Source organism: Pseudomonas sp. Lz4W (genome assembly GCF_000346225.2).
Lineage (GTDB): Bacteria > Pseudomonadota > Gammaproteobacteria > Pseudomonadales > Pseudomonadaceae > Aquipseudomonas > Aquipseudomonas paraversuta.
Genome location: NZ_CP017432.1, coordinates 3450001 through 3507671 on the forward strand (window position 1 = coordinate 3450001; position 57671 = coordinate 3507671).

49 protein-coding genes (1 of these 49 running past the window's edge) are annotated in these 57671 nt (G+C 57.8%); 27 read left to right on the plus strand and 22 right to left on the minus strand.

The features are described from left to right. On the plus strand, positions 1 to 874 hold the 3' portion of the coding sequence (gene rhtA, locus B195_RS15745; protein WP_003441542.1) for a threonine/homoserine exporter RhtA. The gene continues 14 nt to the left of window position 1, outside the view; only the last 874 of its 888 coding nucleotides appear in the window; the start codon falls outside the window, past its left edge; the stop codon is at positions 872 to 874. A gap of 161 nt (positions 875 to 1035) precedes the next feature. After that, positions 1036 to 1317 (plus strand): hypothetical protein, encoded by a 282-nt coding sequence (locus B195_RS15750; protein ID WP_081481296.1) that lies wholly within the window; start codon positions 1036 to 1038, stop codon positions 1315 to 1317. A 56-nt stretch (positions 1318 to 1373) separates the two neighbouring features. Here the strand turns inward: B195_RS15750 and B195_RS15755 are convergent, their stop codons facing one another. Together B195_RS15755 and B195_RS15760 are read right to left on the minus strand one after the other, a co-directional pair. Then, on the minus strand, positions 1374 to 3194 hold the full coding sequence (locus tag B195_RS15755) for an aminopeptidase P family protein (RefSeq protein WP_003441540.1): 1821 nt from the start codon (positions 3192 to 3194) through the stop codon (positions 1374 to 1376). Between the two features lie 55 nt (positions 3195 to 3249). Beyond that, positions 3250 to 4419, minus strand: coding sequence for a cysteine desulfurase family protein (locus B195_RS15760; protein ID WP_003441539.1), 1170 nt, complete (start codon positions 4417 to 4419; stop codon positions 3250 to 3252). A 334-nt stretch (positions 4420 to 4753) separates the two neighbouring features. Here B195_RS15760 and B195_RS15765 point away from each other — a divergent pair, with 334 nt between their 5' ends. Then, positions 4754 to 5833, plus strand: a complete 1080-nt coding sequence (locus B195_RS15765; RefSeq protein ID WP_003441537.1) for a sigma-54-dependent Fis family transcriptional regulator — start codon at positions 4754 to 4756, stop codon at positions 5831 to 5833. A 44-nt stretch (positions 5834 to 5877) separates the two neighbouring features. On the opposite strand, the gene sfnG is transcribed toward B195_RS15765, so the two are convergent. Further along, positions 5878 to 6978 carry a dimethylsulfone monooxygenase SfnG gene (gene sfnG / locus B195_RS15770; RefSeq protein ID WP_165439792.1) on the minus strand — a complete coding sequence of 367 codons (1101 nt, stop codon included), beginning with the start codon at positions 6976 to 6978 and terminating at the stop codon, positions 5878 to 5880. A gap of 242 nt (positions 6979 to 7220) precedes the next feature. On the opposite strand from sfnG, the gene B195_RS15775 reads away from it, so the two are divergent. Further along, positions 7221 to 8000 (plus strand): TSUP family transporter, encoded by a 780-nt coding sequence (locus B195_RS15775; RefSeq protein WP_003441533.1) that lies wholly within the window; start codon positions 7221 to 7223, stop codon positions 7998 to 8000. Here the strand turns inward: B195_RS15775 and nudC are convergent. The 5 genes from nudC to gnd form a co-directional block, all read right to left on the minus strand. Continuing rightward, positions 7968 to 8798, minus strand: a complete 831-nt coding sequence (gene nudC, locus B195_RS15780) for an NAD(+) diphosphatase (RefSeq protein WP_003441530.1) — start codon at positions 8796 to 8798, stop codon at positions 7968 to 7970. The genes B195_RS15775 and nudC overlap by 33 nt on opposite strands. Positions 8799 to 8827: 29 nt before the next feature. Then, positions 8828 to 9640 carry a crotonase/enoyl-CoA hydratase family protein gene (locus tag B195_RS15785; protein WP_003441526.1) on the minus strand — a complete coding sequence of 271 codons (813 nt, stop codon included), beginning with the start codon at positions 9638 to 9640 and terminating at the stop codon, positions 8828 to 8830. Between the two features lie 99 nt (positions 9641 to 9739). Beyond that, positions 9740 to 10552: a Cof-type HAD-IIB family hydrolase gene (locus B195_RS15790; protein ID WP_037001458.1), complete on the minus strand. Its 813-nt coding sequence runs from the start codon at positions 10550 to 10552 to the stop codon at positions 9740 to 9742. Next, positions 10549 to 12072, minus strand: coding sequence for a glucose-6-phosphate dehydrogenase (gene zwf / locus B195_RS15795; protein WP_003441519.1), 1524 nt, complete (start codon positions 12070 to 12072; stop codon positions 10549 to 10551). The genes B195_RS15790 and zwf overlap by 4 nt, the downstream gene beginning before the upstream one ends. Beyond that, a complete protein-coding gene (gene gnd, locus B195_RS15800) occupies positions 12069 to 13049 on the minus strand; it encodes a phosphogluconate dehydrogenase (NAD(+)-dependent, decarboxylating) (RefSeq protein WP_003441516.1) in 981 nt (326 codons plus the stop codon). Before gnd ends, zwf begins: the two co-directional genes overlap by 4 nt. 290 nt (positions 13050 to 13339) lie before the next feature. Here gnd and B195_RS15805 point away from each other — a divergent pair, with 290 nt between their 5' ends. Next, the gene (locus tag B195_RS15805) at positions 13340 to 13531 is read left to right on the plus strand and encodes a DUF6026 family protein (RefSeq protein WP_003441513.1); all 192 of its coding nucleotides are present in this window, start codon (positions 13340 to 13342) and stop codon (positions 13529 to 13531) included. Positions 13532 to 13703: 172 nt separating this feature from the next. Next, positions 13704 to 15446: a phosphoethanolamine transferase CptA gene (locus B195_RS15810; protein WP_003441510.1), complete on the plus strand. Its 1743-nt coding sequence runs from the start codon at positions 13704 to 13706 to the stop codon at positions 15444 to 15446. Positions 15447 to 15519: 73 nt separating this feature from the next. Here B195_RS15810 and B195_RS15815 read toward each other — a convergent pair whose 3' ends face one another. The 4 genes from B195_RS15815 to B195_RS15830 form a co-directional block, all read right to left on the minus strand. Then, on the minus strand, positions 15520 to 16005 hold the full coding sequence (locus tag B195_RS15815) for a GNAT family N-acetyltransferase (protein ID WP_003441508.1): 486 nt from the start codon (positions 16003 to 16005) through the stop codon (positions 15520 to 15522). A 92-nt stretch (positions 16006 to 16097) separates the two neighbouring features. Continuing rightward, complete coding sequence (locus B195_RS15820) at positions 16098 to 16427, minus strand: hypothetical protein (protein ID WP_003441505.1); 330 nt, start codon at positions 16425 to 16427, stop codon at positions 16098 to 16100. A gap of 204 nt (positions 16428 to 16631) precedes the next feature. Further along, complete coding sequence (gene mgtA / locus B195_RS15825) at positions 16632 to 19397, minus strand: magnesium-translocating P-type ATPase (protein WP_003441503.1); 2766 nt, start codon at positions 19395 to 19397, stop codon at positions 16632 to 16634. A 640-nt stretch (positions 19398 to 20037) separates the two neighbouring features. Further along, complete coding sequence (locus tag B195_RS15830) at positions 20038 to 20517, minus strand: sigma-70 family RNA polymerase sigma factor (RefSeq protein WP_003441500.1); 480 nt, start codon at positions 20515 to 20517, stop codon at positions 20038 to 20040. A 312-nt stretch (positions 20518 to 20829) separates the two neighbouring features. Between B195_RS15830 and B195_RS15835 the strand changes: the two genes are divergently transcribed. From B195_RS15835 to dkgB, 4 genes are all read left to right on the plus strand, one after another. Continuing rightward, positions 20830 to 22002 carry an efflux RND transporter periplasmic adaptor subunit gene (locus B195_RS15835; protein ID WP_003441497.1) on the plus strand — a complete coding sequence of 391 codons (1173 nt, stop codon included), beginning with the start codon at positions 20830 to 20832 and terminating at the stop codon, positions 22000 to 22002. Then, positions 22003 to 23973 (plus strand): MacB family efflux pump subunit, encoded by a 1971-nt coding sequence (locus tag B195_RS15840; protein ID WP_003441494.1) that lies wholly within the window; start codon positions 22003 to 22005, stop codon positions 23971 to 23973. It abuts the gene before it with no gap. A gap of 4 nt (positions 23974 to 23977) precedes the next feature. Next, positions 23978 to 25396: an efflux transporter outer membrane subunit gene (locus B195_RS15845; RefSeq protein WP_003441491.1), complete on the plus strand. Its 1419-nt coding sequence runs from the start codon at positions 23978 to 23980 to the stop codon at positions 25394 to 25396. A gap of 175 nt (positions 25397 to 25571) precedes the next feature. Continuing rightward, complete coding sequence (dkgB, locus tag B195_RS15850) at positions 25572 to 26375, plus strand: 2,5-didehydrogluconate reductase DkgB (RefSeq protein ID WP_003441486.1); 804 nt, start codon at positions 25572 to 25574, stop codon at positions 26373 to 26375. 95 nt (positions 26376 to 26470) lie between these two features. Here the strand turns inward: dkgB and zapE are convergent, their stop codons facing one another. Next, a complete protein-coding gene (gene zapE / locus B195_RS15855) occupies positions 26471 to 27595 on the minus strand; it encodes a cell division protein ZapE (RefSeq protein ID WP_037001462.1) in 1125 nt (374 codons plus the stop codon). Between the two features lie 296 nt (positions 27596 to 27891). Here zapE and B195_RS15860 point away from each other — a divergent pair, with 296 nt between their 5' ends. Together B195_RS15860 and B195_RS15865 are read left to right on the plus strand one after the other, a co-directional pair. Next, positions 27892 to 28146: a DUF2790 domain-containing protein gene (locus B195_RS15860; protein WP_003441480.1), complete on the plus strand. Its 255-nt coding sequence runs from the start codon at positions 27892 to 27894 to the stop codon at positions 28144 to 28146. A gap of 284 nt (positions 28147 to 28430) precedes the next feature. Next, positions 28431 to 28685: a DUF2790 domain-containing protein gene (locus tag B195_RS15865; protein ID WP_003441477.1), complete on the plus strand. Its 255-nt coding sequence runs from the start codon at positions 28431 to 28433 to the stop codon at positions 28683 to 28685. Between the two features lie 369 nt (positions 28686 to 29054). Here the strand turns inward: B195_RS15865 and B195_RS15875 are convergent, their stop codons facing one another. Continuing rightward, the gene (locus tag B195_RS15875; protein WP_003441471.1) at positions 29055 to 29336 is read right to left on the minus strand and encodes a PepSY domain-containing protein; all 282 of its coding nucleotides are present in this window, start codon (positions 29334 to 29336) and stop codon (positions 29055 to 29057) included. Positions 29337 to 29500: 164 nt separating this feature from the next. Between B195_RS15875 and B195_RS15880 the strand changes: the two genes are divergently transcribed. Next, the gene (locus B195_RS15880; protein WP_003441466.1) at positions 29501 to 30490 is read left to right on the plus strand and encodes a FecR family protein; all 990 of its coding nucleotides are present in this window, start codon (positions 29501 to 29503) and stop codon (positions 30488 to 30490) included. Positions 30491 to 30860: 370 nt separating this feature from the next. Next, positions 30861 to 31244 (plus strand): hypothetical protein, encoded by a 384-nt coding sequence (locus B195_RS15885; protein ID WP_003441463.1) that lies wholly within the window; start codon positions 30861 to 30863, stop codon positions 31242 to 31244. Here the strand turns inward: B195_RS15885 and B195_RS15890 are convergent. Then, positions 31241 to 31429 (minus strand): hypothetical protein, encoded by a 189-nt coding sequence (locus B195_RS15890; protein ID WP_003441459.1) that lies wholly within the window; start codon positions 31427 to 31429, stop codon positions 31241 to 31243. The two genes, B195_RS15885 and B195_RS15890, sit on opposite strands and share 4 nt — an antisense overlap. 148 nt (positions 31430 to 31577) lie before the next feature. Between B195_RS15890 and B195_RS23175 the strand changes: the two genes are divergently transcribed. After that, on the plus strand, positions 31578 to 31712 hold the full coding sequence (locus B195_RS23175; RefSeq protein ID WP_003441457.1) for a hypothetical protein: 135 nt from the start codon (positions 31578 to 31580) through the stop codon (positions 31710 to 31712). Positions 31713 to 31745: 33 nt separating this feature from the next. Here B195_RS23175 and B195_RS15895 read toward each other — a convergent pair whose 3' ends face one another. Next, positions 31746 to 32651, minus strand: a complete 906-nt coding sequence (locus B195_RS15895) for a LysR family transcriptional regulator (protein ID WP_003441454.1) — start codon at positions 32649 to 32651, stop codon at positions 31746 to 31748. A 108-nt stretch (positions 32652 to 32759) separates the two neighbouring features. Between B195_RS15895 and B195_RS15900 the strand changes: the two genes are divergently transcribed. After that, the gene (locus tag B195_RS15900; RefSeq protein WP_003441430.1) at positions 32760 to 33755 is read left to right on the plus strand and encodes an aldo/keto reductase; all 996 of its coding nucleotides are present in this window, start codon (positions 32760 to 32762) and stop codon (positions 33753 to 33755) included. A 92-nt stretch (positions 33756 to 33847) separates the two neighbouring features. Here B195_RS15900 and B195_RS15905 read toward each other — a convergent pair whose 3' ends face one another. The 3 genes from B195_RS15905 to B195_RS15915 form a co-directional block, all read right to left on the minus strand. After that, positions 33848 to 37522, minus strand: coding sequence for a translocation/assembly module TamB domain-containing protein (locus B195_RS15905; protein ID WP_003441428.1), 3675 nt, complete (start codon positions 37520 to 37522; stop codon positions 33848 to 33850). Beyond that, on the minus strand, positions 37519 to 39246 hold the full coding sequence (locus B195_RS15910; RefSeq protein ID WP_003441426.1) for an autotransporter assembly complex family protein: 1728 nt from the start codon (positions 39244 to 39246) through the stop codon (positions 37519 to 37521). The genes B195_RS15905 and B195_RS15910 overlap by 4 nt, the downstream gene beginning before the upstream one ends. A 63-nt stretch (positions 39247 to 39309) precedes the next feature. After that, positions 39310 to 39960, minus strand: a complete 651-nt coding sequence (locus tag B195_RS15915) for a GNAT family N-acetyltransferase (RefSeq protein WP_003441424.1) — start codon at positions 39958 to 39960, stop codon at positions 39310 to 39312. 161 nt (positions 39961 to 40121) lie between these two features. Here B195_RS15915 and xthA point away from each other — a divergent pair, with 161 nt between their 5' ends. Next, complete coding sequence (xthA, locus tag B195_RS15920) at positions 40122 to 40934, plus strand: exodeoxyribonuclease III (RefSeq protein WP_003441423.1); 813 nt, start codon at positions 40122 to 40124, stop codon at positions 40932 to 40934. 142 nt (positions 40935 to 41076) lie between these two features. After that, on the plus strand, positions 41077 to 42384 hold the full coding sequence (locus B195_RS15925) for a substrate-binding domain-containing protein (RefSeq protein ID WP_003441422.1): 1308 nt from the start codon (positions 41077 to 41079) through the stop codon (positions 42382 to 42384). A 53-nt stretch (positions 42385 to 42437) separates the two neighbouring features. Here B195_RS15925 and B195_RS15930 read toward each other — a convergent pair whose 3' ends face one another. Next, positions 42438 to 43652 (minus strand): acyl-CoA dehydrogenase, encoded by a 1215-nt coding sequence (locus B195_RS15930; RefSeq protein WP_003441421.1) that lies wholly within the window; start codon positions 43650 to 43652, stop codon positions 42438 to 42440. Positions 43653 to 43803: 151 nt separating this feature from the next. Here B195_RS15930 and B195_RS15935 point away from each other — a divergent pair, with 151 nt between their 5' ends. Genes B195_RS15935 through B195_RS15945 form a run of 3 tightly spaced genes read left to right on the plus strand, consistent with a single transcriptional unit; the run spans position 43804 to position 46138 of the window. After that, positions 43804 to 44769 (plus strand): LysR family transcriptional regulator, encoded by a 966-nt coding sequence (locus B195_RS15935; protein WP_003441420.1) that lies wholly within the window; start codon positions 43804 to 43806, stop codon positions 44767 to 44769. A 26-nt stretch (positions 44770 to 44795) separates the two neighbouring features. Next, positions 44796 to 45194 (plus strand): MerR family DNA-binding transcriptional regulator, encoded by a 399-nt coding sequence (locus tag B195_RS15940; RefSeq protein ID WP_003441419.1) that lies wholly within the window; start codon positions 44796 to 44798, stop codon positions 45192 to 45194. Positions 45195 to 45238: 44 nt separating this feature from the next. Beyond that, positions 45239 to 46138, plus strand: a complete 900-nt coding sequence (locus B195_RS15945) for a hydroxymethylglutaryl-CoA lyase (protein ID WP_003441418.1) — start codon at positions 45239 to 45241, stop codon at positions 46136 to 46138. A gap of 668 nt (positions 46139 to 46806) precedes the next feature. On the opposite strand, the gene B195_RS15950 is transcribed toward B195_RS15945, so the two are convergent. Beyond that, on the minus strand, positions 46807 to 48489 hold the full coding sequence (locus tag B195_RS15950) for an AMP-binding protein (protein ID WP_003441417.1): 1683 nt from the start codon (positions 48487 to 48489) through the stop codon (positions 46807 to 46809). Between the two features lie 206 nt (positions 48490 to 48695). On the opposite strand from B195_RS15950, the gene B195_RS15955 reads away from it, so the two are divergent. The 4 genes from B195_RS15955 (at position 48696) to B195_RS15970 (ending at position 54293) form a co-directional block, all read left to right on the plus strand. Next, positions 48696 to 49859 (plus strand): isovaleryl-CoA dehydrogenase, encoded by a 1164-nt coding sequence (locus B195_RS15955; protein WP_003441416.1) that lies wholly within the window; start codon positions 48696 to 48698, stop codon positions 49857 to 49859. Between the two features lie 9 nt (positions 49860 to 49868). Then, entirely contained in the window at positions 49869 to 51476 is a 1608-nt protein-coding gene (locus tag B195_RS15960) for a carboxyl transferase domain-containing protein (RefSeq protein ID WP_003441415.1), read from the plus strand. Between the two features lie 61 nt (positions 51477 to 51537). Further along, a complete protein-coding gene (locus B195_RS15965) occupies positions 51538 to 52356 on the plus strand; it encodes a gamma-carboxygeranoyl-CoA hydratase (protein WP_003441413.1) in 819 nt (272 codons plus the stop codon). Next, positions 52353 to 54293 (plus strand): acetyl/propionyl/methylcrotonyl-CoA carboxylase subunit alpha, encoded by a 1941-nt coding sequence (locus B195_RS15970; RefSeq protein ID WP_003441412.1) that lies wholly within the window; start codon positions 52353 to 52355, stop codon positions 54291 to 54293. The genes B195_RS15965 and B195_RS15970 overlap by 4 nt, the downstream gene beginning before the upstream one ends. Before the next feature lie 53 nt (positions 54294 to 54346). Here the strand turns inward: B195_RS15970 and B195_RS15975 are convergent, their stop codons facing one another. Further along, entirely contained in the window at positions 54347 to 55006 is a 660-nt protein-coding gene (locus B195_RS15975) for a LexA family transcriptional regulator (protein ID WP_010655820.1), read from the minus strand. Between the two features lie 129 nt (positions 55007 to 55135). Here B195_RS15975 and B195_RS15980 point away from each other — a divergent pair, with 129 nt between their 5' ends. Next, positions 55136 to 55483: a DUF3077 domain-containing protein gene (locus B195_RS15980; RefSeq protein WP_003441410.1), complete on the plus strand. Its 348-nt coding sequence runs from the start codon at positions 55136 to 55138 to the stop codon at positions 55481 to 55483. Positions 55484 to 56443: 960 nt separating this feature from the next. Continuing rightward, a complete protein-coding gene (locus B195_RS15985; RefSeq protein ID WP_003441409.1) occupies positions 56444 to 57595 on the plus strand; it encodes a M14-type cytosolic carboxypeptidase in 1152 nt (383 codons plus the stop codon). The last annotated feature ends 76 nt before the right edge of the window (positions 57596 to 57671 follow it).

The window sequence follows — 57671 nt, forward strand, 5'->3', positions numbered from 1 at the left end:
CCAAAGCCTTGCATCGACACTATTCCCCGTCGGCTTGCTGCTTATTGCCATGGCCTCGATACAATCGGGTGCTTCGCTGGCTAAAAGCATGTTCCCCATAATAGGCGCCCAAGGCACTACAACCCTGCGATTGCTGTTCGCCTGCATTATCATGCTGTTGATCCTGCGACCCTGGAGAGCCAAGCTCACCGCCAGATCCTTAAAAACCGTGATCGTTTACGGGATAGCGCTGGGGGGCATGAACTTCCTCTTCTATATGTCACTGCGTACGGTTCCACTGGGGATTGCTGTGGCGCTCGAGTTCACAGGACCACTGGCTGTCGCTATTTATTCCTCGCGCAGGCCCATCGACTTTGCCTGGATTGGTCTGGCGATCATCGGACTTCTACTGCTTATCCCCACCGGCGAAAGCACTCAGGGCCTCGACCCTGTCGGCACCGGCTATGCACTGGGCGCCGGAGTCTGCTGGGCGCTGTACATTCTATACGGGCAAAAGGCCGGCGCTGACAACGGCGTGCAAACAGCAGCTTTAGGCGTAATGATCGCGGCGCTGTTCATTGCCCCCATCGGGATTGTCCATGCCGGTGCCGCCTTGCTGACCCCAAGCTTGATCCCCATCGCCATTGGCGTCGCAATATTGTCCACCGCCCTCCCCTACACTCTTGAGATGATTGCTTTGACACGCATGCCCACGCGTACATTTGGCACTCTCATGAGTATTGAACCCGCCTTCGGTGCACTGTCAGGTCTGTTGTTTCTGAATGAGGTCCTGTCCTTTAGCCAATGGATGGCAATCTCTTGCATTATCATGGCTTCGGTCGGAGCCACCTTGACGATGCGCAACCACTCGAAACCTGTATTGACTGACAATTAGTCGTCTATTTGACAGAAGTCTGGTAATTGACTCTCATTTAAGGGATGTTTGTTCGTTATGAATGTTGCTTGGCGCGGATAAGGACTTCCTCAAACGCCAGCGATAGAGGATTGATCCACACCCGCACTCCGTGAACCCGACGCAAACGCTTAAGGACAGGAATGAAACGAATTTTGGCCGTTTTAGCCGTGCTTGCTGTTGCCGGCTGCGCCGCAACCTCCCAGCCAGCTGTAAAGCATGGCAAACGAGGCCTGCATATCAACTGCTCCGGCTTATCCTCTTCGTGGGACAAGTGCTACGCCCAAGCCGTCAAATCTTGCGGGGACAAGGGCTACAGAGTGATTGCCAAATCTGGAGATACCGCACAGGAGCCAGGGGATTATCCTTTCGGCTTAAATCCTGCCGGATACACCAGCCGAAGCATGATTGTGCTCTGCAAGTGACAGCCTTGAACATTCTGAAGCGCAGCTGAGCAAGCTGGCCGCGCTTCAGAACTGCCTCAGGCAACTTTCGAAAGAGGCACCGTTCGCGCCAGCAGCCACTCCAGCGCAGCCCCTTCAAGCAGCGGGCTCAAGCGTTCACGCACCTGTGCATGATAAGCATCGAACCACTCCAGCTCTTCACGGGTGAGCAGGCCGGGTTCCAGGCAACGGCTATCGATCGGGCACAGGGTCAATGTTTCAAACTTGAGAAACGAACCGAACTCCGAGGCGCCCGCCTCGCGATTCAATACCAGGTTTTCAATGCGCACACCCCAGCGCCCCGGACGATATGTCCCGGGTTCAATGGAGGTAATCATTCCCGGCTGCATTGCTGTATGGGGTGCCGGCGCCGCCTGATAGGCAATGACCTGAGGCCCCTCATGCACATTCAGGAAGTAGCCCACGCCATGCCCGGTTCCGTGCCCGTAATCCACGCTTTCAGCCCAAATCGGAGCTCTGGCAATCGAGTCCAGCAAGGGCGACAAGATACCTTTTGGAAACTGGGCCCTGGACAAGGCAATCACGCCTTTAAGGACACGGGTGCAATCGCGCTTTTGCTCCGCGCTCAAGGTGCCAATCGGTACCATCCGGGTAATGTCAGTGGTTCCGCCCAGGTATTGACCGCCAGAGTCTATTAACAGCAGGCCATCCCCTTCAATCACGGCATGTTCTTGCTCAGTCGCGTGATAGTGCGGCATTGCGCCATTGGCATTAAAGGCAGCGATAGTGTTGAAGCTCAGCGACACGTACCCCGGGCGACGCGCACGGGCAGCGGTCAACTGCTCATCAATGGTCAATTCGGTGATGCGCTCACGCCCCAGAGCAGTTTCCAGCCAGGCAAAAAACTCACAAAGAGCAGCACCATCCTGCTCCATGGCCTGACGGATATGAAACGCGTCATCCAGACTCTTCTGCGACTTGGCCAGGGTAGTCGGGTTCAGCCCTTCCACCAGCGTCACGTCAGGGTGCAGATGGCTGAGCAAGCCGCAGGTCACACGCGCCGGATCCACCAGTAACCGGGTCGATACTGACAATGCTGCCAGCGCGTCATTGATTTCAACGTACTCGCGCAACTCAATACCATCACGCCCAAGTGTCTCTTGCAGGGCGGGACTGACCTTGTTCAGGTCCACAAACAAGGTGGCTTGCGCCGAGTCGATCAATGCAAACGAAACAAATACCGGGTTGAAAGAAACATCCGAGCCACGCAGGTTAAATAACCATGCAATGTCATCGAGGGTTGCTATGAAATGCGCATCGGCCTTGCGCTGCACCAGTGAGTTACGCAACTGTGCCAGTTTGTCCACGCGACTGACTGTTGCTTGTGGCGGTAGATGCTCATACACCGCCTGGACCGGCAGCGCAGGACGATCCTCCCAGACCAGCCCCAGCAGATCGATATCTGTGCGTAAAACGGCACCGCGCTCTTTGAGTTTGCTTTCCAGTATTCGTGCAGAGGCCAGTGCCAGCACCGCCCCATCAACCGCTACCACAGCACCTTCAGGTGCCTGTTCGGCCAGCCACTCCAGTGGCCCCGGTTGACCTGGCATCAGCTTGACCAGTTCGATGGTACTACCGGCAAGCTCTTTGGCCGCCTGTTCCCAGTAACGGCTGTCAGCCCAAAGACCGGCAAAGGTCGGGGTCACAATCAAAGTGCCGACTGAACCGTGAAAACCCGACAACCATTGCCGGCCCTGCCAATAGGCGGGCAAGTATTCTGAAAGATGGGGGTCGGCCGAGGGTACCAACAGTGCCTGTATTCCGTTCTGGCTCATCAAGGCTCTGGCGCGCGCCAAACGCTGCACTACCAATCCCGGATTCAACGACTGAGTACTCATTCCGCCTCCTGCTAGTCACTACTAATATTATTCCCTCCGGATAATGAATCAGCGGCTAAGACTGGGCAACCGCCCAGAAAGGTGCAGGCGCGGTAACGGCTGCTTTAATCGCATTTACTGCGACATCAATATCCTGCTCGCGGGTAAAGCGCCCGAGACTCAATCGAATGGTTCGACCGGCTTTTTCAGCATCATGGCCCAACGCGAGCAACACATGGGACGGGGTTTTACTGGCCGAGTTACATGCCGAAGTAGCCGAATACGCCAGCACAGCGCTCAATGCCGAACTGTTGAAATGCCCTTCGCTGAAGGTCAGGCTCAAGGTATGGGGAATTCGTTGCGTTGGACAGCCATTGCATTGCAACCCCGGCACATCGGCCAACTGCTCCAGCAACCGCTGACGCAGAGCGCCGATATGCGCCAGCTCCTGGGCAAATGATTCGCTGGCCAGGGCAAAAGCAGCCCCCATGCCGGCTATCTGGTGAGTGGCCAGGGTTCCGGAGCGCAGCCCCGACTCATGACCGCCACCATGGATCTGGGCCTGCAAACGATCCTGTGCCCGTGGCCCCACATACAGGGCGCCAATCCCCTTGGGCCCGTAAACCTTGTGCCCCGAAAACGACATCAGATCCACGGCCCACGCCTCCAGGTCGATGGCTACCTTGCCAGCGCCCTGGGCGGCATCAACATGAAACAACGCACCGTGTTCGCGAACCCGTAAACCAATACCCGGGATGTCATTCACTGTCCCGAGCTCATTGTTCACCAGCATCAGCGACACCAGCAGAGTGTCCTCTCGCAACGCATCGCTGACTTGCTGCGCGCTCACAAGCCCATGGCTGTCGGGCGCCAGATACGTCACATCAAATCCTGACTCTTCGAGGAACCGGGCCGTGTCCAGCACCGCCTTGTGTTCAATCTGACTGGTGATGATGTGCCCGCGCGCCTTGCCGCTGGCCAGTGCCACACCCTTCAACGCAAGGTTATTGGACTCGGTAGCACCCGAGGTCCAGATAATGTGCTCGGCCCTGGCATTGATCAGCTGTGCAACCTGTTCGCGAGCCAGCTCCACCGAGCCTCGGGCCTGCTGACCGAAAACATGTGAGCCCGAGGCCGGGTTGCCAAAGTTTCCTTCAAAGCCAAGACAATCGACCATCACCTGAATGACACGAGCGTCCACGGGTGTGGTGGCAGCGTAATCGAAATAAAGAGGTCTTTTGTTCATTGTGCAAACCTACTGAGCGTTCCGGAATCAGGCAGTGCTTGATATCAGAAGAGTGAAGCCACCTTGAAAACGTGGCCATTAGAAATACCCGATTAACCTGGGTGACAAAAGAAGCCGCTTCAACAAATGTCGTAGGAGCCTTCCAAAATTCACGAGATCAAAAAACCATAGCCCTATAAAGCGCTAAAAGTACCTGTCTGCGCAAGTCTGATATGCCATAAGGATATATAAATATGGAATTACGTTAGTTTACGGAATAACAAAAGCTCTTTATAAAGCAGCCTTCGGCTTTCCTTTTGTGGGTATAGCCCTCCCCCGATAAAAGGAGCTGTACATGCAGCTTTTAACACTGCCTGCCACTCCGGCACTCGCGACCTCCATACGGGCCACAGCCCAGGTTTTTGCAGACCCTGCCTCCAAGGCGTTGCTCGCGCATCTGCAACAAATAGCCCCCAGTGATGCCAGTGTGTTGATCATCGGAGAAACCGGCACCGGCAAAGAGATTGTCGCCCGCCATATTCACCAGCTCAGCCACCGCCATCAACAACCGTTTGTGGCGGTAAACTGCGGAGCCTTCTCCGAATCTCTGGTCGAAGCCGAGCTGTTCGGCCATGAGAAAGGGGCATTCACCGGTGCACTCGGGGCTAAGGCCGGCTGGTTTGAAGAGGCTGACGGCGGCACGTTGTTTCTGGACGAAATCGGCGATTTACCATTGCCCATTCAAGTGAAACTGTTACGTGTGTTGCAAGAGCAAGAGGTGGTGCGGCTTGGGTCGCGCAAAAGCACGCCGATCAATGTTCGCGTGCTGGCGGCAACCAATGTGAATCTGGAGCAGGCTATCGATGCCGGTCACTTTCGCGAAGATCTGTATTACCGGCTGAACGTGGTCAGCCTTGTTCTGCAGCCCTTGCGCGAGCGCCAGGGCGACATCCTGCCGCTGGCAAGGCATTTCCTTCAAACCTACCGGCAACGACTGCAACACGGCCCTACAGCATTAAGTACATGCGCTGAACAGGTGCTTATGGATCACCCCTGGCAGGGCAATATTCGCGAGCTTGAAAACGTCGTGCACCACAGCTTGCTCCTGTGCAGCAATCAGACCATCACCGCCCGGGACTTGCGCCTGTCGCAGTCACGCAGCAAACGCCTGGAGCCTGCTGCGCCACAACCATCCACCACCACTGACCACTTGTTACAGCGTGCATTTCAAAAGCTGTTCGAAGAAGAACCTGGCGCCCTGCACGAAACCGTAGAGGACAGCCTGTTGCGCGCGGCTTACGAGTTCTGCCATCACAACCAGGTACATACTGCCAAACTGCTGGGCTTGAGCCGCAATGTCACCCGTACTCGTCTGATCAAACTCGGGGCTCTGGCCGTAAACACACGAAGGCTTGATGCACAAACGGCGTTGTGAGTGGACACCTCGGCAGCAACCCGGCATTGCTGCCGGGCTTTCCCTCAAGCCGGGGTTAATTCCTCGAGCCGGCGCGCTTCCAGCTCTCTTACCAGAGGCAGCACCCGACGTCCGAAATACTCCACCTCTTCCTGAAAATGCAGAAACCCCGCCAGCACCAGATCCACGCCCAAGGCCTTGAGCGCCACGATCCGCTGTGCGATCTGCAGCGGCGTGCCAATCAAATTGGTTTTAAAACCATCGTTGTACTGCACCAGATCCTCAAAGGTTGACTTGGCCCAGTTACCTTCCCCCTCAACTGAGGACTTGCCCGCCTGTTTCGCTGCGTCACCAAAGGCATGAACCGCCTCAACGTCGGCATTTTCGATGATTTCCTGCAACACCGCCCGCGCCTCTTGCTCCGTGTCACGGGCAATGACAAAAGCATTCACCCCGACCTTCACCGAGCGCTGGTTGGCAGCCGCCTTGACACGAATGTCGTCGATCTGTGCCTTGATCCCTTCCGGGGTGTTGCCATTGGTGAAGTACCAGTCCGATACGCTGGCTGCCATATCCCGCGCAGCACGCGAACTGCCACCCTGAAATATTTCCGGATGCGGCAAACCCAGCGGCTTGGGCTTGAGGGTGTAATTGTTGACCCGGTAGAAATCCCCTTTAAAGGTGAAGTTATCCTGGGTCCAGATCCCCTTGAGGACACGAATGAACTCCTCCGAGCGGCGGTAGCGCTCGTCATGCTCCAGCCAGTGCTCACCGATGGCATTGAATTCACCCTTGAACCAGCCACTGACAATATTGACCGCAATCCGGCCCTCCGTCAGCTGATCAATGGTGGCCAGTTGCTTGGCTGCCAGCGCAGGCTTCCAGGGCCCCGGCAGGATCGCAGCGATGACTTTCAAGTGGGTGGTAGCAGCCAATAGCGCGTGGCTGAACGCTACCGACTCGTGCTGGAATTCTGCGCCGTAACCCGCAGTGAAACGGATCTGGGTCAGGGCATATTCAAAACCTGCCGCCTCCGCCAGGCGCGCCAGTTTGCGGTTGTAATCGATCCCCCAATCGGTACGTTGCTCAATCTTGCTGACCACCAGACCACCGCTGACGTTAGGCACCCAGTAGGCAAATTTTATGGCTTGCTGACTCATTGGCATGATCTCGGCGTTAGGAAATGTCCTAACCACAGAGCAGCATCTATGCCAACAGGTCTAAACCGCTCTTACCGCCACAGGAAACCGGCGCGAGCTGTCTGTCTGGCGCTTATTTGTTGAATGACTGTTGGCCCGACAACACTTTTCGAGCGCAAAAGGTCTATCGCCGCTGTCGACCGTTATCGGTAAGATGACGCCCTTCCCGCGCTTGTGCGCCGTACGCCCCGCCGAATTAAGTCGATCCCATGCCTTTTGAACTCAGCGTAGATTTGACCACCCTCGCCATTCTGGCCGCAGTGGCCTTTGTGGCCGGCTTTATCGATGCCATTGCCGGTGGCGGTGGCCTGCTCACCACCCCGGCCTTGCTCACTGCCGGCTTGCCCCCGCACCTGGTGCTGGGCACTAACAAACTCAGTTCGACGTTCGGCTCGGCCACTGCCAGCTTTACGTTCTATCGACGCAAACTATTCCATCCCAGAGAGTGGAAGCTGGCTATTTTCGGGACTTTGGCAGGCGCACTGATCGGTGCCATCGTGGCCCATTACATGCCCGCCGAGTGGCTGAACAAAATGCTGCCGGTGATTGTTTTTGGCTGTGGCCTGTATCTGTTGTTCGGTGGCACACCCAAAACCCCGATCGACAACGATGCACCGATCAAAAAGAAATGGCAGCTGCCACAAGGCCTGGGTCTGGGCTTCTATGACGGCGTAGCCGGACCCGGAACAGGCGCCTTCTGGACCGTCAGCAGCATGCTGATGTATCCCATCGACCTGGTGAAAGCCAGCGGCGTGGCCCGCAGCATGAACTTCGTCAGCAACATTGCGGCGCTGTCGGTATTTGTTTTTTCGGGGCATGTGGACTGGGTGATCGGCCTGACCATGGGCTTTGCCGTAATGGTCGGTGCTTTCTTTGGCGCCCGCAGCGCGATCAGCGGCGGGGCCAAATTCATTCGCCCGGTGTTTATCACCGTGGTCCTGGGACTGACCGTACGCCTAGCCTGGCAACACTGGTTCGGCCAGGCCTAAGCGCCGCGCCACATACAGGTCGATGAGATAGCGCGCAATCGAGCGCGATGCTGGCAGCGGCGGCAAATGATGCACATTGAACCACTGCGCATCTTCTATCTCGTCCGCCTGGGGCACGATATCACCCCCTGCATATTCCGCATGAAAACCCAGCATCATCGAATGCGGAAATGGCCAGCACTGACTGCCCATGTACTGGATATTCGTAACCTCCAGCTGCACTTCTTCACGCACCTCGCGAATCAGGCAATCTTCCGCCGACTCCCCCGGCTCGGCGAATCCCGCCAGCGTGCTATATACCCCCGGCACAAAGCGCGGCGAACGCGCCAGCAGCACCTCATCGCCCCGGGTAATCAATACAATCATGCTCGGCGAAATACGCGGATAACTGCGCAGGTTACAGGGCGCGCAGTACATCGCACGCTCCCCGGGTACCTGCGTCATGGCCCGCCCGCAACTGCCACAGAAACGATGCTCTGTGGCCCAGGTGCCTATTTGCGCGGCGTAGCCCAGGACCTTGTAAAGGGTGTGATCGCCCTCCAGCATAAAAGCCCGCAAGCCCTGCCAGCGGCAGCCTTCAACCTGCGCCGGACGCTCCAGCTCCAGCAGATATACCGGCTCGCCGTCCAGATGCCCGATACCATGCTCGGCCAGCAGCGGCAGGTCCTGACGCTTGAGCCATTCACGGGGGAACAGCGGGCCATTATCGTCAAGCAGAAATCCGTCGGGGCCGCGCACCACAGCCAGGCCGCCAGGTAGGTCTGCATCCAGTACTGCCGTGGTCCAACGCGGTGTCATGAAACGATCCTTGGTCAGGTTAAAAAGTGTCAGTCGAGAAATTCAGGCTTTTGCTTGGTCATATGTGCGGTCATCGCCAACCGCAAGTCGCTTGACTGGAGCATGGCCGCGTTCCATGTCGCGACATACTCCAGACCGTCATCTACGCGGTGATCACGCATATAACCGATCATCTGCTTGGTCCCGCCAATGGCAATCGGCGACTTGCCGGAGATCTCTTGCGCGATCGCCATAACGCCTTCGAGCAACGCCTGATGATCACTGTAGACCCGATTGACCAGGCCGATCGTACGCGCCTCGTCAGCGAGCACCATGCGCCCGGTGTAGGCCATTTCACGCAGCATGCCATCGCCGATGATGCGGGGCAGACGTTGCAGTGTGCCGACATCGGCAGCCATGCCCATGTCGATTTCCTTGATCGAGAACTGCGCATCTGCTGCTGCATAGCGCATGTCGCAGGCGGCGATCAGGTCAATGGCACCCCCCAGGCAATAACCCTGAATGGCTGCCAGAACTGGCTTGCGGCACCCATCGACTGCATTGAACGAGGCCTGCATCTGCAGAATTTTACGCCGCAGTAAACGCGCGTTACGCCCTACATCCTTGCCCAGTTCATTGGCCACAGAGGCCAGCAACATCAGATCAATACCGGCCGAAAAGTGCTTGCCCGCCCCACTGAGTACCACTACGCGGACGGCATCGGTTTCATCGATCCATTGAAAGATTTCGACGATTTCGCTCCAGAACGCCGCATTCATCGCATTGACCTTCTCAGGTCGATTGATCTGCACGTGGGCGATGCTGCCCTGTAACTCAACCTTGAAAGCCTGGTAGTCGGACATAAGCTCAATCCTTTGTGGGGCGCAGTGCCGGTCAATAAGTCGCGGACTATAGCAAGCACTGCGGGCCTCAGGCAGGCCGTTATTACGCCAAAAACCGGGCTACAGAATAAAACGCTCGATCGCCTGGGCGACACCGTCTTCAAGGTTGCTGCCCGTCACGTACATCGCCTGCTTGCGTATTTCTTCCGGGGCCTGGCCCATGGCAATCGAAATCCCTGCCCGATGAAACATCGCCGGATCATTGCCGCCATCGCCGATGGCCGCCGTGCGCACCAGCGGCACATCCAGAAACTCGGCCAGAGCCACCAGCGCATCGCCTTTGTTGGCCTTGAGTGCGGTGATATCCAGATAACGGGCCTGTGAGCGACTGGCGACCGCGAGCCCGCTCAACACCGGTTGCAAGCGCTGTTCAAGGTCCAGCAATAACGGCGCATCGCTGCAGGTGGCTACGATCTTGTGCACCTTGTGCAGATAAGGCTCATAGCTTTCAACCACCTTCGGCGCATACCCGAGGCCGTGCTGCTCGTGAGCGACCATTTCGCCGGACGGATCACGTACCAGCCAGTCTTCATCGACAAACAGCCAGACCTCAACCGGGTGTTCCGCCAACAGGGCCAGGGTCTTTAGCACCCCTTCATAGTGCACATGATGGGACTGCAGGTATTCGCCCTGGGCGTTGACCAGCAGTCCGCCATTGAACCCGGCGACCGGCAATTCAATGCCCAGTTGCTGGCTGATCTCGCGCATGGCTCTGGGCGGTCTGCCGGAGGCCAGCGTGAAATGAACACCCGCCGCCTGCAGCTTTTTCACTGCAGCCAGGTTGCGAGGACTGAGGCTGTGGTCAGGCGACAGCAGGGTGCCATCCATGTCACTCAGCACCAGCTCAATGGACTCTTGCTTCACGTCACTCATCCTATGTTCAGCCAAGCGCGACCATCGCGTGCCAGCAGTTGTTTTGCTGCTTCGGGACCATCCTGTCCAGCCGGATAGGACTGCACGTCCGTGTGTTCACGCCATGCATCGAGAAATGGCTGCACACCGCGCCAGCCGTTTTCAATATTGTCAGCGCGCTGAAACAAGGTCTGATCCCCCGTCAGGCAGTCGTAGATCAATGTTTCGTAGCCGGTGGAAGGCTGCATTTCGAAGAAGTCTTTGTACGCAAATCCAAGGGCGATATTAGCCATTTTCAGCCCCGGCCCCGGTCGCTTGGCCTGAAGGTCAAACCACATGCCTTCGTTGGGCTGAATCTGGATCCGCAAATAGTTTGGCTGCAGCCGGTCTACTTCGGTGTCACGGAACTGCGCATAAGGCGCGGGCTTGAAGCAAATTGCGATTTCAGTATCACGGGCACTCATGCGCTTGCCGGTACGCAGATAAAATGGCACGCCGACCCAGCGCCAGTTATCGATCATGACCTTGAGCGCAACAAAGGTTTCAGTGTTGCTGTCAGGGGCCACGTTGTTCTCTTCGCGATACCCCACGACCGGTTTGCCACCGGACTCACCCTGGGTGTATTGCCCGCGCACCGAGTTTTTCAGCGCTTCTTCCTTCGACCAGGGGCGGATTGCTCCAATCACCTTGGCCTTTTCACCCCGCACCGCATCGGCGCCAAAAGCTGCGGGGGGCTCCATTGCCACCATCGCCAGCAGTTGAAACAAATGATTGGGCAGCATGTCGCGCAGTGCGCCGGTGTGCTCGTAAAAACTGCCACGTGTCTCGACCCCGACGGTTTCTGCCGCGGTGATCTGTACATGGTCGATGTAATGATTGTTCCAGAAGGATTCGAAAAGCCCGTTGGAGAATCGGCTGACCAGAATGTTCTGGACTGTTTCCTTGCCCAGGTAATGGTCAATCCGGTAGATCTGCTTCTCGCTCATGACGGTCAGCAGACAGGCATTCAATGCCTGCGCCGTTTCAACGTCTGAGCCAAAAGGTTTTTCAATAACTACCCGGCGAAAAGCTTCCGGGGTTTCTTTTAGCAACCCGCCAGCACCCAACCGCTGCACCACTTCGCTGAAAAAGCGGGGGGCAGTGGCCAGGTAGAACACCGCGTTGCCGGTGCCACTGGCGATGATCTTCTGTTCCAGCGCGGCATAGGTGCTGTCATCCAGAAAATCGCCCTGCACGTAACTGATGTTCTTCGCCAGCGAAGCCCACAATTGGGCATTCAAGCCCTGGCCCTCAGGATGATCCACTTTGCTGGCGGCTTCATTGCGAATGAAGTCCTCCAGCTTTTTGGCAAAGCCCTCATCACTGATTGCATTGTGGTCGACGCCCACAATATGCAAACCATCGTCCAGCAAACCATCGCGACTCAAGTTGTACAGCGCCGGCATCAGCAAGCGCTTGACCAGATCACCGTGAGCCCCAAACAGGAACAGCGTGGTAGGCGGTGCCGGTTTGGTGTTGGATTTGCTGGACTGATCGGTCATTTCTTAGGTGTCTCCACATGGCCGCCGAAACCAAAGCGCATGGCCGACAACAATTTGTCGCCATACAGGCTTTGCTGGCGTGAGCTATAGCGGGCAAACAAGGCGTTCGACAATACCGGTACCGGGGTCGACTGCTCCATGGCCGCTTCGATGGTCCAGCGGCCTTCACCGCTGTCCGCCACGGCGCCCGAGTAGCCGTCAAGCGGCGCGTCGGTGGCCAGGGCATCGGCGGTCAGATCCAGCAACCAGGACGACACGACACTGCCACGACGCCACACTTCGGCGATATCACCCAGGTTCAGGTCAAAACGCTGATCTTCCGGCAGATTCTCACCGCCCTTCATCTTCATCAGGTTGAAGCCTTCGGCGTATGCCTGCATCAGGCCGTACTCAATACCGTTGTGCACCATCTTGACGAAGTGCCCGGCACCCGCAGGGCCTGCATGGATATAACCACGCTCTGCGCGATCATCTTCAGAAACACGGTCTTTGGTGCGCGCAATATCGCCCATACCCGGTGCAAGTGCGGCGAACAGCGGGTCCAGATGTTTAACGACTTCAGTGTCGCCGCCAATCATCATGCAGTAACCGCGCTCCAGGCCCCAGACGCCGCCCGAAGTTCCGACGTCAACGTACTGCAGGCCTTTTTCGGCCAGCGCCCGGGAACGACGGATGTCATCTTTATAAAAGGTGTTGCCGCCGTCGATGATGATGTCACCGGCGTCGAGCAGTTGGCTCAGGGTCTCGATGGTGTCTTCGGTCGGCGCACCGGACGGCAGCATCACCCAGACAGCACGGGGCTTGGCAAGGCCAGCTACCAGCGCCGGCAAGTCGGTGACGCCTGTGGCGCCTTCCTGCTCGAGGGCACTGACAAAGTCGGTATTGCGGTCAAAAACCACGGTTGTATGCCCATTGAGCATCAGACGCCGCGCGATATTCCCGCCCATACGGCCCAATCCAATAATTCCCAACTGCATGTACTGTTGCTCCCAACGACAAATAAATAGGTGTACAGCACCTTAGTGCAGCATTGCTTAAGGTGCCCGGCTGAGGATTAGTCCTAGCGCATGCTGCATAGTTTCGCACAAGCAGCCACCCAGATTCGCGATTCAATACACTCAGAAGACGAACGAGCACGCCAAGACCGCAAAAAAATTAAAAGTTCACATCATTCAAGAAAGAAATCACAATCGCTCCCGACAGTGATCCAGTCCTGCAACGGGCAATTTGGATACTCGATTTAAAGTTGCCAGAGGCGAAGCGAACCATGACCACCGTATTGTCCGCACAACCTGCCCAGACCCTCTATGTCACAGTTCGCCGTGACGAACTGCGTCAACTCAAGGACGAGTGCGTGCAGTTGCGCCAGGAGCTCGCACAATTGCGCCAGCAATTACAAATCGCCCAGGCCGGCCAGCTTTTTAATGGCGGCGCCGAGCACAGCCGCCACAGCGACTGATCACGCCGATACAAGCGGCGAGCCAAAGCCTGCCGTCATCTGTGACAAAGTTTTCACATCCCGTTAGCAATACTGAAACACTTTGTGGCTGCTCAATATTGAGGCGGCCCTCACTTGTTGTGCCGGGCTAAACGGCATCTACGATTCAAGTTGTTATCAGCTGGAGCGCTGTATGGGGATGTTCAAACGCAGTAACACATCTGCGAAAGGTTTCGACTGGGCCGGACTCGGCTGGCTATTTCTGTTCTTCTGGTACTTCTCCGGCATTACCCAACTGCTGATCCAACTGACGGGTACCTCCGGGTTTTCGGGCTTTCGTCAGGCCTTCATAATGAGTTCCATCTGGCTCGCGCCGATGCTCATGTTTCCCAAGCACACCCGTGTAATGGCAGCCGTCATTGGCGTCTTGCTGTGGGCGTGCTCCATGGCCAGCCTCGGCTATTTCTTCATCTATCAGCAAGAATTCTCGCAAAGCGTCATCTTCATCATGTTCGAGTCGAACATCTCTGAAGCCGGCGAATACATGACCCAGTACTTCGCCTGGTGGATGGTACTGGCGTTCCTTGCCCATACCGCCTTCGCCGTATTCCTCTGGACCCGCTTGCGCCCGGTATACATGCCCCGCGTACAAGCCTGGACAGTAGCAATCGCTTTGCTTCTGGCAGTTGTCGGTTACCCGATCATCAAGCAAACGATCAAGCACGACACCCTGGCCGCCGCCATGGAAAGCTTTGAAAGCCGGGTAGAGCCCGCAGTGCCATGGCAGATGGCGGTGGCGTATCGCCGTTACCTGGAACAACTGGACAACATGCAGGGCATGCTCGCCAGTGCCAGCAAAATTCCGCCCCTGACCAACCTCAAGGACAATGAAGCCGGCAAGCCCACCACGCTGGTGCTGGTCATTGGCGAGTCCACCAACCGCCAGCGCATGAGCCTCTATGGCTACCCGCGCGAGACCACGCCCAACCTCGACAAATTGCGCGACCAGCTGGCGATTTTCGACAACGTCGTGACGCCGCGTCCTTACACCATCGAAGCACTGCAACAAGTCCTGACCTTTGCTGACGAAGAAAACCCTGACCTGTACCTCAGCACCCCATCGCTGGTCAGCGTGATGAAGCAAGCCGGATACAAAACCTTCTGGGTGACCAACCAGCAGACCATGACCAAGCGCAACACCATGCTCACCACGTTCTCCGAGCAGGCAGACCAGCAGGTCTATCTCAATAACAACAGGAACCAGAACGCGCGCCAGTATGACGGTGACGTGCTCGAACCCTTCAACAAGATCCTGGCCGACAGTGCACCACGCAAGCTGATCGTGATTCATCTGCTCGGCACGCACATGAGCTATCAGTACCGTTATCCGCCGACCTTCGACAAGTTCACCGATCGCAACGGCGTCCCTGCCGGCCTGACCGATGATCAGGTGCCGACTTACAACAGCTACGACAATGCCGTTTTGTATAACGACTTTGTGGTGTCGAGCCTGATCAAGGATTTTGCCAAGACCGACCCCAACGGCTTCCTGCTGTATCTGTCCGATCACGGTGAAGACGTGTTCGATTCGGTTGGCCACAGCACGCTGGGCCGCAACGAAGCCAAACCCACAGCGCCGATGTACACCATTCCGTTCATGGCCTGGGCTTCGCCAAAATGGCGTGAGAGCCATGCATGGAACTTCGCCAGCGACCTTGGCCGTCCTTACAGCAGTTCACAGTTCATCCATACCTGGGCAGACCTGGCCGGTTTGAGCGCTGACGAACTGGACGACAAGAAGAGCCTGGTGAGCGATCAATTTGTCGCCCGACCTCAATTGATCGGAGATCCGTACTCGCGCCCGCAAAAAGCCTTGATCGACTTCAGTCTGATCAAACCCAAGGCCCCTGCCGCGAGCGATGTGGCCAAACAGTAAAAACGCAACGGGGAGCCAATGGCTCCCCGTTCAGTTTCAGTTGATCCCCGCCCTGCCAAACAGCGCCGTGCCTCTACAGATATTTGTTCCAGAACAGCATCTGACCGTGGGCCGGGTTGAGCTGGCCCTCGCTAAATCCGAACTTCCTGTAGGAACCTTGAGCGACCGGGTTGCCCTCAAGCACCTCGAGAGTGATCTTGCAGCAATCACGTTCACGGGCAATCTCCTCGACCTTGAGCAGCATCTGCTGACTCAGGCCCAGACCGCGGAATGTATCGACCACCGACACGTCGTGCACGTTGACCAGAGGCTTGCCGGCAAAGGTCGAGAAGCCTTCAAAACAGTTGACCAGCCCCGCCGCCTCGCCATTGACAAACGCCAGCACGCTGAACGCATGGGGACGCTTGGCCAGCTCTGCAGGCAACTGCTCCAGCACCTGGGGCGACAACGCCTCACCGCCGCCCATAGGGTCTTTGGCATAGTGATTCAATACGTCTCTCAAAGCCTGGGCGTGAACCGGGTTTGTATAGTTTGCTTGCACTACCACGACATCCGACATTGCTTGGATTCCTTGACGACTGGGTTCTTGGTGTCCGATTTTGATGACACCCGACCTTAGCGTGCCTGAAGCGCCACAGACAAGTGCCCGCGTCATGTGTGGCCAGAGGGATCCAGGGTTTGCATCAGCGCCTCGACTTGCGGCACAAGGCAGTCGGCGTCCAGGTAAATCAGTACATGGCGAAACTGTTGATTGTCCTGGCGATACGCCTCGACATCCACAGCCGCAACATCTGCCATCTTCTGGCTGAGCAGCAGTAAATCGAAATCATGGACCTGAGCGTCATACAGGCTCATTAACGCCTGCAGGTCATACAAGGGGGCAATTCGGAAATACCCCGCAGCATTAAGCGACTTTTCTATTTTTAAAGCCTGAGCCCAATCGGCATCGGCAATCAGTATTCGCAATGACTTGGTGGGCATGATGTCTGAACCATCGTCAAATGCATTCTGTTAGACCGGGACACGCCAGCTTTACCACTGGCACCAAAGCGCAAATGGGTGCGCTCCGGGACATTTCAAGACACCGCTTGTCACGTCATTGATTCCTCAGCCGAGCCTCGGGCCATCTCCCCCCGGAGCGCCAGGCGGCACTCCGTGTCATGTTCGAGACTGCCGGCTACGCCCTCACTGCCAGCCGAACTTGCGGATGTAGAAACCTTTCACTGCCTGGGTCAGCGCCATGTAGGCCAGCAGAATCATTGGCAAGAACACAAAGTACAGCGGCGGCAACGCCTGCAATTTGAAGTAGCCAGCCAACGGCCCCATTGGCAGGAAGATACCTACCAACATGATCACAGCTGTCATGACCATCAGCGGCATCGCTGCACGGCTTTGCAGAAATGGAATTTTCGGCGTCCGGATCATGTGCACGATCAGCGTTTGAGTCAGCAGCCCGACCACGAACCAGCCCGACTGGAAAAGAGTCTGGTGCTCAGGTGAGTTGGCTTTGAACACGTACCACATCAAACCGAACGTGAGAATGTCGAAAATCGAGCTGATCGGTCCAAAGAACAGCATGAAACGCCCTACCTCGGCGGGTTGCCAGCGCTGGGGCTTTTTAAGCATTTCTTCATCGACGTTATCGAACGGGATAGCAATTTGTGACACGTCGTACAGCAGGTTCTGGACCAGCAGGTGCATCGGCAACATAGGCAAAAACGGGATAAACGCACTGGCGACCAACACCGAGAACACGTTGCCGAAGTTCGAGCTGGCGGTCATTTTTATGTATTTGAGCATGTTGGCGAAGGTCCGGCGCCCTTCCAGTACACCCTCCTCCAGCACCATCAGGCTTTTTTCCAGAAGAATGATGTCCGCTGCTTCCTTGGCGATATCCACCGCACTGTCCACGGAAATCCCGATGTCCGCGGTACGCAGCGCAGGTGCGTCGTTGATCCCGTCCCCCATAAAGCCAACCACATGGCCATTGGCTTTGAGCAAGCGCACGATGCGCTCTTTGTGAGTGGGGGTGAGCCTGGCAAACACGTTGCTGGTTTCGACGGCCACCGCCAGTTCAGCGTCGGTCATGCGTTCGATGTCGTTACCCATCAACAGCCCTTGCTGCTCCAGGCCCACTTCACGGCAAATCTTCGCAGTGACCAGTTCGTTATCGCCAGTCAGAACTTTTACCGCGACCCCGTGTTCGGCTAACGCCTTGAGTGCTGGCGCAGTGCTCTCCTTTGGCGGGTCAAGGAAAGCGACATAACCAATCAGCGTCAGGTTCTGCTCGTCTGCCAGGCTGTAAGTGTCACGACCCTTCTCAGTCATTGGCCGTGCAGCAACCGCCACCACCCGCAAACCCTCTTCGTTAAATGCCGCGGTCACCTGGCGAATACGCGCCAGCAACTCATCGCTCAGGGCTTCTTCCCGTTCGCCATGGCGCACGGTTTTGCAAACGGCCAGCACTTCTTCGACAGCGCCTTTGCAGATCAGCAGATGAGGCTGATCCTGCTCGGCCACCACAACCGACATCCGCCGCCGTGTAAAGTCGAAAGGAATTTCATCGACCTTGTTAAAGGCTGTGCCCACATTCAACTCGCGGTGCACCTCGACATGCTCCAGCACCGCCACGTCCAGCAGGTTTTTCAGTCCGGTCTGGTAGTAGCTGTTGAGATAGGCCATTTCCAGAACGTCATCCGACTCTTGCCCCCAGACATCGACGTGGCGTGCGAGAAAGATTTTGTCCTGGGTCAAGGTGCCTGTTTTATCGGTACACAGTACATCCATCGCGCCAAAGTTCTGGATCGCGTCCAGCCGTTTGACGATGACTTTTTTACGTGACAGAAACACTGCGCCTTTGGCCAGGGTTGAGGTCACGATCATCGGCAGCATTTCCGGGGTCAGGCCCACTGCCACCGACAAGGCAAACAGCAAGGCTTCGGTCCAGTCACCCTTGGTAAAGCCATTGATGAACAGCACCAGCGGCGCCATTACAAACATGAAGCGGATCAGCAACCAGCTGACTTTGTTGACCCCGGTCTGAAACGACGTCGGCCCCCGATCCGTCGCGCCAACCCGCTGTGCCAGCGCGCCGAAGTAAGTGTTGTTGCCGGTGGTCAGTACCACTGCCGTGGCCGCGCCGGATACCACGTTGGTGCCCATGAACAGAATATTGTCCAGTTCCAGCGGGTTACTGGTCTGGCTGTCGGACTGCCGCGCAAACTTCTCCACCGGCATTGATTCACCGGTCATTGCCGCCTGGCTGACAAACAGGTCTTTGGCGCTAAGCACCCTGCAATCTGCCGGAATCATGTCGCCCGCGGACAACACAATCAAATCCCCCGGGACCAATTGCTTGATCGGCAACTCAATGCGTTGCGCACCTCTGATTTGCTGAGTTACGCCGGAGAACTTGCCAAACATCGGGGTGGTGTCAGCATTGAAATCACGTCGCATGACCGTGGCGGTGTTACTCACCATCGCCTTGAGTGCGTCCGCTGCTTTGTTGGACTTGGCTTCTTGCCAGAAACGCAGCAACGTCGACAACACCACCATGGTGCCAATCACCATCGCAGCCTGAATGTCATCTGTGGCCAGAGAGACCGCGGCAAGCAAAGTCAGCAACAAGTTGAACGGGTTCTTGTAGCAATGCCACAAGTGCACCCAGCGGCTGAGTGGCTGCTCGTGTTCAACCTCGTTCAGCCCATGTTGCTGGCGCAGCGCCTCGGCCTCGGCCTCGCTGAGGCCATCGGTATGGGTGCCCAGACTGTCGATCAATACCGCGCTGTCGCGGTTGGCCGCAGCCACCAGGGTTTGTGCCAGCGTCGGCGGGACTTCCCGGCTGACCGTGGTGTTGGTCAAACTATCAAGCAAGGCCAAACGCCGGAAATGCCGGCCGATATGGCGAGTGCGCAAAAATCCGGCGAAGAATTCTTTGAGGGTGAGTTTCATCGTGCTACTCCTGCGCCGTCTGCACTCACCCTTTGAGAGTGACTACGCAGACGGCCTTGATCTGGAACCGTCGTTCATGGTTTGAATCCGGATGCTCGCGCTTAATCAAACAATCGAACACAGCCCGGCAACCTGGGCCGATGTTGGCGCCGGCGCACCGGGATAAAAAAGTTGCCCATAACGATTCCCCTGACGGTCTACGAAGCCAGGCAGCAGGCACGGCAAGAGCGCGCGCGAGTACCAAAAGGCACACGCGCGCAGCGTGTCGCGACCATGCCGCCAAGGGCATTGATCACACACGTTTCAGTATCGATGAGAGGGCTTCCGGGGACGGGTCGTGGATGACCCGATAAAGGTGCCGTTTCTCGCTAGTCAGCAAGACAACGGCAGGGGAATCTGCGCGCTAGCTTGCCGAGAATATGCCGGTGTTCATAACCGGCCGACTACTGTGACTCGAGCTGCTACCCACTGAAAACCTGCGCTATTAATGAAAACGCCGGCAGCTTACGCCCGGCGTTTTAGAGAGTAAACCGCAGGAAGGCTGCCGTTTTATGAATCAGATGGATCTTCAGGCAGGGTTCAGTTTCATCCGGAGAATGTCATATGAGGCGGTATTGCGGCGCGCATAAAGGGCCGAAACTCAGGGGCTTTCCCATTGCCTGAGACGAACCCGGCAATGCTTCATTGCGTTGACAATATGTTTCTCCACCATGCTTCGCGACACACCGAGGCGCTCGGCAATTTCAGGATGCGACAAGCCTTCAAGCTTGCGCAGCAAAAAGCAGTCGCGGCACGCCGCAGGCAGCTCGGCCAGCGCCCGCTGGAGCAGGTCCAGACGCTGATTGCGGTCCATCAACACCTGCGGCGAAGGGCTGAAAAAACGCTCCTCAGTGTCCAGTACCTCCAGCGGCTCAACCTGGCGCAAGGCGTTGCGCCGATGACCATCGATCACCAGGTTGAGTGCCGTGCGATACAAAAATGCACGGGGCTGCTCAATGGGTGCATCACTGGTGCGCTCAAGCACTCGTACGTAAGCATCATGCGCGACATCTTCGGCCGCCTGAGCATTGCCCAGTCGGGCACTCAAAAACGTGACCAGTTCACGATAGTAGTTTTCCAACATGACTCCTGGCCGCAACGTCAGCGGCAACATTCCATGAGCGCAGAAACAGTCCGAATCGATAGCGGCGCGATGATGGCACTTCTGAAGATGCAATTTATAGCAATTCTCATCTAGATTTAAGATGCATGCCCTTGAATCGCACAGAAACATTAAGTAACACCTGTAAAAACAAACAGTTAAATCCGCGCCCCACACCTTCGTCTACTCAACAGCTCCCCGTGTCTGTCGGTTCGCCGAGGCTGTTGGCTTTTGCCCTTAACAGCTGCAAAAACCTGATCACGGACCGATTTCCATTGGCCGGAACCCTGCATGAAACGCCCTGGACAGACCCGCCGCGCACTTCTCATCGCCCTGTGTTGCTTGCTGGCTGGCGCCCTGGCTGCGTGGTCATTTCTGCCCCTGGGTGGCGAAGCCTATGACACCGTGCCTGTTACCCGCGGCGACATTGAAAGCAGCGTGACCGCCCTGGGCACCCTGCAGCCCCGGCAATATGTCGATGTGGGTGCGCAGGCCTCCGGGCAAATCAACAAAATCCATGTCGAAGTCGGTGCTGAAGTCAAAGAGGGCCAGTTGCTGGTCGAAATCGACCCCGCGACACAAAGTGCCAAACTCGAGGCCAGTCGCTTTGCGATTGAAAATCTGCAGGCCCAGTTGCAAGAACAACGCGCCTTGCACGATCTGGCCAAACAAAAATATCAGCGCCAGCTGCACCTCGCCAAAGGCGGTGCCACCCGAGAAGAAGACGTACAAAGTGCAGACGCAGAAGTGCGTACTACCCGGGCCCGAACCGAGATGTTCCAGGCGCAAATCCGTCAGGCCCGGGCCAGTTTGCGCAGTGACCAGGCAGAACTCGGCTACACCCGTATCTACGCCCCCATCTCCGGCACCGTGGTAGCGCTGGATGCGCGCGAAGGCCAGACCCTGAATGCCCAACAGCAGACACCCTTGATTCTGCGCATAGCCAAACTCTCACCCATGACCGTCTGGGCTGAAGTCTCGGAAGCGGATATCGGCTACGTCAAACCGGGCATGCCCGCATATTTCACCACCCTGAGTGGTGGCAACAGGCGTTGGAACAGCAGAGTGCGGCAGATTTTGCCCGTACCGCCCAAACCGCTTAATGAAGCCAGCCAGGGGGGCGGCAGCCCGGCCAGCGCAGGCAAAAGCGGAAGTGCCCGGGTGGTGCTGTACACCGTATTGCTCGATGTCGACAACACCGATCAAGTGCTGATGCCCGAAATGACCACCCAGGTATTTTTCGTCTCCGGCCAGGCCCAAGACGTATTGCTGGCCCCCATCATTGCGTTACAGGCCAGCACTGAAGGCGACCGACAAACCGCCCGTATCGTGGCCAAAAACGGCAAGTTGCAATTGCGCGAGATCCGCACCGGGATTAGTGACCGCTTGCGGGTGGAAATTCTCGATGGCCTGAATGAAGGCGATCGCCTGCTCATCGGCCCGGCCACCGGCAACGGAGGCTAGATGTCCACTCCCTTGATCGAGCTGCAAGAGATCCGCAAGGTCTACGGGGGTGACGGCACGCCCGAGGTTCAGGTACTCAAAGGGATCAGCCTGGCGATCCATGCCGGAGAGTTTGTCGCGATTGTCGGGGCCTCTGGCTCAGGCAAATCGACCCTGATGAACATTCTCGGCTGCCTCGACCGCCCGACCTGCGGCCGCTATTTGTTCGCCGGTGAAGACGTGGCCTGTCTGGACAGTGACGAACTGGCCTGGTTGCGCCGTGAAGCCTTCGGCTTTGTGTTTCAGGGTTACCACCTGATCCCCTCGGCTTCGGCCCAGGAAAACGTCGAAATGCCGGCCATCTATGCCGGCATGCCCGCCGCCGAACGCCACGCCCGCGCCGCCGCCCTGCTCGATCGTCTGGGGCTGGCCGAACGCACTGGCAATCGCCCGCACCAACTCTCTGGCGGCCAGCAACAGCGGGTATCGATTGCCCGGGCCCTGATGAACGGCGGACACATCATCCTCGCCGACGAGCCCACCGGCGCTCTGGACAGTCACAGCGGCGCCGAAGTCATGACGCTGCTGGATGAGCTGGCCAGCCAGGGTCACGTGGTGATCCTGATTACCCACGACCGCGAAGTCGCAGCCCGGGCCAACCGCATCATCGAAGTGCGCGACGGCGAGGTGGTCAGCGACAGCGCCAACGCTCAACCCTGTGGGCACACCGAGAATCCCGACGCCTTGCAGGCCGTCGATTTGCGTAAACGCCTGAATGAAGGCAGTGAAGCCCGCGGGGCCTGGAAAGGCGAACTGGTGGACGCGGTACAGGCCGCATGGCGGGTGATGTGGATCAACCGCTTTCGCACCGCCCTGACGCTGCTGGGTATCGTCATCGGCGTGGCGTCGGTGGTGGTTATGCTGGCCGTTGGCGAAGGCAGCAAACGTCAGGTCATGGCGCAAATGGGCGCGTTCGGCTCCAACATCATCTACCTCAGCGGCATGTCGCCCAGACCCCGTGCGCCCCCCGGCATCGTCACCCTCAACGATGTAGCGGCACTTTCGACCTTGCCTCAAGTGCACATGATCATGCCCGTCAACGGTGCCGAAATCGGCGTGCGCTATGGCAACCTTGATCACACGATGTATACCGGCGGCAATGGCGTCGCCTTTTCTGCGATTTTCAGCTGGCCGGTGGTGCAAGGCAGCTTCTTCACCCAGGCGGATGAAGACGCCGCCGCCGCGGTCGCAGTGATCGGCAAGAAGGTCCGCGACAAGGTCCTCAAGGACGTGCCCGACCCCATTGGCCAGTACATCCTGCTGGAAAACGTACCGTTCCGCGTGGTTGGCGTGCTGGCTGAAAAAGGCGCCAGCTCTGGCGACTCCGACAGTGACACGCGCATCGTGGTGCCCTACTCCGCTGCCAGCGTGCGCCTGTTCGGCACGCACAATCCGGAATACGTGGTGATCGCCGCCACCGATGCGAGCAAGGTCAAACAGACTGAAACCGCCATCGAGCAACTGATGCTCAAACTGCACCACGGCACGCGGGATTTCGAGATCACCAACAATGCAGCGATGATCCAGGCCGAAGCCAGAACCCGTAATACGCTGTCGCTGATGCTGGGTTCGATTGCCGCCATCTCACTGCTGGTTGGCGGTATCGGGGTGATGAATATCATGCTGATGACCGTCCGTGAGCGAACCCGCGAAATTGGTATCCGCATGGCCACCGGCGCCCGTCAACGCGACATTCTGCGCCAGTTCCTCACCGAGGCCCTGATGCTCTCGGTGGTCGGTGGCCTGGCAGGTATAACCCTGGCTTTCATGGTCGGCGGGATACTGCTGATGTGCGATGTAGCTGTGGCGTTCTCACCGTTTGCGGTCCTCGGTGCCTTTGCTTGTGCACTGGTGACAGGCGTTATCTTCGGCTTCATGCCGGCCCGCAAGGCTGCCCGGCTCGACCCGGTCACGGCCCTTACCAGTGAATGATTCGATGAAGCTGCCCTTGAGCCTGCTGACCGCATGCCTGCTGCTGAGTGCGTGCAACCAGACCCGCCTCCACAACGAGCCTGCGCCGATCCCCCCTGCCAACTGGCAAGGCGCCCATACGCTGAGCAGTCCAGCGGGCAATCAGCAGTGGTGGACGCATTTTTCCAGCCCCGAACTGGACCGTCTGATTGCCCAGGCCCGGGCTGGCAGCTACGACCTTGCAGCCGCCGTCGCACGCGTGCAGCAGGCCCGGGCCAGTGCCGTGATCGCGGGGGCCCCGCTACTGCCCGAAGTGTCATTCGGCGCCAGCGCCAATCGCCAGAAGCTCTTGCACGGCAAGGGCTATAACCAGCTTGATGGCAACGATGACAAGCAGGCCGTGGACTATTTTGATGCCAAGCTGAGCGCCAGTTATGAAGTGGACTTTTGGGGCGGCAAATCCGCAGCACGGGACAGCGCCGTGCAGGCACTCAAGGCCAGTGAGTTTGATCAGGCCACGGTCGAGCTGACCTTGCTCAGCAGCGTGGCCAACAGTTATGTGCAAACCCTGGCCTTCAACGAACAACTGCGCATTGCCAGGCTCAACCTGGCCAATGCGCAGAACGTCATGCAGGTCGTGCAAACCCGCTATGACGCCGGCTCGGCCACGGCCGTGGAACTGGCCCAGCAAAAGAGCCTGGTGGCCGGCCAGCAACGGCAATTGCCACTGGTTGAGCAACAGGCCCAAGAGGCGCGAATTACCCTGGCCGTGCTGCTTGGGCAACCGGTGCAAAGCCTTGTTCTGGGCAACACTGCGTTCGGCCAGTTGCAATGGCCATCGATTGGCAGCGGCTTGCCCAGCGCACTGCTGACCCGGCGCCCCGACATCGCCAGTGCCGAAGCCAGGCTCGCCGCAGCAGCGGCCGACATCACAGTGGCCCGTGCAGCCATGCTGCCCGGCCTGACCCTCAGCGCGAGCCTGGGATCGGGCTCAGACCGTTTCAGCGAGCTCCTGCGCAGTCCGCTCTACAGCCTCGCCGCCGGGCTGGCAGCCCCGATTTTCAATAACGGCCGCCTCAGCGCCGAGCGCGACAAAGCCACGGCGCACCAGCAAGAGCTGCTGCAAATCTATAGGGGGAGCATCATCAACGCCTTCGCCGACGTCGAAAAAGCCCTCAACAGCGCCAGCGGCCTGGACCGACAACGGCAATGGCAAGACGAAGAACTGAAACAGGCGCAGCAGGCATTCGATATTGCCGAACAACGCTATAAAGCCGGGGTCGAGATGTTGCTGACGGTCCTGGAGACCCAGCGCACGCTGTATCAGGCACAAGACCGGAACGTTCAATTGCGCGTGGCCCGGTTGCAGGCCAGCATCGCGCTGTACAAGGCATTGGGCGGCGGCTGGCAGGTTCAGTCTCCTCCTGATGTACCTCCCCTGTAGGAGCGAGCTCGCTCCTGCAAGAGTTACGGTAAGCCACTGGATGGAACTCTGAATGACGGGGGCAATCAGTGATTCATGCCCTGCGGTTAAATGTGCTTTGCCCGACTTGCGGTTTTTCCGGCTGGGAAAGGCGAGGATACTCAGCCTGATTCTTACGACCCCCAAGGAGTTATCCATGACAGTTCCAGCATTCGGCGTCGGCACTTTCCGCCTCAAAGGCCAAGTGGTGATTGATTCAGTCAAAAATGCTCTTGAGTTGGGCTATCGGGCCATCGACACCGCCCAGATCTATGAGAACGAAGCCGAGGTCGGCCAGGCCATCGCCGAGAGCAGCGTACCCCGCGATCAACTGTTCATTACCAGCAAGATATGGGTCAGCAACTTCGCCCACGACAAACTGATTGCCAGCCTCAAGGACAGTTTGAAAAAGCTGCGCACCGACCACCTGGACCTGACCCTGATTCACTGGCCTTCGCCGAACAATGAAGTCCCGGTCGCAGAGTTCATGGGCGCGCTGCTTGAAGCCAAAAAACTGGGCCTGACCAAAGAAATCGGGGTTTCCAACTTCACTATCGACCTGCTGAAAGACGCCATTGCCGCCGTCGGTGCCGAAAACATCGCCACCAACCAGATCGAACTGCATCCGTATTTGCAGAACCGCAAACTGGTTGAGTTCGCACAGAGCAAAGGCATCCATATCACGTCTTACATGACCCTGGCCTACGGCGAGGTGCTGAAAGATCCGGTGATCAAGGCCATTGCCGATCGCCATGGGGCGACCAGCGCCCAGGTGACCCTGGCGTGGGCCATGCAACTGGGCTACTCGGTGATTCCGTCATCCACCAAGCCTGCCAATCTTGAGAGCAATTTCAAGGCCCGCACCCTGACCCTGAGCGAAGAAGACATGGCGCAGATTGCAGCGCTGGATCGCGGCCATCGCCTGACCAACCCGCAAAGCGTTGCGCCGAAGTGGGATTGACCGCTGCACTGTGACAGGCAGGAACGAGCTTGCTTCATGCTCCCCGCAGACGATCCGGCTGAAACCATCGCGAGGCAAGCTCGCCCCTGCCGTCGTTATTTCTGATTCGTCCCGAACCTCTGTAGCTGCATCTCCTGCAGCCGGCTCAGGGTGCGGCGAAAGGCAAACTCCAGATAACCTTGGGTGTACAGCTGATTCATTGGCACTTGCGCCTCAATGCACACCGGTACTTTGCGGTCGTAGCACTCGTCTACCAGTGCGATGAAACGTCGTACGCTGTCGTCGAATCTGGACAGCTGCGGCAATTCGCGATCTCCGGCCTCGACCTTTACCGGGCCATCTTCGGTCCCCCGGGCAATCTTGCCCTCCCGTTGCTCGGCACTCAGGCAAGGCACATCACTGAGCAGTATCACTTTGAAGCGGTCACAGATATCCATGAACTCACCGGCGGCCAACGGCTGCTCGCACAGCTCATGAAAGTTGCACCACAGCACAGTGTCGCTGGCTTGCACCACCCGCACAGAGCGATGTCCGACGCTAATCGGCAGGTCAGAGGCAGCCTGCCCCCGGGTCAGTTCTGCAAACACTGGCGGCATGACTCTCGGCTGCCCCGGACCGGTCACCCAATAGCGTTGTTTGGCGATGCCGGGATGCAAGCGATGATCCTCGGTGCCGTCGACCGAGACGATGTCCATATGCTTGAGAATTGCGCTAATCGCAGGGGCAAAGCGTTCTTTGTTGTGCCCCTGGCTATACAGCTGCTCCGGCGGTTGATTGGAGGTACAGACCAGTACCACCCCTTCATCAAACATCACCTGAAACAAACGCCCGAGAATTATGGCGTCACCGATGTCATTGACGAACAGCTCGTCAAAACACAGAACCTTGAGCTCTTTGCCCAACTCCTTGGCCAGAACGTTAAGCGGGTCGGTGGTACCGGTCAGTTGAAACAGCCGCTGATGCACCCATTGCATAAAGTGATGGAAATGCTGGCGCCGCGCCGGGACTTGCAGGCTCTGGTAAAACTGATCCATCAACCAGGTTTTCCCCCTGCCCACCGGCCCCCACAGATACACGCCCCTGACCTCCCGGGAGCCTTGCTGCAGAGCCTCGTGGCAACGTTGCAGCACCTGTACCGCCTGCCATTGGGCCGGATCATGGACAAAACCTTGCTGCTCGACGGCCTGTTGCCAGGCACTGAGGGGGGACTCAACATTCATTGCGATGACGGGCTCCGGAATCAGATCCGCCAGTATGCCAGCAAGGCCATGACTTTCGGCACTTGAAATTGTCCAGGGCATCACCACATTGTTACCCGAGCGGTAACAGAGCATTTTGCCATCAGGCCTTTTTACTTTGATGGATTGGCGTATCATTTAATGGGTGTAATGAACTGTAATTGAAACAACAGGACACTTCGTACGACGCTTATCGATTCTTTAACTCGCGCCGTAACTTCTTTCCGCCTGCATGGCAAATGAAGTGAGTCAGTTTGATAACTTTAGAGGCCACTCCCATGAAAACTTTAATTGCGTTATTCCTTGCCGGCTTTGCCAGCCTGGCCGTTGCAAGTGGAAGTACAACGCAGCCACCCTCGTCGGTCGAGCACTACAGCTACGGGTCGAAACTGGACATTGCGAAAGTGATCAGTCTGTCCAGCATCCCCGATGTATGCGAGGTTGTTCCGGCGCAAATGATCTATGAAGACTCCCATGGTCAGCGTCACACCCTTGAATACCAGGTGATGGGCGACGGTTGCAGCAACCGCTAGACACACGCAGTTTCCGCACGGACGCAACCCCCGGGCCCCCTCTTTCGAGGGGGCTTTTTATTGGGCGGGCAAAACACCCGATTATTACTGATCCGGAAAGACTGCATGGCAAAGGTTTGACTTTAATCAATACGGCAGACGCGTATTCTATGTTCATCCCTCAGCACAACATTGAAACAGGGCACGGTACTTCGTATTACGTCGCACGTCTGACGGCGTAATAACTTCTCCCGCCGACACGGCAATTGAAGTCAGTGATACGTGATTGTTTTAAGGTCTCAACAATGAAAAGTTTGATTGTTCTTGCACTGATTGGTTTTTCAACACTGGCGGGCGCTGATGAACTTCAAGTCGCGCAACAACCGGCTGTAGAACATTACACCTATGCCACCAACCTCGATATTGCGAAAGTTATCAGTGTGTCGCCTCTGGATGACGTCTGCGAAGTCGTTCCGGCGCAAATGACCTACGAAGACCATCAGGGTCAGCGTCATATTCTCGAGTACCGCGCAATGGGTAACGGCTGCAGTAACGGTTAATACAGGCGCGACTGCAGGACGAGGTCGATAACAATCGGGGGTTCTGGTTGTCATCGCCCTGGCAGGGTCAGAATTTGATGAGCGAGGCCCTGGTCAGCTTCTGCTTCGAGCCCCTGAAACGCCCGCTGATGGGTGCGCCAAAGGCCGCGCATGACCTGGGATCGAGGCGAATGTCGCAACGTAGCGGCATGGGTCTGGTGAGCAGCGAAGAATGCGACTTTGTCAGTGGCAAGTTTGCCTGCGACTTGCGGGAGATAACCCGGGAGTAATGGCTGGCACGGCAAAACCGCACCTCAAAAAAAGCCCGACCCTGCATTGGCAGGGTCGGGCTCGAAGCGCTTGGCCAGCGGTTCGTGAAAGACGTCAGAATCAGTCTTTTTTCTCGGAAATCACTTTGCCGCTATGGTCAAAAGTGGTTTCGACCTCGACTTCCACGCCGTCAATTTTCTTCAGGCCTTCAGCTTTCCAGATGCCTGCAGCCGGGTCTTGCAGCTCGATTTTCTTGATCACGGTGTAACCATTTTTGCCCTGAAGCACTTGAACTGCTTCTTCGGAGAAGGCCCAGTTCGGACCCGGAGTAGCAGCCATCGCAGCGCCGGAGCTCAACAGGACAGCGGCAGTGATCGCAGCAGCAAAGGTTTTCTTCAACATTGTCTTAACTCCATTAATTGATGTTGCGTCTGGTACTCAATGTGACTGGAACAACCGTAGCAGATATAAAACAGCCCATGGACCTAAATGGCATGCTTTTGATCTGGCTCAGGTTCTCGTTAACTCCGGCACAGGGTTAGAATGCTCGGCCTCAAGGAGAACCAATGAGCGATACGCGCCACGCACCAGCCCAATACGATGCCATCACCGAAGCTGCTGCTCAGTGGTGCATGCGTTTGCACGAGCCCGATTGCACAAACCAGGAGCGTGAAGCATTCGCTGTGTGGCTGCACGCAGACCCTCTCCACGCCATCGAGTACGAAGCCATGCTCGATATCTGGGATATCAGCGAGCACTTGCCCCGCCCGGCGCAAATCACTGCGGGCCCTGAAAAACAACGTCGCAGTACCTGGCAACGCCTGAGCATTGCTGCCGCAATCCCCCTGATCGCGGTTCCACTGGCCGCTTATGGCGGCTGGCAACTGGGCTGGGTGCCCAGCTCCTATCAGCGCCTTGAAGCAGGTAATAGCGTAAAAACCGTGACCCTGGCCGATGGCAGCCAGGCAGAACTTAATCTTGGTACGCAACTGACCTTCAGCAACTACAAGGACCAGCGCCGGGTTTCCCTGAAAAATGGTGAAGCCTTTTTCAAGGTAAGCCACGATGCCTCGCACCCCTTCGTGGTGCAGGCGGCCGAAGGACGGATCCGGGTCACCGGCACCCAGTTCAATGTGTGGATGTATGAAGACCAGGTGCGGGTGACACTGGTGGAGGGCTCGGTGCTGGTTACCAGCAACAAGAATCTGAAGAGTGACGGCTTGCGCCTCGAACCGGGGATGCAGGCACGCTATAAAGCCGGCGACTACGCCCCGCAGATCAGCCAGACTTACACCAACGCACCGGAGCTTGCATGGCGCGACGGCAAGCTGGTGCTGGACAACCTGCCGCTGGCCGACGCCTTGCCCCTGATCAATCGCTATCTCGGCACACCTCTGGTGCTGGCCGACAACGCCGCCGGAAAACTGCGCATTGGTGGCGTCTTCAATACCCGGGACATCAATCAGTTGGTGAATTCCCTGCCCAAGGTGTTGCCGGTGTACCTGAACCTGGGCCAGGACGGCAAACCGCTGATCAGCTCTTTGCCCCGCGGCTAACCCCGGGGCAATCAAATACCCCCATCGCTGGCAAGCCCGCGCCTGCAAGACCGGCGTCAGCGCGCCCCGTATTCACAGCCGGTAACCGGATCCACCCTGCCCCCTGCAAACTCACATTCAAGGACGTCCCTCGGCAGGGCTGTCTGTTGAACTTTGCAGTCCGGCAGGTGCCAGTACAGAAAACGAAGCACATTAAAAAAAAATTAATAATCGGTTAAAACACCCGCCCGTAAAGGGCCCTTGGGTGAATGCGACGATTTCACGACAAATTTTCTACATTCCGCTGTTCATGATTTACACCGCTCATTCGTCTAATTAACCGAGAGCATTTTTTATTTTCCTGATCAGGCTCTGAAAAGGAGTTTTTTGCATGCGAGACCAGCAAATGCCAACGGACGGCCAACAGCATCGCGAATCCACATTCCAGCCTGACCCCCGGTTGCTGGAAGCGCTTGCGCCGTTGCAAGGCAATGAACGGATCCGCCACTTACTTAAATGCTTCGGGCTGCGTACCAGCCTGGTACGGCTCAAGGTCATCGATGCGTTGCTGACAACAGCCGGAAGTGATCGCCGGCTGGGGGTGCGCGGCATGCACAGTCACTTGCTGGCACTGGATATTCCACTGTCGTTTCTGAGTGTACGAGAGGTGCTCAAGCGTCTGTGCAGCGAGGGTGTGGTGGTACTGAACCAGGACAAAAGCTACAGCCTGCATCCACAGGCTGAAGCCGTATTGACTGGCAAAATCGAGGCTTAGATCTTGGTCTTGCGGCGCATCACGCCGTTGATCACTACCACCACCACTGCCACGCCGATGGCAATGTACTGGAACATTTTCTCGGAAATCATGCCGGCGTTCTGCATGTACGAAAGGCCGAACATGATCCCCAGAACCACCAGTGAAATCAGAATCGAGTATTTCAAGCGCTGTGAAGAGGTCATTACCTGTTCCTGAAAGTAAGGCTAAAAATGTAAGCCGGAAATTTAACAAATATGCCGGGTTTGCGGAGATGATTTGAAACAACCGTGGTCTCATCTTACAGCCGGGGACGCTTTTTAGCTCCCTGGCGATAACCTTGAGGATTTACCCATGTTGCGTCGAATCACCCGGCTGGTTCCGCTGTTGCTCATCCTGGCCATGAGCGGTTGTGTGTTTTTCCCAGGTCACGGATGGCATCACGATCACCGTTACTACGATGGCGGCCCTGGTTATTACCACCGCTAATGCTTGACCCCGAGCCTGCCCCGCAGGCTCGGGTCAGTGTCGAAAGCCGCTACCGGGCCGCGCACACAAATCCACCAGCCAGTCGACAAACACCCGCACCCGTGAAGACAGCTGGCGATGTGACGGGTACAGCGCCGTCAACGCCAGACGCGGCGGTAAACAATCGCTCAGTACCTCTTGCAAACGCCCTTCGCGCACCAATTGAGCCACGTGATAATGCGGCGCCTGTACCAGACCGTATCCCGCCGTGCACGCTGCCAGATACCCTTCTGCACTGTTAACCGAATTTTTCCTGGGCAGGTCGATCATGCGCACCTGCTCACCGTCCTGAAACTCCAGCCCGTAGCGCTTGCCCGACACACTGGAGAAATACTCCACCATCTGGTGCCCGCTCAAATCCTCGAGGGTTTGCGGTACACCGCGGGCTTGCAGATAGTCGGGGCTGGCGCAGGTTACCTGATCCATCATCACCAGCGGGCGCGCCACCAGCGAGTCATCCATCGTCAGCCCGCCGCGGATCACGCAATCCACACCCTCACGAATCAGGTCTACCGGACGATCGCTGAGGCCGATTTCCAGCTCGATCAACGGGTAGCTGCGGGTGAACTCAGGCAACGCCGGGAACACCACCAGACGCCCCACGGCCGCTGGCATATCGACCCGCAACTTGCCTTTTGGCTGGCTGCTGTTGAATAGCCCTTCGGCTTCTTCCAGATCGGCCAGCAAACTGACGCAGCGCTGGTAGTAGGCCGCGCCATCCAGGGTGGGACTGACCTGACGGGTGGTGCGATGTAACAACTGCACCCCCAAATGCGCTTCCAGTTGCTTGATCAGCACCGTGACCGAGGCGCGGGGCATTTGCAGGCTGTCTGCGGCCCTGGCAAAGCCACCCAGCTCGACGATCCGGGTGAAGACCAGCATGGCGTTGAATCGGTCCATGGTCTTTCCACTGTTTAGATTTTACGAACAGTCATAATGCTTTTACCCGGTTTATCTTGCCAGTGTCGGGGTTAACAATAGTCCCTCCACTACTCAGGAGCACCCCGCATGCATACTCGCCAGCTTGGTAAAGACGGGCCGCAGGTCAGCGCTATTGGCCTGGGCTGCATGGGCATGACCGATTTCTACACCACCGGCAGCGACACCCGCGAAGCCGTGGCCACCTTGCACCGCGCGCTGGAACTGGGGATCAACCTGCTCGACAGCGCCGACATGTACGGCCCGCACACCAACGAAGAACTGATCGGCCAGGCGATTCGCGGCAAACGCGATCAGGTTTTTCTGGCCAGCAAATTCGGGATTGTGCGAGACCCGGCCAACCCTGCGGCCCGAGGTGTGAATGGACGCCCCGAGTACATACGCCAGTCCATTGAAGGCAGCCTCAAGCGTCTGGGCGTCGAAACCCTGGATCTTTACTACCAGCACCGCATGGACCCGAGTGTTGCGATTGAGGAAACCGTCGGTGCCATGGCTGATCTGGTAAAGGCCGGCAAGGTCCGCTATCTGGGCCTGAGTGAAGCCTCGGTCGCGACCCTGGAGCGCGCCCACAAAGTGCATCCGATCAGTGCCCTGCAGAGTGAGTATTCACTGTGGAGCCGTGACCCCGAGGACAACGGTTGCCTGGCGGCATGTCAGCGTCTGGGCATTGCATTTGTGCCCTACAGCCCGTTGGGCCGGGGATTTTTGACCGGAGCCCTGAAGTCCCCGAACGACTTTGCTGCCGACGATTACCGTCGTCTCAGCCCGCGTTTCCAGGGAGACAACTTTGCCAAAAACCTGCTGCTGGTCGAGCAAGTGCAAGCCCTGGCCGCAGCCAAGGGCGTGACTGCCGGGCAATTGGCCCTGGCCTGGGTACTGGCCCAGGGTGATTACCTGATCCCGATTCCGGGTACCAAACAGCGTAAATACCTGGAACAGAACGTCGCCGCACTGGAAGTCAAACTGAGCCCCAGCGAACTGGCGGCACTTGAAGCGATCTTCCCGGCCAGCGCCGTGGCGGGACAGCGGTATGCAGAAGAGTCGATGAAGCAGCTCAATCGCTGAGTCCTCGACTCCTCAGGACATAACCCGCACCTGGCGCCCCTTGAAAACGCTGCAGGAGCTGGCTTGCCAGCTCCCACAAACAAGCCAGAGCCTCAGAAATCCCGTTTGTAGAAGATATCCAGCGAACTGGCGACGCCGCTGGCAACCTCCACATACACCCGTTTGCTGAGCTTGTAGCGCAAGGCAATGGTGCTGGCGGGTTCAAATACACCAACCCCGTAGCGCACGCTCAATCGTTCGTTGATCTTGCCACTGGCCACCACTGCGGTGTCATTGCCACTGCCTTCGGTATCGAGCTCAAAATCCTTGATCCCCAAATGATTGGCCAGATCCGTGGTAATTCCCGAACTACCCATCAGCCCTAAGCCCAAAGCTGCCTGAGCGAGCAAGTTGTCATCTTCGCCAGTGCCTGTCAGCGGGCGCCCCAGAACCAGGTACGACAAGGCCTGCTCCTGACTCATGGCCGGCTCCGAGAAGATTTGCGTGGTGGGCTGCTCCGCGCTGCCCGTCAAGCGAATCCCGGCGATGACGTCGTCGGTCTGGCGAACCGCTTCAATGTCCAGATACGGCTGATCGATAGGGCCTGCAAACAGCAGACGCGCCCGGCGAATGGTCAGCCTCTGACCATAAGCACGATAGCGACCATTGTTCAGACGCAACTCACCCCGGGTGTCCATGTTGTTGCCAATATGCACCTGGCCCGCCAGATCGGCATTCAGGCCAAAGCCCGAAAACGTCAGCAGCTCTTGCCCAACCACCACGTTGATGTCCATGTCGACCACCATGGGGGGCGCCTCATCCGACACCTGTTGCCCGACAATCACAGTGTCATCCGAAATCTTGACCGTCGAAGGCGGCAATTCGCGAACCACGATTTCACCTTTGGGTACGTTTACCGTGCCCGCAATCATCAGGGTGTTATTGGCGTTAAGCGAAATTTTCAGGTCCGGCGCAACCTCTAGCTTGGCGTATGGCTCAACCGTGACCGGAAGATGATTGCCCTTGACCAATACATTGACCGCCGTGGCCTTGCCCCAGGCCACATCGCCGCTGATGCTGCCCTGCCCCTGCTTGCCGCTGGTCCAGCCACCATTGAGCTGCGCGGTTTCGCCGTTGATATTGGCCGTCAGTTGCAGGTTCTCGAAGTTGGTCGGCAGTTGCGGGCCCGACACCTCACCACCGGTCAGAGCCACATTGCCGTTGATGTGCGGCGCCAGCAAACCGCCCGCGATCGTGCCCGAGCCATTCAACTGCCCCGTGAGCTTTTCAACCATGGGTACAAAGGGACGAACGACCGAAACATCCAGCCCGCTCAGGCGGAACTCACCGGTAATCGGCTTGTTTTTCGGCAATGGATTGATCCGTGCGCTGAGCATCAATTGCCCCAGCTTGCCACCGTCAAAATCGAACCGCGTGTCGACCCGGTCAGGGGTCAGGTTGCTGGTCAATTTGAACGTCTGATACGGGAAGTTCAGCCACTGGCCCTTATCTTTGATACGCAAAGTGCCACCGCTGGCATCCACCACAACCTGGCCCTTCGGCCCGCTGGCAGGCAAGTCCAGCAACAGGTCTGCGTTGAGCTGACCCTGCCACTGGAAATCCTTGGGCAACCACTGCGCCAGACTGTCGAGGGGGAACTGCTTGAGGTGCAACCGCAGTTGCGGGTCCGGCACCAGACGCTGATCTTCACTGCACAGGCTGGCAGGACCGGAGATCCAGCATTGCGCCCCCAGGTTGACCCGGCCATCGGCCAGACGCTCAAGACGCGCCGGTTTTTGCAGCTGCCAATCCTGGCCCCCAGCCTTGATGTCACCACTGACCAGTCGTCCACGCCAGTTGTCTTTGTCCAGGCCACCGTCCAGTGCCATACCCAGCTGCAGAGTTGGCCCTTGCAAAGCCAGTTTCAGCTGTTGACGCTTGATATCGCCGCTGCCGTTAGCGGTCAGTACACCGAACTGAGTATCACCGGCCTGAATTCCGCTGCCTTTGAGGTCGATCCGGCCTCGCTGATTGCCATCGAGGCTGGCGTTCAGGGTCAGGTTTTGCAGGTGGTTGTCAGCAAAAGCCAATTGCTGGCCATTCAACACAACCTTGCCTTGCGGCGCCTTGAGCGTACCGGCAACGTCGACCTGCCCTTTAAGTTGCCCGCGCAGTTCAGGCCATAGCTGACCCAGGCGCGGCAAATTGAGGTCCAGTTGTGCCTTGATCTGTTGCTGCAAACTGGCGGTGCCGTTAATCCGGTTATCGCCCAGACGAATGTCCAGCGCACTGACGGTCCAGGCCTCGCCTTCACCCGCAGCTTTGGCCTGAAGCATGGCGGGCAAGCCACGCAGACGGCCTTTGAGGTCAAGATTGGCATCCAGCTTGAGGCGCTCGTTCTTGAACTCGCCGGCGCTACGCAAGGGCCCCGCCAGCGTGCCAGGCAATTCGGCAACCCAGTACGCGGGGTTGATGGCGCTCAAGTCCAGCGCGGTGTCCCAGGCAACCCCGTCGGCAAACTGGACATTCACGTGGCCCTCGGCTTTGCCCTGCCCGGCAACCAGCTTGAGCTCCGGCAGGAAGATTTTGCCCAGATCGCCACTGAACGGGCTGCTGAGGCTGAACTTGCCTGCAGGCCCGTCGAGATCGGCCTTGAAGTTGCCCAGGTAATTGCCGTCGCGGTAGGAGACTTCGCCGCTAAAGGTACGAAGATCCACATCAGGTTTGGCGATGACCGGGTAAAGGTTATGCCAGGGGAATTCCAGCCAGTCGATCTTGGCCTCGGCGCTCAATCCCTGATGCCAGTCCACCTGCCCCGAGAGCTTCAAGTGTTGCTGGGGGCCGGAGGTCAATTGCAGTGCCGCGATCTGTGCGCCCCTGGCATCCACTCGCCCTTTGAGCAGCAGATTTACCGGCGTATTTTCAGCCGGCAAGGTGGCGCTGCCGTTCAGCTCGTAACCGTCCTTCAAATCACCTTTGGCGCTGAGCACCAGCTGTTCGACTTGCAAGGTGTCCGGCAGGTCGAAGCCGGGGTTGAACTGCTCCGATGTGATCTTCAACTGCGCCGGCAGGTTGTCGGCCAAGGGTTGAAGCTCGCCCGCGATATGAGCATTGAGATAACCGCTGGTATCCGCTGTCAGGTTCAGCGTGGTGCGCACATTGCCATCGACCTTCAGCGCCAGTGCCAATAGTTTGCCATCCGGCGCAGGCAGGCTGATGTTGCCTTGCAGGGCAAGCGGCCAGTCGCCATTGGGCTGCAACAGCCCGGACATCTCTACATTCAGGTCTTCACGTTCGACATGCACCGAGTCGATCCGCAGTCCCTTGGCGGTCCATTGCGCCGCCATCTGCATGCCCTTGAGCTGCTCGATACCGTTGAACAGTACATTGCCGACTTTCACGTCCCCGACTTCGATCGCCAGCGGCAATTTGAGATCAGGCAAGCTGACCGGGCCGCTGCTGCTGTCGTCACCCGGCGGAAATTGCAGGCTGACCCGGTCGGCCTGCAACTGGTCGATACACAGCGTCATGCGGGTCAGGCAGCCCGGCGACCAGGCAAAAATCGGCCGATTGACTTCGACACGGCTGCTGCCTTGCTCCCACAATAAGTAATCGGCACTCCACTGGCCGCCCAGGCGCCCGGCAAAGTTTTCCACCTGCAAACCGGGCACTTGCCCCAACACCCAGCGGCTGCCCGCCTGGGTGCCAAGAACCACCCCCAGCCCGACAACCACCAGCAGCACCAACGCCAACAGCACAAGGCCAACTATTTTCAAACCACGAATCACAGCTCAGGCCCCATCGAAAAGTGCAAACGAACCCCGCCATCGTCATCCAGCGCATGGGCCAGATCGAGACGTATAGGGCCTACCGGCGAAATCCAGCGAATACCGACACCAACACCGGTTTTCAAGCTCGGGAAGTCCAGGGTGTTGAACGCATTGCCCTGATCGACAAAGGCCGCCCAGCGCCATTTTTCAGCGAACTGATACTGATATTCGAGGCTCCCTGCCAGCATGTAGCGCCCGCCGATGCGATCACCGTCCGAGTTTTTTGGCGACAGGCTCTGGTAGTCATAGCCACGCACGCTTTGATCGCCACCGGCAAAGAACCGCAAGGACGGCGGAATCGACTTGTAGCCGTTGGTGGCGCTGCCACCGAACTGGACACGGCCCAAAAAGCGGTGCTTGTCCCACAGGGTGGTCAGGGCCTTGAACTTGATATCGCCGTGCAGCAGGTTGGTATCCGACATCAGGCCTTCTTTGGCCACCTGCACATCGGTGTTGATGCTGTAACCGTGGCTCGGGTCGATGCGGTTATCACTGCGCAGGACCGAATAACTCACCCCCGGCATCAGTAAGGTACTCAGACCCGAGTCATCGCCCAGACGGTATTCTTCGCGCTGCCACTTGAGCGAAACAATCCGCGTCCAGCCGTTATCCAGCTTGCTGTGCCACTCGGGCCCCACCGTCAGCAGCTTGCTCAAGGTATCGGTATTGGCAATTTCTTCGTACTGATAGCCCGCAGCCAGGCGCAACTTGTCCGTCAGGGGCGGGTCCAGCGGAATGTCATACCAGGCGCCGACGTTTTGCTTGGGCTGGGAAATCTCGGACTCAAAGCCATAGCTGTCGCCCCGCGGGTTGTCCCAGTGCCGGGTCCAGCTGGCTTTGCCCCGGGGGCCGGTGTCGGTCGAATAACCAAGACCCAGGGTCATGGTGCGCGGTTTGCGCGTTTGCAGATCCACGTCGACCGGAATCACCTGCCCCACAGCGGTACTCGGTGCAGCATCTACGCGCACAATCTCAAAATAGCCGCTGCTTTGCAGGTTTTGGTTGAGCTCGGCGATCAGCTCCGAGTCATAAGGGGTGTCGGGTTTAAAGGGCACCATGCGTTGCAGCAGGGTTTGATCAAAGGGCGCATCACCGGCAAAGCTGACTTTGCCGAGCACATAGCGCGGCCCGCTTTCGTAGACCAGATTGATATCGGCAAACCCGCCTTTAGGATCGACCAGCAGTTCGTGCTTGATGAATTTACCGTTGAAAAAACCGTAGCGCAGGGCACGGTTCAGAATCATCCGTTTGGCTTGTTCGTAGTTGCCCTGATTGAGCACCGCGCCGGGTTTGAGATCATCACTGGCGGGGATTTGAAAGGCCTTGAGCGAGGCAGCCGGGCCTTCGACACGCACGTTGACGTTGCGCAGATGCACCGGCTCACCGGGATCGATACTCAACTCCAGACGCGGCGGATCACCGGGTTTGACCTCGACATCAATGGTGGGTTGGTAGTAACCCAGGGCCTGGGAGGCTTTCAGGGCTTGCTCCTGGGCGCCACGCTTGAAGCGCAACAAAGCCGCCTCGTCGCGATCGCCGAGGCTGCCGATATAGCCTTCCACATTGGCCTTGAGGGCATTGTTTGCCGGCTTGACCTTGACCACCAACTCGCTTTGGGCAAATGCCGCGAAGCTGCTGATCAGCAGGACAAGACCACTGGTAAATCTTCCTGGAAACTTCATAGGCGCGGATGCTATCACGGGCAGGAGTGCGCATAGAGCGCACCAACGCGCAGAAGTTCGGTTTTAAGCCATGTCTGTATGTAACACCTGCGGATTGGCGTGAAAAAACACGCGCTCAACCACCGGGCCGATCGCCACTTCACCGATCTCCACATACCCCTGGCGTTTGTAGAAATCCTGATAATGCGGGTTGCCCGTATCGAGTACCACGCCTTCGGAATGCTCGTCCTCGGCACACCAGTTGTGCACGGCCTCAAGCAACTGTTCGCCATAGTGCAAGCCTTGAAGTTCAGGATGGATGCCCAGCAGTGGCAACATGTGTACCGCGTCGCCGGGCACGCAGGCCAGGACCGCCTGATGATAGTCAAGATAGCGCCGCGTGCAGCGCAACCCCGTGCTCAGCAACATGCGCAACTGCCACGCCCAGCTTTCCGTAATGCCCAGCCGCCGTTGTGGCGGGGCAATCAGGGCAATGCCCACCAGCCGGTCATTGACCAGCAATCCCAGCGCGGGCAGATCCTGCAGGAAATGCTGCTTTACCAACTCGCGAACCGTGGCCCGAACCCGTTGCTCATAGCCCCGGCGCTGCGCCTCAAACAAGTAGCGAAACGTCGGTTCATGCCTGTATGCCTGATAAAGCAGAGAACGCGCTTCCCTGGAATAGCCGCTGTCGAGCATTTGAATCTGGCTGGCGGCGTTCGACGTTTGCGTCATGACGGTCAATCTCCCTGGCGGATGGCGGCACTTCTAGTGAGTACGAGCCCCCGAGGACCACAACAGTTCAATCGTGGCCACGTGCTTCCTACGTTAGCAGCGCATTTGCCGCACTGCACGCAGGCCGCTAACATCGCAGTTTTGCTCAGGACTGCCCGCCCATGAAAATCGTTTCTTTCAACATCAACGGTCTGCGCGCCCGGCCGCATCAGCTGGCAGCGCTGATTGAAAAACACCAACCCGACGTGATCGGCCTGCAAGAAACAAAAGTCCATGACGATCAGTTCCCCCTGGCCGATATCGAAGCACTGGGCTATCACGTGCACTTTCATGGGCAGAAAGGCCATTACGGGGTCGCCCTGCTCTCGCGCCAGGCACCGCTTGAATTGCACAAAGGCTTCGCCGGCGATGAAGAAGATGCCCAGCGGCGCTTTATCTGGGGCACGTTCGCTGACGAAAACGGCCAGCCGGTAACCATCATGAATGGTTATTTCCCACAGGGAGAAAACCGCGATCACCCGACCAAATTCCCTGCCAAGCAACGCTTTTACAGCGACCTGCAACAACTGCTCGAGAGCCAGTTCAGCAACGAGCAGCCATTGATCGTGATGGGCGACATCAATATTTCCCCGCAAGACTGTGACATCGGCATCGGCCCGGACAACGCCAAGCGCTGGCTGAAAACCGGCAAGTGCAGTTTTTTGCCCGAAGAGCGCGAGTGGATGGAACGCCTCAAGGGCTGGGGGCTGGTGGACAGCTTTCGCTACCTGTACCCGGATGTGACTGATCGCTTCAGCTGGTTCGACTATCGCAGCCGTGGTTTCGAAGACGAGCCCAAGCGCGGCCTGCGCATCGACGTCATCCTGGCCTCCCGGGGGCTGGTGCCCCGGATCAAGGCTGCAGGTGTCGACTACGACCTGCGCGCCATGGAAAAGCCTTCGGACCATGCGCCGATCTGGCTGGAATTGAGCTGAACGGGTGCAGCAGCAAGCTCGCCCTGCAGGGTTATGTGATGAAAATTACAGAACCTGCGGGAGCGGGCCCTGGACCTGTGTCATCGGGCTGAAACACATCTGACTTAAATTGCTGGCATTTCCCTGGGGAAGGTGCCCGTCGATGCTGCGCTTAATGTTGCTATGCCTGTTATGGGCCATAGCCAGTCCGGCCCATGCCGCCGATTTGCGAATTCAGGGTTCAAACACCATTGGTGCCAATCTCGGACCGGCACTGGTGACGGCCATGCTGATACAACAAGGTCTGCACGACGTCCACAACGTCCCTGCATCCCCTCCCAACGAGCACAGCATTGTCGGCACCAATGCGCTGGGGCAACAGGTACGGGTGGATGTAGCAGCCCACGGCTCCGGCACCGGTTTCACTGCATTAAAGGCAGGGCAAGCGGATTTAGTGGCCTCCTCGCGCCCGATCAAGGATCGGGAACTGGTGGAACTCGAAGCCCTTGGCGACCTGAAAAGCCCCGACGCCGAGCAAGTCATCGCCATCGACGGACTGGCCATTATCCTTCACCCGGGCAACCCGATTTCTCAATTGAATACCGAGCAACTGGCACAGATATTCAGCGGCCAGATCAGTACATGGGACGCTCTGGGCGGTATCCCGGGCCCGATTCATTTATATGCCCGAGATAACCAGTCCGGCACCTGGGAGACCTTTAAGGAGTTGGTGCTGAGCCGTACCGAACATCCGTTAAGCAAGACGGCGCAGCGCTTCGAGTCCAGCGAGCAGCTGTCAGATGTCGTCAGCCATGATCCCCAAGGCATAGGTTTTATCGGTCTGCCTTACATCCGTGGCGCCAAAACCCTGGCCATCGTGGACGGGTCGTCCCAACCGATGCTGCCGCTCAACAGTTTGATTGCCAGCGAAGATTACCCGCTGTCGCGACGCCTGTTCTTTTACCTGCCACCGACCAGCAGCAACCCCTGGGCCCGAGCACTGATTAGCTTCACCCAAAGTGCCCAGGGCCAGGCCATCGTTGCGCAAAACGGTTTTGTCGCCCAAAGGGTCCAGGCCAGCAGCGTGCTTCCCGGCGCGCATATGCCCCGGGACTACCAGACGTTGACCACACAGGCGCAGCGTTTGTCAGTCAATTTCCGTTTTGAGGAAGGCAGTGCATCACTGGACAACAAGGCACGTCAGGACTTGCTGCGGGTGGTCGACTATTTAAAGGCCAATGGCAAGTTGGACAGGCAGGTGACACTGGTGGGTTTTGGCGATGCCAAAGACGACCCCGAACGCGCGCAACTGCTGTCCAAACTCAGAGCCATGGCGGTACGCCGCGAGCTGGTTAAAAGCGCTGTAGTGCTGCGCGAGATCCGGGGTTACGGCGCGCAGATGCCAGTGGCGGCCAACACCGAAGATGAAGGCCGCCTGAAGAATCGCCGGGTTGAAGTGTGGGTTTATTGAACCGGCAGCTGGCTTGCCTACGATGGCATACCAGCTCCCGCAATAGACAAGCCTCAGGGCTGCAGGGCAGCGTACTTGTCCAGTTCAAACTTGCCCACCGCAGCCCGGTGTACTTCATCCGGCCCGTCGGCCAGACGCAGGGTGCGTTGCATCGCGTACATGTAGGCCAGCGGGAAGTCTGCCGAAACCCCGGCGCCACCATGGAGCTGAATGGCCCGGTCAATTACCTTGAGTGCGACGTTGGGGGCAATGACCTTGATCTGCGCTATCTCGCTTTTTGCAACTTTATTGCCCGCCACGTCCATCATGTAGGCCGCCTTCAGAGTCAGCAGCCGGGCCATATCAATCTCCATGCGCGAGTCGGCAATCTTGTCGATATTGCCCCCCAGCCGCGCCAGCGGTTTGCCAAAGGCCGTGCGCGCCAGCGAGCGCTTGCACATCAGCTCCAGTGCCCGCTCGGCCATACCAATTGAGCGCATGCAGTGGTGAATACGCCCCGGGCCAAGGCGGCCCTGGGCAATCTCAAAACCGCGTCCTTCGCCCAGCAAGACGTTTTCGTACGGCACCCTTACATTATCGAACAACACTTCGGCATGACCGTGGGGTGCATCGTCGTAGCCGAACACCGGCAATGGCCGTACGATTTTCACCCCCGGCGTGTCGACGGGCACCAGGATCATCGAATGTTGTTGATGGCGCGGGTTCCCGGGATTGCTCAGCCCCATGAAGATCAAGATTTTGCAGCGCGGGTCACAGGCTCCCGAGGTCCACCATTTGCGGCCATTGATCAGCCACTCATCGCCGTCCCTTACAGCACGGGCCTCCATATTGGTGGCATCGGACGAAGCCACCTCGGGCTCGGTCATGGCAAACGCCGAACGGATCTCGCCACGCAGCAGCGGTTCAAGCCATTGCTGCTTTTGCTGCGCACTGGCGTAGCGCACCAATACTTCCATGTTGCCGGTATCCGGCGCCGAGCAGTTGAAGGGCTCCGGACCGAGCATCGAACGGCCCATGATTTCAGCCAGCGGTGCGTACTCCAGATTCGTCAGCCCGGCGCCCAGGTCCGATTCAGGCAAAAACAGGTTCCACAGCCCTTCAGCCCTGGCCTTGCGTTTCAACTCTTCCATCACAGCCGTTGGCTGCCAGCGATCACCTTCAGCCACTTGCCGGTCGAAAATCGCTTCCGCCGGATACACATGAGCGTCCATAAACGCTGTCACGCGCTCGCGCAGGGCCTGAACTTTCGGGGAATAAGCGAAATCCATGGGTGGCTACCTTTTACCGGGAATAACGAAATGTGATGCCCGATGCTAGAACAGCCACCTACCATTTACCCCGCCTATTTACCGCGTGTATTACCATTCATAAGCAATATATGATTCGCCGCAGTCAACAACTGAACAAGAGCCCCGGGCCATGAATCTGAACAAGGTCGATCTCAATCTGTTTATCGTCTTCGACGCTATCTACACCGAAGCCAATCTGACTCGCGCCGGGCAAATCATCGGTATCACCCAGCCGGCGGTATCCAATGCCCTTGCACGTCTGCGCGAGAGTTTTAACGACCCGCTGTTCGTGCGCACGGCCCAGGGCATGGTGCCGACCCCCATGGCCCAGAACATCATCAGCCCGGTGCGCAGTGCCCTGGCCCTGTTACGTGTGTCCGTCCAGGAAAGTCGTATTTTCAATCCGCTACAAGCCAGTAAAACGTTCCGGATCAGCATGACCGACCTGACCGAGGCGGTGATTTTGCCTCCGCTGTTTCAGCGCTTGCGGCGTCAGGCACCGGCAGTAGTGATCGAAAGTTTTCTTTCCCATCGACGTGAAACCACCAGTGACCTGGCTGCCGGGCGCCTGGATTTTGCCGTGGATGCGCCGCTCAACACCGACCCGCAGGTACGTCACGTCAAATTAATGGAAGACCGCTATGTCTGTGCCATGCGCCAGGGCCATCCATTAGCCAGCAAGCCCGTGATCAACCTGGATGAATATCTGGCACTGACCCATATTCATATCTCGACCCGCCGCAACGGCCTGGGGGAAGTCGATCTCGCGCTGGGCAAAATGGGCCTGCAGCGCAAGATCACCCTGCGCTCGCAGCACTACCTGATGGCCTCCAATGTGTTGCAACAAACCGACATGGTAATGACCGTACCCGAGCGTTTTGCCCGGCGTCATGCCCTGCACTTTGTCAAATTGCCCCTCAACGAACTGCCCAACGTCGAAACCCATTTGTACTGGCATGAAAGTACCGAGCAAGACCCGGCCAATCGCTGGATGCGTGAGCAACTGATTGAAGTGTGCCGGGAACAAGTCATCCGCGAAAATGAAGCCGGGGCCGCCAGCTTGCTTGACGTAAACGTCAAGCAGCCATTAGCTTAAGGGCATGAATTCTCAAGAGCCCGCCCATGAGCAGCCAGACGTACAGTATTTCCGACCTTGCCCGCGAGCTCGACATCACCACCCGGGCCATCCGCTTTTACGAAGAACAGGGCCTGCTCGCCCCCGAGCGACGCGGCCAGGAACGGGTGTACTCAGCCCGGGACAAAGTCAGCCTGAAATTGATTTTGCGCGGCAAGCGCATCGGCTTTTCACTGGCCGAATGCCGCGAGCTGATCGAGCTTTACGACCCCAGCAGCGGCAATCAAAAACAATTGAACAGCATGCTGGGCAAAATCGCCGAGCGCCGTGAGCAACTGGAACAGCAATTGCTGGACATTCAACAGATGCAGCTTGAACTCGATACGGCTGAAGAGCGTTGCATCCAGGCCCTCGAACAAACCATAAAAAACCTGCCGGCCTCCTGAGGCCCAAGCTCCCCCAGGGCGCATACAAAAATACGGTGAATCCCATGACACTCCCTACCCATGTGCGTCTGATTGAAGTCGGCCCGCGCGACGGCCTGCAAAATGAAGCCCGCCCCATAAGCGTGGCGGACAAGGTGCAACTGGTTGACGCCCTGACGGATGCCGGGCTTGGCTATATAGAGGCCGGTAGTTTTGTCTCGCCCAAGTGGGTGCCGCAAATGGCCGGGTCTGCCGAAGTCTTTGCCCATATCCGGCGCAAGCCCGGTGTGGTCTATGGCGCTCTGGCGCCCAACATGCGCGGGTTTGAAGACGCCATGGCAGCGGGTGTGAAGGAGGTTGCGGTATTTGCCGCTGCGTCCGAGGCGTTCTCCCAACGCAATATCAACTGTTCGGTCAGCGAAAGCCTGGCCCGCTTTGTCCCCATTATCGAGGCCGCCCGGCAACATGGCATCAGTGTGCGCGGCTACGTGTCCTGCGTGCTCGGCTGCCCCTATGAAGGCGACATCGCACCGCAACAGGTCGCAGCGGTGGCACAAGAGCTGTATGCCATGGGCTGTTACGAGGTTTCACTGGGTGACACCATCGGTACCGGCACTCCGACGGCGACACGGACAATGATTGAGGCGGTAAGCGCTCATGTCCCGCGGGAAAAACTCGCCGGGCATTTCCATGACACCTATGGCCAGGCGCTGGTCAATATCTACGCCAGCCTGCAAGAGGGCATCGCGGTGTTTGACAGCTCGATCGCCGGGCTGGGCGGCTGCCCGTATGCCAAGGGCGCCAGCGGCAACGTGGCCACCGAAGACGTGTTGTACATGCTCAACGGCATGGGCATCGAGACCGGGGTCGACCTGGACAAACTGCTGCTGGCCGGCGAACACATTTGCAAGGTACTGGACCGTGTTACCGGCTCCCGGGTAGCAAGGGCGCGCCAAGGGGCATAAGTGTGGCTGAGTGTTACCTCGTCATCCCCCAAACGAGTAACACGGAAACAAACCGGCCTGCTCCGCGGCCGGTTTTTTATTGCCTTAAATCTCAAGCCATTGATTTATAAGGATTTTAAAAAGTTGGCACGGCTCCTGCTATCTCTATGGCATAACAAGAATAAAAATCGCAGCAACATAATAAAAACAATACGAAACGACTCTGACATAACAAAAACAACACGACAGAGACGCAGCTAACAGATTTTTTTGGAGAAGGTTTACTTTTCCGAGGAGCCAAAAGCCACCTCGCAACCGGGCAGAGAATAATAAAACTACCTTCAGGTAGCACCCGCACAGGTTGGATCACAGGTTTGATAGCCGGTGATGAAAGTGGATCAGCGCTCAAAAAAATACGTTTGCTCTTGATCCTGCATGGGGATCGCACAAAACAGCAACAAAGGGCCACGGTTCCAAAAACAACAATAGACCGCCCCTCAATAATAAAAAAAGAGCACGCAACGACATATTAAAGGGGAGCCTCGGCTCCCCTTTGTGTTGTCTGTAATCCCCGTTTTTCTGCAGGAGCGAGCTTGCTTCGCGATGGGGAGGTTGGCGCAACCGTTGCAGTCACGCCGTATTGATCCTGTCGCGAGGCAAGCTCGCTCCCGCAGGGATTTGAGCAAGCCTTAAGGTGTGCCGATTTCCTGAATGCTGATTTCACGCATTTTGAATTTCTGAATCTTGCCGGTCACCGTCATCGGAAACACATCCACAAACTTGAAGTAACGCGGCGTCTTGAAGTGCGCGATGCGCGACTTGCACCAGGTTTGCAGTTCCAGTTCGTTGGCTGTGTGACCCGGATGAAACTTGATCCAGGCGACGATCTCTTCGCCGTACCTGGCATCGGGAATGCCCACCACCTGTACATCTGCCACCGCCGGGTGAGTGAAAAAAAACTCTTCCAGCTCCCGCGGGTAAATGTTTTCACCCCCGCGAATAATCATGTCCTTGTTGCGCCCGACGATGCGCACATAGCCCTGCTCATCCATCTGCGCCAGATCACCGGTATGCATCCAGCCTTCGCTGTCGATTGCCTCGCGGGTGGCCTGCGGGTTGTTCCAGTAGCCCAGCATCACGCTATAGCCCCGGGTACACAACTCACCGATCGCGCCCCGGACCACAACATTGCCCTCGGCATCGATCAGCTTGTTCTCCAGTTGCGGCTGAGTTCGTCCTACGGTGGTAACGCGCAATTCGAGATCATCCGCAGGCGCGGTCTGTATCGATACCGGACTGGTTTCTGTCATGCCATAGGCGATCTGTACTTCCCCCATGTGCATCTCGCTGATGACCCGGCGCATCACCTCTATCGGGCAAGTGGCTCCGGCCATAATCCCGGTGCGCAGGCTCGACAGGTCAAATTCAGCGCGCTGCGGGTGGTCGAGCATGGCGATGAACATGGTGGGTACACCGTACAGGGCCGTTGCCCGCTCCTGGGCAACGGCTTGCAGGGTCAGGCCAGGGTCAAAGGCTTCACCGGGATAGATCATGGTGGTGCCATGGGTCACGCACCCCAGGTTGCCCATCACCATGCCGAAACAATGATACAGCGGCACCGGAATCACCAGCCGGTCACTGGATGTCAGGCCCAGGCTTTCGCCAACCATATAGCCATTGTTGAGGATGTTGTGATGGCTGAGGGTGGCACCTTTAGGAAACCCCGTGGTGCCCGAGGTGTACTGAATGTTCACCGCTTGACCGGGCTGCACACTGGCCTGACGCCTGTCGAGTTGTTCGGCATTGACCCCGGCGGCCAGCGTGCTCAGTTGCGACCAGGGTAAAAAGCCTGCAGGTGGCTGTGCATCGAGACTGATGACTCCGCGCAACGCGGTAAAGCTTTCACTCTCCAACTGCCCTGCCGCCGAATCGGCCAGCGCTGGAATCAGCTCCTGGAGCATGGCGTGATAGTTGGAGGTTTTGAACGAGCCGGCACAGACCAGCCACTGACATGCTGACTGTTGAAGGACATATTCCAGTTCAGACAGCCGGTAGGCAGGGTTGATGTTGACCAGAATCACGCCGATTTTGGCGCTGGCGAACTGGCACAGGAACCATTCAACACAGTTCGGCGCCCATACTCCCAGCCGGTCTCCGGGCCGCAAGCCCAATGCCAGCAACCCTCTGGCATGCAGGTCAACGGCTGCTGCCAGCTGAGCCCAGGTGAACCGCTGCTGTTGATGGCAGACCACCAGCGCGTCGTTGCCGGCATAACGGGCGGCCGTTTGATCGAACGCCTGACCGATGGTCATCGCCAGCAACGCTTTGTCCTGCGGACCCTGGCTGTAACTGGGGACAGATGGTGACTTCATGAAAACTCCTCTTGTGATTGTTTTGGGAGCATGAGTACGCCGCCTGCAGGCGGCATCTCGATTGAAGAGCAAGAATGACTCTGCCTCAAGTTGACGTTAACGTAAAGGTCATTGACAGCTATCTACGCCAGGCTTACGTTAACGTAAAGCTTACCCATGGCGACGCAGCAAACGCCTCCCTATAAGAACAACGTACAAGGTGCCCCATGAGCTATCCGACTTTGAACTTCGCCCTTGGCGAAACCATCGACATGTTGCGCGATCAGGTGCAGGCCTTCGTTGCAGCAGAGCTGGCGCCACGGGCGGCGCAGATCGACAAGGACAACCTGTTCCCGGCGGATATGTGGCGCAAGTTCGGTGACATGGGCCTGCTGGGCATCACTGTTGCAGAAGAGTACGGCGGTACCGGGCTGAGCTATCTGGCCCACGTGGTGGCAATGGAAGAAATCAGCCGCGGCTCAGCCTCGGTCGCCCTCTCCTATGGCGCCCACTCCAACCTCTGCGTCAACCAGATCAACCGCAACGGCAGCCACGCACAGAAACTCAAGTACCTGCCCAAACTGATCAGCGGCGAACACGTCGGAGCCCTGGCCATGAGTGAGCCGAACGCCGGCTCCGATGTGGTTTCGATGAAGCTGCGTGCCGACAAGCGTGGCGACCACTTTGTACTGAACGGCAGTAAAACCTGGATCACCAACGGCCCGGATGCCGATACCTACGTGATCTACGCCAAAACCGATATCGAAAAAAATGCCCATGGCATCAGTGCATTCATTGTCGAACGCGACTGGAAAGGCTTCAGCCGCAGCAAGCATTTCGACAAGCTCGGCATGCGCGGTTCGAACACTGGCGAACTGTTTTTCGATGATGTGCAAGTCCCGCAGGAAAACCTGCTGGGCCCTCTGAACGCCGGGGTGAAAGTCCTGATGAGCGGCCTGGACTACGAACGTGTGGTGCTCTCGGGTGGCCCCACCGGGATCATGCAAGCCTGCATGGATCTGGTGGTGCCTTATATCCACGACCGCAAACAGTTTGGCCAGAGCATCGGCGAGTTTCAGCTGATCCAGGGCAAAGTCGCCGACATGTATACCCAGCTCAATGCCAGCCGCGCTTATCTGTATGCGGTGGCGGCCGCCTGCGAACGTGGCGAAACCACGCGCAAGGATGCCGCCGGGGTGATTTTGTACAGCGCTGAACGTGCCACCCAAATGGCCCTCGACGCGATCCAGATTCTGGGCGGCAACGGTTATATCAATGAATTCCCAGCCGGACGCCTGTTGCGCGACGCCAAGCTGTATGAAATCGGCGCGGGCACCAGCGAGATCCGTCGCATGCTGATTGGCCGCGAACTGTTTAACGAAACTCGCTAAGGAGCGCGCATGTCCATTCTGCACACGACAATCAACCCGCGTTCGGCCGAATTCCTGACCAATCGTGACGCCATGCTCAAACAGGTTGAGGCCCTGCACACCCTGCTCAACCAGGTACAGCAAGGTGGCGGCGCCAAGGCCCAGGAGCGCCATACCTCCCGTGGCAAACTCCTGCCCCGAGAGCGCATTGATCGCTTGCTGGACAGCGGCTCTGCGTTTCTCGAACTCAGTCAACTGGCCGCTTACGGTGTATACGGCGAAGACGTCCCGGCGGCCGGAATAATCGCCGGTATCGGTCGTGTTGAAGGCGTGGAATGCATGATTGTGGCCAACGACGCCACGGTCAAAGGGGGCTCGTACTACCCGCTAACGGTAAAAAAACACTTACGGGCGCAGACCATTGCCGAGCAAAACCGCCTGCCGTGCATCTATCTGGTGGACTCTGGCGGCGCCAACCTGCCGCGTCAGGATGAAGTGTTCCCGGACCGTGAACACTTCGGCCGGATCTTCTTCAATCAGGCCAATATGAGCGCGGCCGGCATCCCGCAAATCGCAGTGGTGATGGGCTCCTGCACGGCGGGTGGCGCGTATGTACCGGCCATGGCTGACGAAGCAATCATGGTGCGCCAGCAGGCGACGATTTTCCTGGCCGGCCCGCCGCTGGTGAAAGCCGCCACCGGCGAAGTGGTCAGTGCCGAGGACCTGGGCGGTGCCGATGTGCACTGCAAAATTTCAGGAGTGGCCGACCATTACGCCGAAAGTGATGAGCACGCCCTGGCCCTCGCGCGTCGCAGCGTAGCCAACCTCAATTGGCGCAAGCATGGCCAGTTGCAACAGCGGCTAGCGCAGGCACCGCTGTACAACTGCGAAGAGCTGTATGGCATCGTGCCTGCCGACGCCAAGCAGCCCTTTGATGTACGCGAAGTGATCGCGCGTCTGGTGGACGGCTCGGTATTCGATGAGTTCAAAGCCCTGTTCGGCACCACCCTGGTGTGCGGCTTTGCCCATTTACACGGTTACCCGGTGGCGATTCTGGCCAACAACGGCATCCTGTTTGCCGAAGCGGCACAAAAAGGCGCGCACTTTATTGAGCTGGCATGCCAGCGCGGTATTCCGTTGATTTTTCTGCAAAACATCACCGGTTTTATGGTCGGGCAAAAATACGAAGCCGGCGGCATTGCCAAACACGGCGCCAAACTGGTGACTGCAGTCGCCTGCGCCAAGGTCCCCAAATTTACCGTGATCATCGGCGGCAGCTTTGGCGCCGGTAACTACGGCATGTGTGGCCGTGCCTATGACCCGCGCTTTCTGTGGATGTGGCCAAACGCCCGGATCGGCGTAATGGGCGCCGAACAGGCCGCCGGGGTACTGGTACAAGTCAAGCGCGAGCAGGCCGAACGCAACGGCCTGGTATTTTCCAGCCAGGAAGAAGCCGCAATCAAGCAACCGATCCTTGACCAGTACGAGCATCAGGGCCACCCCTACTACTCCAGCGCCCGCTTGTGGGATGACGGCGTAATCGACCCGGCGCAAACCCGTGATGTATTGGCGCTGGGCTTGTCGGCGGCGTTGAACGCTCCGATTGAAGCCACGCGCTTTGGTGTGTTTCGCATGTAACCCGCCCGGTGCCTGCAACGCTGGCGAGCCAGCGCCCACATCCATTTAAGGACTGACGGACATGATCGATTTCAACACCCTGGAACTGCACAACGACCCCCGGGGCTTTGCCACCCTGTGGTTGAGTCGCGAGCAAAAGAACAATGCCTTCAATGCCGAGATGATCCGCGAACTGATCCTCGCCCTGGACACCGTGCAAGGCGATCCGGCCCTGCGCTTTCTGGTGCTGCGCGGACGGGGCAAGCATTTCAGTGCCGGCGCCGACCTTGCCTGGATGCAACAGTCAGCCGAGCTCGATTATCACACCAACCTCGATGACGCCCGGCACCTGGCTGAACTGATGTACAACCTGGCCAAGCTGAAAATCCCGACCATAGCGGTGGTGCAAGGCGCAGCCTACGGCGGTGCCCTGGGCCTGATCAGTGCTTGCGACATGGCCATCGGCAGCGAGGATGCGCAGTTCTGTCTGTCCGAAGTCCGAATCGGCCTGGCGCCGGCCGTGATCAGTCCGTTCGTGGTACAGGCCATCGGCGAGCGCGCTGCACGCCGTTATGCCCTGACTGCGGAACGCTTCAGCGGTGAGCGTGCCCGTGAACTGGGGTTGCTCTCTGAGTGTTATCCCGGCGCCGAGCTTGAACGGCAAGTCGCCCTCTGGACCGACAACTTGCTGCTCAATAGCCCGCAGGCCATGCGTTCGTGCAAGGATCTGCTGCGCGAAGTCAGCCATGGAGCCACCACTACGGCCATTCGCCGCTACTGCGAAAACTCCATTGCCCGAATCCGGGTCAGCCCCGAAGGCCAGGAAGGCTTGCGCGCCTTTCTGCAAAAACGTGCGCCAAGCTGGCAGACCGACACCTCGTCCCGGGAGCCACGCCCATGAGCGCGCTTCAGATTACGTCTGTACTGGTGGCCAACCGGGGCGAAATTGCCTGCCGCGTGATGCGCACGGCCAAGTCTTTGGGCATGACCACCGTAGCTGTCCACAGCGCCACCGACCGTGACGCACGGCACTGCCGCGAGGCTGATATCTGCGTCGATCTTGGGGGCAGCAAGGCCGCCGACAGCTACCTGAAAATCGACAAGATCATTGCTGCGGCTAAAGCCAGCGGGGCACAAGCGATTCATCCGGGCTATGGATTCTTGTCCGAAAACGCCGGTTTCGCACGCGCCATCGAGGACGCCGGACTGATCTTTCTCGGCCCCCCGGCTGCGGCGATTGATGCCATGGGCAGTAAATCGGCAGCCAAGGCGTTGATGGAAATTGCCGGGGTGCCGCTGGTGCCGGGCTACCACGGTGAAGCGCAGGATCTGGAAACCTTCCGCGCCGCAGCTGAGCACATCGGTTATCCGGTGTTGCTCAAGGCCACGGCCGGTGGCGGCGGCAAAGGCATGAAAGTAGTCGAGGACGTCAGCGAACTGGCCGAAGCCCTGGCCTCGGCGCAACGTGAAGCACTGTCCTCGTTTGGCGATGCGCGCATGTTGGTGGAAAAGTATGTACTCAAGCCACGTCACGTGGAGATCCAGATTTTTGCCGACCGCCACGGTAACTGCCTGTACCTCAATGAGCGCGACTGCTCGATTCAGCGCCGTCATCAAAAGGTGGTTGAAGAAGCGCCAGCCCCGGGCCTCAGTATTGAACAACGCCGGGCCATGGGCGAGTCCGCGGTACGGGCGGCGCAGGCCATCGGTTATGTCGGCGCCGGCACCGTGGAGTTTTTGCTGGATGCACGGGGCGAGTTCTTCTTCATGGAGATGAACACCCGCCTGCAAGTGGAGCATCCGGTAACCGAAGCCATCACCGGACTGGATCTGGTGGCCTGGCAAATCCGCGTGGCCCGCGGTGAGGCGCTCCCCATCAGTCAGTCTGAAGTGCCTTTGCGCGGCCATGCGATTGAAGTACGCCTGTATGCCGAAGACCCGGGCAATGATTTTCTGCCGCAAACAGGACGTCTCGAGGTGTACCGCGAATCTGCCGCCGGGCCGGGGCGCCGGGTCGACAGCGGGGTCAGTGAAGGGGACGAAATTTCACCGTTCTACGATCCGATGCTGGGCAAGTTGATTGCATGGGGCGAAGACCGCGAACAGGCGCGCCTGCGGCTGCTCGCAATGCTTGATGAGTTCGCCATTGGCGGCTTGAAAACCAACCTGGCTTTTTTACGCCGCATCATCGCTCATCCGGCCTTCGCTACAGCCGAACTGGATACGGGCTTCATCCCCCGTTACCAGGAGCAATTACTGCCAGCCACCCTGCCTTTGCCTGCAGCATTTTGGTCCGCCGCGGGTGAAGCATTTCATCAGAGCCAGACATCCCAGGTGCGCGAAGATGACCCAGCCTCGCCCTGGGCCATCCGCAACGGCTTTCGCAACGGCCTGCCCCCGCAGACCCTGCTGGCCTTGAGTTGCAACGGCGAGCAGCAGGTCGTCAACCTCCACACGCCGTCAGCGGTGTTGCGCGACGAGCAATTGCTGATTGAACAGAACGGTGTGCGTCGCCAGCATCTGGCAATTCGCCGCGCAGAGACGCTCTACCTGCGCTGGGACGGCGAGTTGCATAGCGTCAGGGTCTATGACCCGATTGCCGCGGCAGGTGCCAGTCATGCCCAGACAGGTGGTTTGAGTGCCCCCATGAACGGCAGCATTGTGCGCATCCTGGTTGAAACCGGACAGACTGTCGAAGCCGGTACCCAATTGGTGGTGCTGGAGGCCATGAAAATGGAGCACAGCCTGCGGGCGCCCCACGAGGGTGTGGTAACAGCGCTGTTTTGTCAGGAAGGCGAAATGGTCAGCGAAGGTACGGTGCTGGTTGAACTGACATAGAAGCAACAGCCAAAAAAGGCGGCCCTTTTTCAGGGGGCCGCCTTTTTTTGTTTCTAGAACTTGGCAGTGGCCTGCACTACCACTCCGATAACCCGGCAATGCTCATCAAACACTGTCTTGGGATAGGTCGGGTTCAGCGGCTTGAGATAGCGCTGGCCGCTCTCTTCAATCAACTGCCGGAAGGTGGCCTCTTCAGTGCCCGGAATGCGTGCGATCACCATTTTTCCCGGTTCGGGATCAATATCGGGATCCACCAGAATCATCATCCCTTGTGCAACGCTGATTCCTATCGGAGCGGTCATGGCATCGCCCCGCACTTGCAACCAGAACGCAGCACCTTTGGCGTAATGATCGCTGACCTCGAACACCTCGCCGGGTTGGTAGCCGGCCTCTCGGGCCTGCTCGTTGACCTGCCCCGCCGTCACCCAATTACTGACCGGATAACGAAAAGCAGAAGTGATGTCGTAGGAGCATTCGTTAGCAGCAGACTCATCCGCTGCAGCGCTGCGCTCGCGGATGACCAGGGCAATTTCCAGATGCTCCAGCCCCAGGGCGTGCAGCACTTTGTTCATTGTCGGCAAGTCGGGTTGACGGCGTTTATTGAGCCAATGACCGACACCGCCCTGGGAAGCCCCGACGCGTTCGGCTAGTTTTTCCTGCGTGAGCTTGAGCTCGCGCAATTTGGTTCTGACTAAAGCGATCCATTTATCCATCAGCCGAACAATACGGATTGAACTCGAGGCAACAATACACATTCTGTATTATTTATACCAATAATATAAATACCTTATGTACTAATCTGCTAATGGCTGATTCGATTAATCTTAGAGCGCAGGTAAATCATGACTCCCATAACAAAAATAACCCCGGAAACCGAGATTGAAATCGAGCTCGAAACCTTCAAGGACAGTGCCGCAACCCAGCGTGCACTCGACTATTATTTGAAACCGGCTGTTTCTCAGCACTATTTCGAGAAAAAACTGTTCATCGTACGCAGCGATCTGAGCCAGGAAGAAGCGCTGGTCAATGCATCAGATTTTCTGCGCTGCGCAATCGCTACCGCCCAGGGCGCAGCTGAAAGCCAGCAAGGCTCTCATCGCGACCTGTTCCTGAGCGTGGCGCACTGCGTCGAATCGGCCAAGATGCTGTTGGACAAAGCACTGGACGTGCAACAAGTCTCAGCGCGCTGAGAGACCAAAAGACCCTGGCCAGTCCAGCTGGACCGGCTGGAACTTCGGTATGCCAGAGGCGCGACTCACAATGGAGGCACCGGCCCATGAGCCAACGCCGCTCAATCAAGGGATCAGGCGTGTAGCCTCTGTTTTGCCGCGCAGTAAGATCTGGCGCAATGGCTGACGTACTTGTTAAGGCGCCCCCCAGCAGTACTCCCAGGACACATCAATAATTGCGCGCCCATTGATTACCTGGCCCGGCGCATGCAGCCCATCGCGCCGCCACACCCCTTAGGTATGCCTGCTCACGGTGATGAGCGATGACATCGGCAGGGCGATCACTGGTTGTACAAGCTACAGGTTCAGGAGGCACAGCCAAGTATTGCAATGGGCCAGGTCAAACCATCACGGTGTTGCTGCTGGGGTAAAAAATTTTCTGGCCCTAAAGGCCTGAGATAGAGGGGTCTAGCGGGGAATAAGCGGGGAAACCAGGACAAAGCGAGGAAAACAGCTTGACCTGCAAATAAGAATGATTATTATTGCACTTAGCTGGTCGCGAGATCAGTCGATAATTCAAGGAACCTTAGGTCGGTTTTTTGAATTAGCTCCTCATCAGGCTAATCACGGTTATTTGACCCGGCTTCTGGCCGGGTCTTTTTTTTGCGGCCAGTTATCTGGCTCTGCGTGCTTCAGGCTAATGAAGTCTGGTGTGCGGCCGGTTTTTTTCGGTGACCGCTACGATGCGGGCGATGATAGCAAAAGAACATCGACCAACGGAAGCCTGAAGTCCCGAAACAACGGCCGTTACGGCAAGTTAGCACTTGAGAATCACTCGCAAATACACTATCGTGGCGCTGCGTCAAGGATGACGCCCCCCCTCCCTTCTCCCCGCTTCCCGTTCTCCAAAATTCCGTATTGGCCCGGCGCCGTTGCGATGTAAAGTAACGCCCACAATTATCAGATTCCGGGACTTTGACGATGACCGTGGCGCCCTCTTCCGTTCGCATCAGCAGTGACTTTGACAGCGGCAACATCCAGGTGCTGGATGCCAGTGACCCGCTGCACCTCAAGCTTGCGATCAAGCCCGATACCCGCAGCCCGCACTTTCAATGGTTCCACTTCAAGGCCGAAGGCCTGATACCCGGCCAGACCCACCATTTTCAGTTGAGCAACGCCAGCCAGTCCTCCTACAACAAAGCATGGGATGGCTACCAGGCCGTGGCGTCCTATGATCACGAAACCTGGTTCCGTGTTCCCACCGAGTTCGACGGCAAAGCCTTGAATTTCAGCGTGCAGGCCGAGCACCCAGTCATCTGGTTTGCTTACTTCGAACCCTACAGCCGCGAGCGTCATGATCTGTTGATCAAGAATGCACTCCAGTGGTCGGGCTGCGAACTGCTGGCAGTCGGTAAAAGTGTTGAAGGTCGCGACATCCAGCTCTTGCGCAAGGGCAATGGCGCCAGCCACAAACGCAAGATATGGATCATTGCCCAGCAGCACCCCGGTGAACATATGGCCGAGTGGTTCATGCAGGGAGTCCTTGAGCGCCTGGAACAAGGCAGCGACCCGCAGCTGCGCAAGCTACTGGACTTCGCCGACCTGTACCTGATCCCCAATATGAATCCGGACGGCGCGTTCCACGGCCATTTGCGGACCAACGCCAACGGCCAGGACCTGAACCGGGCCTGGCAAAACACCGACCCGAACGTAAGCCCTGAGGTGTTCTTCGCTCTGGAGCAAATGACCCGATACGGGGTGGACCTGTTTCTGGATATTCACGGGGACGAAGAAATCCCTTATGTGTTCACTGCAGGCTGCGAGGGCAACCCGGGTTACACCGAGCGCCTGGCGACCCTGGAAGAGCGTTTCCGCACTCATCTGAGTAACCTGACCCCTGACTTCCAGACGACCCACGGCTACACCCGGGACGAACCCGGCCTTGCCAATATGACCCTGGCCTGCAACAGCGTCGGCCAGCGCTTTGACTGCCTGTCGCTGACCCTTGAGATGCCGTTCAAGGACAACAACGATGCACCGCAGCCACAAACCGGCTGGGACGGTAAACGCTCCATGCAACTGGGCAAGAGTGTGCTCAGCACCTTGTCGGACATGGTTCGCGAGTTGCGCTAAACCCGGAGTAAGCGGCGGCCAGATATCTTCCCCCTGGCCGCCATATCAATAGATTCTCACGAGTACTCAAAGCTCC

Bases quoted from the DNA above. Each gene is read 5' to 3' on its own strand.
- B195_RS15750 (WP_081481296.1), top strand. From the start codon at position 1,036: ATGAAACGAATTTTGGCCGTTTTAGCCGTGCTTGCTGTTGCCGGCTGC.
- B195_RS15755 (WP_003441540.1), bottom strand. From the start codon at position 3,194: ATGAGTACTCAGTCGTTGAATCCGGGATTGGTAGTGCAGCGTTTGGCG.
- B195_RS15760 (WP_003441539.1), bottom strand. From the start codon at position 4,419: ATGAACAAAAGACCTCTTTATTTCGATTACGCTGCCACCACACCCGTG.
- B195_RS15765 (WP_003441537.1), top strand. From the start codon at position 4,754: ATGCAGCTTTTAACACTGCCTGCCACTCCGGCACTCGCGACCTCCATA.
- sfnG (WP_165439792.1), bottom strand. From the start codon at position 6,978: ATGCCAATGAGTCAGCAAGCCATAAAATTTGCCTACTGGGTGCCTAAC.
- B195_RS15775 (WP_003441533.1), top strand. From the start codon at position 7,221: ATGCCTTTTGAACTCAGCGTAGATTTGACCACCCTCGCCATTCTGGCC.
- nudC (WP_003441530.1), bottom strand. From the start codon at position 8,798: ATGACACCGCGTTGGACCACGGCAGTACTGGATGCAGACCTACCTGGC.
- B195_RS15785 (WP_003441526.1), bottom strand. From the start codon at position 9,640: ATGTCCGACTACCAGGCTTTCAAGGTTGAGTTACAGGGCAGCATCGCC.
- B195_RS15790 (WP_037001458.1), bottom strand. From the start codon at position 10,552: ATGAGTGACGTGAAGCAAGAGTCCATTGAGCTGGTGCTGAGTGACATG.
- zwf (WP_003441519.1), bottom strand. From the start codon at position 12,072: ATGACCGATCAGTCCAGCAAATCCAACACCAAACCGGCACCGCCTACC.
- gnd (WP_003441516.1), bottom strand. From the start codon at position 13,049: ATGCAGTTGGGAATTATTGGATTGGGCCGTATGGGCGGGAATATCGCG.
- B195_RS15805 (WP_003441513.1), top strand. From the start codon at position 13,340: ATGACCACCGTATTGTCCGCACAACCTGCCCAGACCCTCTATGTCACA.
- B195_RS15810 (WP_003441510.1), top strand. From the start codon at position 13,704: ATGGGGATGTTCAAACGCAGTAACACATCTGCGAAAGGTTTCGACTGG.
- B195_RS15815 (WP_003441508.1), bottom strand. From the start codon at position 16,005: ATGTCGGATGTCGTGGTAGTGCAAGCAAACTATACAAACCCGGTTCAC.
- B195_RS15820 (WP_003441505.1), bottom strand. From the start codon at position 16,427: ATGCCCACCAAGTCATTGCGAATACTGATTGCCGATGCCGATTGGGCT.
- mgtA (WP_003441503.1), bottom strand. From the start codon at position 19,397: ATGAAACTCACCCTCAAAGAATTCTTCGCCGGATTTTTGCGCACTCGC.
- B195_RS15835 (WP_003441497.1), top strand. From the start codon at position 20,830: ATGAAACGCCCTGGACAGACCCGCCGCGCACTTCTCATCGCCCTGTGT.
- B195_RS15840 (WP_003441494.1), top strand. From the start codon at position 22,003: ATGTCCACTCCCTTGATCGAGCTGCAAGAGATCCGCAAGGTCTACGGG.
- B195_RS15845 (WP_003441491.1), top strand. From the start codon at position 23,978: ATGAAGCTGCCCTTGAGCCTGCTGACCGCATGCCTGCTGCTGAGTGCG.
- dkgB (WP_003441486.1), top strand. From the start codon at position 25,572: ATGACAGTTCCAGCATTCGGCGTCGGCACTTTCCGCCTCAAAGGCCAA.
- zapE (WP_037001462.1), bottom strand. From the start codon at position 27,595: ATGAATGTTGAGTCCCCCCTCAGTGCCTGGCAACAGGCCGTCGAGCAG.
- B195_RS15860 (WP_003441480.1), top strand. From the start codon at position 27,892: ATGAAAACTTTAATTGCGTTATTCCTTGCCGGCTTTGCCAGCCTGGCC.
- B195_RS15865 (WP_003441477.1), top strand. From the start codon at position 28,431: ATGAAAAGTTTGATTGTTCTTGCACTGATTGGTTTTTCAACACTGGCG.
- B195_RS15875 (WP_003441471.1), bottom strand. From the start codon at position 29,336: ATGTTGAAGAAAACCTTTGCTGCTGCGATCACTGCCGCTGTCCTGTTG.
- B195_RS15880 (WP_003441466.1), top strand. From the start codon at position 29,501: ATGAGCGATACGCGCCACGCACCAGCCCAATACGATGCCATCACCGAA.
- B195_RS15885 (WP_003441463.1), top strand. From the start codon at position 30,861: ATGCGAGACCAGCAAATGCCAACGGACGGCCAACAGCATCGCGAATCC.
- B195_RS15890 (WP_003441459.1), bottom strand. From the start codon at position 31,429: ATGACCTCTTCACAGCGCTTGAAATACTCGATTCTGATTTCACTGGTG.
- B195_RS23175 (WP_003441457.1), top strand. From the start codon at position 31,578: ATGTTGCGTCGAATCACCCGGCTGGTTCCGCTGTTGCTCATCCTGGCC.
- B195_RS15895 (WP_003441454.1), bottom strand. From the start codon at position 32,651: ATGGACCGATTCAACGCCATGCTGGTCTTCACCCGGATCGTCGAGCTG.
- B195_RS15900 (WP_003441430.1), top strand. From the start codon at position 32,760: ATGCATACTCGCCAGCTTGGTAAAGACGGGCCGCAGGTCAGCGCTATT.
- B195_RS15910 (WP_003441426.1), bottom strand. From the start codon at position 39,246: ATGAAGTTTCCAGGAAGATTTACCAGTGGTCTTGTCCTGCTGATCAGC.
- B195_RS15915 (WP_003441424.1), bottom strand. From the start codon at position 39,960: ATGACGCAAACGTCGAACGCCGCCAGCCAGATTCAAATGCTCGACAGC.
- xthA (WP_003441423.1), top strand. From the start codon at position 40,122: ATGAAAATCGTTTCTTTCAACATCAACGGTCTGCGCGCCCGGCCGCAT.
- B195_RS15925 (WP_003441422.1), top strand. From the start codon at position 41,077: ATGCTGCGCTTAATGTTGCTATGCCTGTTATGGGCCATAGCCAGTCCG.
- B195_RS15930 (WP_003441421.1), bottom strand. From the start codon at position 43,652: ATGGATTTCGCTTATTCCCCGAAAGTTCAGGCCCTGCGCGAGCGCGTG.
- B195_RS15935 (WP_003441420.1), top strand. From the start codon at position 43,804: ATGAATCTGAACAAGGTCGATCTCAATCTGTTTATCGTCTTCGACGCT.
- B195_RS15940 (WP_003441419.1), top strand. From the start codon at position 44,796: ATGAGCAGCCAGACGTACAGTATTTCCGACCTTGCCCGCGAGCTCGAC.
- B195_RS15945 (WP_003441418.1), top strand. From the start codon at position 45,239: ATGACACTCCCTACCCATGTGCGTCTGATTGAAGTCGGCCCGCGCGAC.
- B195_RS15950 (WP_003441417.1), bottom strand. From the start codon at position 48,489: ATGAAGTCACCATCTGTCCCCAGTTACAGCCAGGGTCCGCAGGACAAA.
- B195_RS15955 (WP_003441416.1), top strand. From the start codon at position 48,696: ATGAGCTATCCGACTTTGAACTTCGCCCTTGGCGAAACCATCGACATG.
- B195_RS15960 (WP_003441415.1), top strand. From the start codon at position 49,869: ATGTCCATTCTGCACACGACAATCAACCCGCGTTCGGCCGAATTCCTG.
- B195_RS15965 (WP_003441413.1), top strand. From the start codon at position 51,538: ATGATCGATTTCAACACCCTGGAACTGCACAACGACCCCCGGGGCTTT.
- B195_RS15970 (WP_003441412.1), top strand. From the start codon at position 52,353: ATGAGCGCGCTTCAGATTACGTCTGTACTGGTGGCCAACCGGGGCGAA.
- B195_RS15975 (WP_010655820.1), bottom strand. From the start codon at position 55,006: ATGGATAAATGGATCGCTTTAGTCAGAACCAAATTGCGCGAGCTCAAG.
- B195_RS15980 (WP_003441410.1), top strand. From the start codon at position 55,136: ATGACTCCCATAACAAAAATAACCCCGGAAACCGAGATTGAAATCGAG.
- B195_RS15985 (WP_003441409.1), top strand. From the start codon at position 56,444: ATGACCGTGGCGCCCTCTTCCGTTCGCATCAGCAGTGACTTTGACAGC.